Genomic DNA, 54580 nt, shown 5'->3' with positions numbered 1-54580 from the left:
CGCCGTCGTCGCACCAGCTCAGGTGTTCGCTGTACAGCGCCACCGCATGCGTATCGAGGAAGCGCCGCGTGGCGGCCAGAAAGTCCCTATCCAACGGCGCCACGCCGCCGAGCGAGAGCGAAAGCCCGTGGCAGGTGAGGGGGTGTCGCCGCGACAACGTGCGCAGTTGTTCGGCGGCGGCGCCACCTACGCCGACCCAGTTGTCGGGGGCGCATTCGAGGAAATCGAACGGTGCCGGCTCGGCGGCCAGCAGCTCGGGGATCAACGCGCGGCGCAGCCCCAGGCCCACGGCCGAAGCGGTGGGCATGCGATGTTCAGAGGCTGGCACCACACTTGCCTTCGCCGCACTTGCCTTCCATGCCCTTGTCGGCGGCGGTGCCGGCGTCTTTCGCCTCGGCCTTGTCGGCGGGCTTGGGGTCCGCTGTCGGCGTGCTGGCACCGCACTTGCCTTCCGCGTGCTGGTGGTCAGCGGTTGGCTTGTCGGTGGTCGGCGTCGGCTCGTTGGGCGGCGGGACGGTGGCTTTGCCGGTGACGGGCGGCGCGCTGGCGGCGAGAGCGTAGCCCTGCGCGAGGTCGGTCATTGCGAAGGCAGAGGCAGAGAGCAGGGCGCCGCTGGCGAGGGTGGCGCCGAGCATGGCGGCTTTGCGCTTTGAAGCGTGGCAGTTCGGCATTTGGGCATGCCCCGGGCGGATGGGTTTTGCGGAGCTTAGCGCTGATTGAGATCGTGTGAGCCGAAAAAAAGAAAAGGCCCCGCATGAAAGCAGGGCCTCTCCAGCGCACCACGAGGTGCAAGAAGCGCGAAGGATCAGTTGTTAGCCAGGATCACGCTGGTGATCAACCCGGTAGCCACCGCGATCAGCACGTACCGGTCATCCACCCGGCGCCACTCGTGCCCGCGCGGCGGGGCCTTGAGGCCGTGCTTGCGGTAGTCGGTGACGTACACGCCGCGATGGTCGTGCGGCAGGCGTTCGCCACGCGCCCAGTGGTGCGGCGGGGGCGGCGGATTGTGGCGGCCGTTGTCGTGGCGGTCGTCGCGATGGTCATCGTGGCGATCGTCATGGCGCTGGTCATGGCCATGGTCGTCATGGTGCGGCGGATCAGCGAAAGCGGCACCGGTGCCGAACAGCAGGGACAGACCGAACAGCGGAACGATGAGACGCTTCATACAGGGCTCCAGTCCGGCGGGGGGATGTGGGGTCCCGCCTTGGAGCCAACCCTATTCAGGTGAACCTGAATAGGGCATCAAGGGCGCGTGCACTTCGTGTCAGGGCGTGACAGTAGTGCTGGTGTCGTCACGCTTTTCGCGCGGCGGCAGCGGCTGCTCGCCGTGGATCAGGAACCACACGTTCTCGGCGATGTTGGTCGCGTGGTCGCCGATGCGCTCCAGGTTCTTGGCCATGAACAGCAGGTGCGTGCACGGCGTGATGTTGCGCGGGTCTTCCATCATGTACGTCAGCAACTCGCGGAAGAACGCCGTGTACTGCGCGTCCAGCCGGGCGTCGGCGTCGCGCACGCGCACCGCCGCTTCGCCATCGTTGTCGCGATAGGCGTACAGGGCATCGCGCACCTGGTCGGCGGCCAGCCGGCCGAGCGCGCGCAGGCCCACGGTCTGCGGCAGCGGCGGCACGGCGTTCAGCGCGATCGAGCGTTTCGCCACGTTCGCCGCGTAGTCGCCGATGCGCTCGATGTCGGCCGGGATGCGCAGGCCGGCGAGGATCTCGCGCAGGTCGCGCGCCATCGGGCCGCGCAGCGCCAGGCGCATCACGTCATGGCTGATCGCGTGCTCCAGCGTGTCGATCGCCTCGTCGTTGGCGATGATGCGGTGGGCGGCGTTGTCGTCGCGGCGCTCCACCACGTCCAGTGCGGCTTCCAGCTGCGCCACGGCGGTCTCGCCCATGCGCACGATCTCGGCGACCAGGCGGTGCTGCTCGTCGTCGTAGCTTTTCACGATGTGTTCGTTGGGTAGGGTGTTCATGGGTGTCTCGGGTGCAAGGGGTACGGGCGACGTGGGTGGACTGCTAGACGCTTGCTTCGGGTTTCCCAGGCTGCCGTCCCTGGCGCGGCCGGGTCGGCTCCGGATCGTCCGGCCCGGCCATCCATGGCCGGGCGTTCTGCAGGCCGCGCGGCAGTGCCGCGCGACCTGCCTCACCCAAAGCGACCGGTGATGTAGTCCTCGGTCTGCTGCTTCGAGGGCTGCTGGAAGATCGTCTCGGTGCGGTCGTGCTCGATCAGGTCGCCCAGGTACATGAAGGCGGTGTAATCGGACACGCGCGCGGCCTGCTGCATGTTGTGGGTCACGATCACGATCGTGTACTCGCGCTTGAGTTCTTCCACCAGCTGCTCGATGCGGCTGGTGGAGATCGGGTCCAGCGCCGAGGTCGGCTCGTCGAGCAGCAGCACGCTCGGGCGCAGGGCCACCGCGCGCGCGATGCACAGCCGCTGCTGCTGGCCGCCGGAGAGGCCCAGCGCGCTCTGGTTGAGCTTGTTCTTCACCTCGTCCCACAGCGCGCCCTGGCGCAGCGCCTGCTCCACGCGGTCGTTCATTTCCGACTTGGAGAGCTTCTCGTGGTGGCGGATGCCGTAGGCCACGTTCTCGAAGATCGTCATCGGGAACGGCACCGGCTTCTGGAACACCATGCCCACCTTGGAGCGCAGTCGGTTCATCGGGTACTTGGGCGAGAGGATGTTCTCCTCGTCCAGCAGCACCTCGCCCTTGGCTTCCAGCTTCGGGTACAGCGCGTAGATGCGGTTGAAGATGCGCAGCAGCGTGGACTTGCCGCAACCGGAGGGGCCGATCAGCGCGGTGACGCGCTTTTCCGGGATCTCCAGGTTGATGTTCTTCAGCGCATGGAACTTGTCGTAGTAGAAGTCCAGGTTGCGCGCGGCCAGCTTGACCGGGGCCGGCGCGAGCGCGGCCTCGCCCGAGGCCGGGACGGCGATGCGCTGCATCGGCGCGGCGTTGTTGAGGTCGTTCATGGCGGAGGTCCGGGAGAGGTCAGTCATGGGTGATCTTGTTGCGCAGGAGCAGGGCGCGCGCGCCGAGGCTGACGAGCAGCACGAAGACGGTCAGCACCAGCGCGCCGGCCCAGGCCAGCACCTGCCAGGATTCATACGGGCTGCCGGCGTACTGGTTCATCACCACCGGCACGCTGGCCATCGGGCGGAACACGTTGCTGTTCCAGTACTGGTTGCCGAACGCGGTGAACAGCAGCGGGGCGGTTTCGCCGCTGATGCGCGCCAGCGCCAGCAGGATGCCGGTGACGATGCCGGCCGAGGCGCTGCGGTACAGCACCTGGACGATCACCTTCCACTGCGGGATGCCCAGCGACAGCGCCGCTTCGCGCATCTGCGAAGGCACCAGGCGCAGCATCTCGTCGGTGGTGCGCACCACCACCGGCAGCACGATGAACGCCAGGGCCAGCGAGCCGGCGAAGGCGGAGAACTGCCCGCCGGTCTGCATCACGTACAGCGTGTAGACGAACAGGCCCAGCACGATGGACGGCGCCGAGAGCAGGATGTCGTTGACGAAGCGCACCACCGTGCCGGCCTTGCGCGCATTGCCGTATTCGGCCAGCCAGGTGCCGGCGGCCACGCCCAGCGGCGTGCCGATGGCGATGGCCAGTGCGCACATCACCGCGCTGCCGAAGAAGGCGTTGAGCAGGCCGCCCTCGGCCATCGGCGCGGGCGTCATCTTGGTGAAGAGGTCCAGGTTGACGCCGGCCAGGCCCTTGGCCGCCAGCGTCCACAGGATCCAGCCGAGGAAGAACAGGCCGAACAGCGCGGTAGCGCAGGACAGGCCCAGCGCGACGACGTTGACGACGCGGCGGCGCAGGTACAGGCGATCGGAGACGGCGGACATCAGTTGCCTTCCTTGCGCGACAGGCGCAGCAGCATGAAGCGGGCGATCGCCAGCACGATGAAGGTGACGATGAACAGGACGAAGCCGAGCAGCAGCAGCGCCGAGCGGTAGGTTTCGGTGGCCTCGCCGAAGTCGTTGGCGATCAGCGCGGCGATGGTGGTGCCCGGCTCCAGCAGCGAGGGCGACAGGCGCACCGTGTTGCCGATCACGAAGGCCACGGCCATTGTCTCGCCGAGCGCGCGGCCCAGGCCGAGGAACACGCCGCCGATCACCGCCGAGCGGGTGTAGGGCAGCACGATGTCCCAGCTCACTTCCCATTTGGTCGAACCCAGCGCGTAGGCGGATTCCTTCAGGCGGGTCGGCACGGTGAGGAAGACCTCGCGCATCACCGAGGAGATGAAGGGGATCACCATGATCGCCAGCACGAAGCCGGCGGTCAGCGTGCCGATGCCCAGCGGCGGGCCCTGGAACAGGATGCCGATGCCCGGCAGCGTGCCGAGGTGGTCGTTCATCCACGGGGTGACGTATTCGGTCATCACCGGCACCAGCACGAACAGGCCCCACATGCCGTAGATGATCGACGGGATGCCGGCCAGCAGTTCGATGGCGGTGCCGATCGGCCCGCGCAGCCAGCGCGGCGCCACTTCGGTGAGGAAGAAGGCGATGCCGAAGCTCACCGGCACCGAGATCAGCATCGCGATCAGCGCGGTGACCAGCGTGCCGTAGATCGGCGCCAGGGCGCCGAACTTGTTCTCGACCGGGTTCCAGTCGGCCGAGTAGAAGAAGCTCAGGCCCTGCTCCTGCAGGGCATGGCGGCCGCCCCACAGCATGGACAGCGCGGCGCTGGCCAGGGCGACCAGCACGAAGATGACCGTGGCGGTGAGCACCAGCCGGAAGAAGCGGTCGGCGCGCGCGTCACGCAAGTCGCGCCCGAGGGGCGCGGTCATCGCTTCAGGAATAACAGTGGCATTCATGGGTGGGGGCTCGGCGTGGGCCGGCGAAGGCGCACAGGAGGGGAAACGCGGTGGCCGGGTGCGTTCGGCCGCGGGAAGCGCGCCTGCCGGGGAGGACGGCAGGCGCGCCTGGCATTACTTGAACTCGCTGCCCCAATAGGCCTCGATCTGCTTCACCAGCTCCGGCGGCAGCGGCACGTAGTGCAGTTCGTTGGCCTGCGCCTGGCCGTTCTCGAAGGCCCACTTGAAGAACGCCAGCGTCGCCTTGCTGCGCTCGGCATCCTTGGGCTGCTTGTGCATCAGCATGAAGTTGGTGGCGGTGATCGGCCACGCCTGCTCGCCCGGCGCGTTGGTGATGACCAGGTTGAAGTCCTTGGCGTTCGCCCAGTCGGCGCTGGCGGCGGCCGCGGCGAAGGTCTCCGCGCTCGGCTGCACCCAGTTGCCGGCCGAGTTCTGCATCGACGCGTACGGCATGTTGTTCTGCAGCGCGTAGGCCAGCTCGACGTAGCCGATCGAGCCCTTGATCTGCTGCACGTAGGAGGCCACGCCCTCGTTGCCCTTGCCGCCGACGCCGCCCGGCCACTGCACGGTGGTGCCTTCGCCGACCTTGTCCTTCCAGGTCTGGCTGACCTTGGAGAGGTAGTTGGAGAAGTTGAAGGTGGTGCCCGAGCCGTCCGAACGGTGGACGATGTTGATCTTGCCCGACGGCAGCGTCACGCCCGGGTTGGCCGCGGTGATCGCCGGGTCGTTCCAGGTGGTGACCTTGCCCAGGAAGATGTCGGCCAGCAGCGGGCCGGTGAGGCGCAGCTGGCCGGCGGCGATGCCTTCCAGGTTGACCACCGGCACCACGCCGCCGATGGCGGACGGGAACTGGCCCAGGCCGGCCTGCGCCAGCTCGGCCGAATCCAGCGGCTTGTCGGAGGAGCCGAAATCGACGGTGCCGGCCTTGATCTGCGCGATGCCGCCGCCCGAACCGATGGACTGGTAGTTGACCTTGTTGCCGGTGGCGCCGTTGTAGTCGGCCGACCACTTGGAGATCAGCGGATAGATGAAGGAAGCGCCGGCGCCGGAGATTTCGGCGGTCTTGGCGTCGCCGGCGGCGGGCGCGGCAGCGGTCGGCGCGGCGTGGCCTGCATCGGCGGCGGGCTGGGATTCGTTGCCCTGCTTGCAGGCCGCCAGGCCCAGGGCGATGGAAAGGGACAGGGCGGCGAGGGCTGCCTTCTGCAGTTTCATGCGAACTCCATAGCGGGTGCCGACGGGGGCCGGCGGGTCGACGCTATGAAATGATGTTTTTGTTACAGCGGGATGACATGGGTCGGAGGCGCCTGTTCAGGGTTCATTGGTCGCCTTCCCAGGAGCGGCGCAGATCCTCGGCGGGTAGCGGGGTATCACAGGGCTGGTACTGATGAAGCCGCGGTCCAGCGTCATCGCGTAGACGACGCAATTTTGGGGGTTGCAGGCCATGAATCGCGCGCCCAGGACATCCGCGAGCAGCGGGAACGCCGTGTAGATGCGGGGCATCTCGCGCAAGACCAGCGCTGCGGTCGCGGCATCGGCCACGGGTCTCGGCAGCGGGCGGGGATCGCACGTGTAGTAGGGGCCATGTTCGGGCGCGGGCGCCTGCCGAAGCACCTCGTAGAGCAGCAGGCCGAAGAGCAGCAGCCACAACAGCCAATGGCGGGCAAGAAATCGGAAGGTGCGGACGAAACTTTTGACAAAGGTGGCCCACGGGCGGACGTGGAAAGTGCGCCGTCTAGTCGATGCCACTTATCTGCCCCGGGTCGAACAAGGCTTTGGGGCGCCTACAGTCACACATCCAGTCTTCCCTGGCGTGCCAAAGACCGGTGGACCCGAACGAACCGGGACGGGACGGTGGACCGGGGCGTGTGAGCGAGGACGAACGGCCTTTGCGGGTGGCTTTCCTGGTGACTCAGTGCGTCTCCTTGCATCTCCTTCGGCGTAGAAGGAACCGTCAAATTGCTGCTGGTACCTTGCGCAGTAGCGCGCATTGCAGATGTTGTACTTGCTCCCCGCCGTGTAATCGAGAAAGGGCACCCTCGCAATAGGCGCTCGAATCGACCGAATGAAATTCGCCGTGATCGGATCCGCGTCGGGTACACGCAGTGGACAGGCTTCGCAGTAATAGGTGCCTCGCCCGGAGGCCATGAGTGCATAGCTAAACGCCGCGCCCATCGTGCCCAGGACGAACAAGACAATCCAAATCTTCTTACGGCTCACAGCAATCACGATAGATCTCCTTTGCGATTCTGGCCGCGTCGGCCTGCTGACTCGCAGTAAGTTTCGCTGCGGATTCCTCTTCTTCCTGCAGACTGATCGCGGGATCCGCGCGGGCTGCGGCGAGCTTGTAGGCCCGCGCCATCACCGGATCCGCTGGAGCCAGGATTCCATCCGCGTAGACCTGGCCTAGGCGTTCGAGCGCATTGACGCTGCCGCTCGACGCGGCATCCTTCAGGTGCGACAGGGCCGCAGTCTTGTAGGCGATGACGCGTTCCGGCTCACGGATGATGTCCGCCAGCGAGCCCATCACCATTTCGGGTTCCATGCTGTAAAGCAGTTGCGCAAGGGGATTTCCGAAGTCGGCGGCCAGCGATAGCCAATCGCCGACGTGCGCGTAATCCTCCCGGGCCAGGCCGCTGCATTGGCGGATGTCCTGTGCTTCTTCCGCCAAGGCGGCCTCTGCGCTGCCGAGTGCTTCGGCCCTGATCAAGAGCGCATCGGCGTCGCCGCGATCCCGATGCGCGCGCATGCATCGATTGATCGCCAGATGGATGAGGAGCGCCGCATGGCTGTCTCCCTTTCGTGCTGCGGGTGTGAGGGTGTCCACCAGCTCCCTGGGCGAGGTATCCGGCATTTCCGGGTAACCATCCAGTCGATAGGCCTTGGCGCCCAAGGGGACTGCCGGTGACGTGGCTTTCGCAATGGGCGCGTGCCGAAAAGTGCTTCGTGGATCAGTCGCTGCGGCAGCCGTCGTTTCGCCCGGGGGCGCGGGATTACGCGGCGCATGCGGCTTGCCTGCTGGCCTTGCCATCCAGATGGCTACCGCACAGAGCGCGATGGCAAGCACGGGCCACGCCCTTCGAAATACGCCGCTGGCCTTGAGAATCCGCACAATCGCTCTCGCTTGTTGCATGCGAGCTGGATCGTGAGCGTTTGAACCGCGGGGACACATTGGACGAATCGAACCCAACCCCACCTTGTCAAAATCGCTGGCATAAAAAAAAGCGCGGACCTTGCGGTCCGCGCTTTTCCAGGTGGATCCGGCGGGAGAGAGTCGCCGGATCCTCCGTGCCCGGGAAGGCTTACTTCATGTTCGCGGCCCAGTAGGCCTCGATCTGCTGCACCAGCGAGTCCGGCAGCGGCACGTAGTCCAGCTGCTGGGCCTGCGGGGCGCCGTTGTGGAAGGACCACTTGAAGAAGTCCAGCGCCGCCTTCGAGGAGGCCGGCTTCTTGGCCTTCTTGTACATGATCGCCCAGGTGGTGGCGGTGATCGGCCACGCCTCGGCGCCCGGGGCGTTGGTCATGATCAGGTTGAAGTCCTTGGCCGACTTCCAGTCCGCGGTGGCGGCGGCGGCCGAGAAGGCCTTGTCGTCCGGCTGCACGAAACGGCCGGCGGCATTCTTCAGGCTGGCGTAGTTGAGCTTGTTCTGCAGCGCGTAGGCGTACTCGACGTAGCCCACGCCGCCGCGGATCTGCTTCACGTAGGCGGCCACGCCCTCGTTGCCCTTGCCGCCGATGCCGGCCGGCCACTGGACGCTGGTGCCTTCACCCACGGCCGACTTCCACTCCGGCGACACCTTGGAGAGATAGTTGGTGAAGTTGAACGAGGTGCCCGAGCTGTCCGAACGGTGCACGACGGTGATCTTGACGTCCGGCAGCGCCACGCCCGGGTTCAGGGCGGCGATCGCCGGGTCGTTCCACTTGCTGATCTTGCCCATGAAGATGCCGGCCAGCGTGGTGCCGTCCAGCTTCATCGCGCCCGGGGCCACGCCCGGCACGTTGAACACCGGCACGATGCCGCCGATCACCACCGGGAACTGGCCCAGGCCGAACTTCGCCAGTTCCGGGCCGGTCAGCGGCTTGTCGGACGCGCCGAAATCGACGGTCGCGGCCTGGATCTGCGCGATGCCGCCGCCCGAACCGATCGACTGGTAGTTGACGTGGGTGCCGCTCTTCTCGGCATAGGCCGCCGACCACTTCGACAGCACGGGGTACACGAAGCTCGAGCCCGCGCCGGTCACGTCGGTCGCATTCGCGGCAATGCTGAGCGAAGCCAGGGCCAGCGCGAGCGGCAGGCGGAACTTGGAGATGGAAGTCATGTTGAGGATTCTCGGATGGGAGACGGCGCCACACGCCGTGGCGGCGCCATTGAAAGCGCCGTTGATGGCGGTTTGGCGACGGTGGGATGACAGTTGGATGACGGCCCGGAACTGGCCCGGAGCGTGCATGCGGCGTGCACGTTCCATGCGGCTGTCGTCTCGTTGTCACATTCGAGTCGCCGGAGTGTCACAAATTTTTCGGAAATTTAACGAGGTCGGTGTTCGCCATCACTTGGCACTCACTGCGTAAACCTCAAACCACTCCGGAGAATCTCCAATGCGTTCCAGCTTGCTCGCAACGGCCATCGCCACTGGCCTCGGGCTCACCGCTCTTACTGCCGCCGGCAATGCTAATGCGGCACCTCCCGCCGTGACCGCCGAGCAGCTGGCGCAGCTGCAGGCCCAGATTGCCGCGCTGCAGGCGCAGGTGGTCGAACTGCAGGCGCAGAATGACGCGCAGTCGGAAGTGAACGTCACCCAGGCCAAGGCGATCGAATCGACCGCCGATACCCAGAAGGCCGTCGACGGCCTGAAGAAGCTGGTCAACGACACCAAGATCGGCGGCCGCATGTTCTTCGACATGACCGACGTCGACCAGACCAACAACGGCAACAAGACCGACGCGTCCGGCTACGGCGTGGACGTCAAGCGCTTCTATCTGACCGTCGACCACAAGTTCACCGACGTCTGGTCGGCGAACCTGACCACCGACTTCCAGTACCTGTCGGCCCTCTCCAACACCGAAGTGTTCGTCAAGAAGGCTTACCTGCAGGGCAAGTTCGACGACGCCTTCGTGCTGCGCATCGGTGGCGCGGACATGCCGTGGGTGCCGTTTGCCGAGAAGTACTACGGCATGCGCTACGTCGAGAACACCCTCATCGACCGCCTGTCCTACGGCACCTCGGCTGATTGGGGCCTGCACGCCGGCGGCGACCTGGCCGACGGCATGATGAACTACGCCGTGTCGGTCGTGAACGGCCGTGGCTACCGCAACCCGAGCCGCAGCGAGCGCATGGACGTGGAAGGCCGCTTCGGCTTCGCCCCGACCCAGAACACGATCATTGCCGTGGGTGGTTACTCGGGCAAGCGCGGCCAGGACACCCAGAACATCGACCCGCCGCAGACCGCCGAGCGCTTCGACGCCATGGCGGCCTACGCCAGCTCGAAGTTCCGCGTCGGTGGCGAATACTTCTCGGCCAAGAACTGGGCCGTGACCAACGTGCGTGAAGACAAGGCCGACGGTTACTCGTTCTGGGCCAGCGTCGCGCTGACCGACGGCGGCATCACCGCCTTCGGCCGCTACGACAAGGCCAAGCTGAGCAAGGACATCGATCCGAGCCTGGAAAACACCTACTACAACGTCGGCGTGGAGTTCCCGGTCATCAAGGGCTTCAAGGTCGCAGCGGTCTACAAGAACACCCACCAGGAGAACAACGCCGCGGTGGATCTGAAGACCAAGGAATTCGGTCTGTGGGGCGACGTGTCGTTCTAAGCCGGACCCGCGTTTCGGGGTGAGAACGGCGGCGGGGATTTCCCTGCCGCCGTTTTCTTTTGCGCGGGCCGGTCAGGCGGCCTGCGTCTTGTCCGGGTACCGGCACAGGTCGCGGATCACGCATTGCGGGCAATCGGGCTTGCGCGCCTTGCACACGTAGCGCCCGTGCAGGATCAACCAGTGGTGGGCATCGAGCATGAATTCCGCCGGCACCACCTTCACCAGCTTGTCTTCCACCGCGCGCACGTCCTTGCCGGGCGCCAGGCCCGTGCGGTTGGAGACGCGGAAGATGTGCGTGTCCACCGCCATCGTCGGCTCGCCGAAGGCGGTGTTGAGCACCACGTTGGCCGTCTTGCGCCCGACGCCGGGCAGCGATTCCAGCGCGGCGCGCTCGCGCGGCACTTCGCCGCCGTACTGGTCCACGAGGATGCGGCAGGCCGCGATGACGTTCTTCGCCTTCGCGTTGTACAGGCCGATGGTGGAGATGTAGCGCTTCAGGCCTTCCTCGCCCAGGTCGAGGATCGCCTGCGGCGTGTTGGCCACCGGGAACAGCCGGCGCGTGGCCTTGTTCACGCCCACGTCGGTGGCCTGCGCCGAGAGCGTCACCGCGACCAGCAGCTCGAACGGCGTGCTGTATTCCAGTTCGGTCTTCGGATGCGGGTTGAGCTCGCGCAGGCGCGAGAACAGTTCGACGACTTCGGCCTTGCTCAATGTCTTGCCACGGCGCGCGGGCTTGCTGGCGGTGGCACTCATGCGGGATCGCGTCCGGCGGCGCGGGCCTTGGCGCGCGCTAGGATCGCCGCGGCGGCGGCGGGCAGCGCGGGTGCGGCGGGGCGATCCACCACCGGCGGCGGCGCGCGGCGGGCGTCGCGTTCGGCGGCGCGCCGCGCCAGGCGCGCGGCACGCTGGCGATATCGTTCGCGCGCTTCCCATGCGGTGCGCAGGTGGTCCTGCGCGGCGAGCAGGCGCCGTGGCAGGTCGGGATGCGCCGGGTCGAGCGCGTCGTCGTCCGGCTGCGGCTGGTAGTCCATCAGGCCGAGGGCGAGCGCCTGGTCGAGGTCGTCGGCCAGCACGCAGGCGAGCAGGGCGCGCGCATCGGGTGTCACGTTGGCCATCAGCGTCCCGCGAAGTTCGGCTTGCGGCGTTCCAGGAACGCACCGGTGCCTTCGCGCATGTCCTCGCTGGCGAACATCAGGCCGAACTGCGCCGATTCGAATTCCAGCCCTTCGTCGAGCCCGCATTCGCCGCCGACGATCACCGCGTCGAGGATCGCGCGCAACGCCAGCGGCGCGCTGGCGGCCAGGCGTTCGGCCAGTTGCCGGGTGGTGGCTTCCAGTTCCGCCGCCGGCACGACGCGGTTGAGCAGGCCGAGCTGGTGCGCGCGCTGCGCGTCGATCGGCTCGCCCAGCAGGCACAGTTCAAGCGCGGCGGCGCGGCCGGTCAGGCGCAGGAGCCGCTGGGTGCCGCCGAAGCCGGGGATCAGGCCGAGGTTGATTTCCGGCTGGCCGACCTTGGCGGTATCGGCGGCGATGCGCAGGTGGCAGGCCATCGCCAGTTCCAGCCCGCCACCGAGCGCATAGCCGTTGACCATGGCGATCACCGGCTTGGGCATGCGCTCGATGCGCCGCATCAGCCGCTGCCCGACCAGGCCGAAATCGCGGCCGGCCAGCGCGGGCAGGCCGGTCATCTGCGAGATGTCCGCGCCCGCGACGAAGGCCTTCGGGCCGGCGCCGGTCAGCACCACCACGCGCACGTCGGCGGCCTGCGCGGCCTGCGCGAAGGCGGCGTCCAGGGCGAGCAGGGTGGCCTGGTCCAGCGCATTCAATTTGTCCGGGCGGTTGACGGTGATCGTGCGAATGCCCTCGGCGGTGGCGACGAGGACGCTTTCGGACATGGATGAACCTCCGGATAAGTAAAAAAATAGTGAAGGGGGAACTTCCGAAACCCTTGCCTGTCATAGCTTGCGGCGCTGGTAGCGGACCTTCGAAGCGGTCGCTATCCTAGCGCGTCACCTCAGGCGGCAGCCCCGTCCTGTGCCACCACCCTGGAGAAATTTTTCAATGAAGTTGCGTTCGATCGCGGTCGCCGTGGCGGCCCTGGCCCTGACGGGCAATGCGCTGGCCCAGGACACCTCGTCCGAGAAGGGCAAGCTGAGCTACTACTTCGGCTACGACTATGGCAACAACCTGGCCGAGCTGACCGGCCGTGGTGAGCAGCTGGACATCAACTCGGTCATCAAGGGCCTGCAGGACGCGTACGCGAAGAAGCAGCCGGCGATCACCGCCGACCAGCTGAAGCCGGCCGTCGAGGCGTTCCAGAAGCGCGAGCAGGCCCGTGCCCAGCAGGCCAAGGCCGAGTACGACAAGGCCGCCGCCGAGAACAAGACCAAGAGCGACCAGTTCCTGGCGCAGAACAAGTCCGCCGCCGGCGTGCAGGTTCTGCCGGGTGGCGTGCAGTACAAAGTGCTGGAGAAGGGCACCGGCGCCAAGCCGACCCAGGCCAGCACCGTGCAGCTGGAAGTGGCCGGTCCGTTCCCGTACGGCCAGCGTCCGGCGCAGCCGCGCCCGGCGCAGCAGATTCCGGCGATGAAGCTGAGCCAGGTCGAGATGCAGGCCATGCGCGACACGCTGCTGCAGATGCCGGCCGGCTCGAAGTGGGAAGTCACCCTGCCGCCGGAGAAGGCCTACGGCGCCGATCCGCGTACCCCGTTCCCGCCGAACGTGGCCGTGCAGTTCGAGATCAAGCTGGTGAGCGTGAAGTAAGCGCGCTTTTTGCTTGGCAAGTAGTGGGAGACGCCGGCCGAGAGGTCGGCGTCTTTTTTTGTCCGCTTGAAAAGCGTGGCCTGGTCGCGCGGCGCCTGCCCCCGGACGCCCTCGGAACATCCCGCGATCTGTGCGGCCGTCGAAAGCGACCATGGGCGCGGAAACGATTTCGCGCTACGCTCGCTGAGTGTCTGCTTCCAAGGATCGCGCGCATCATGCTGTGGCTTCCCCCTGCGTCGGCCAGTGCGCGCTCGATGCCGAGCGCCTGTGTCGCCGGTGTCGCCGCAGCCTGGATGAAATCGCGCGGTGGCCCGACATGAGCGAGGCCGAACGTCGCCACCTGATGGATGAGGTGTTGCCTACGCGCGCGCCGGCCTCGCGTTTCGACCTGCAGCTGCCCGAGCGCGACCTGCTCGTGCGCGCGCTGTATCCGCCGCAGGTCGCGCCCGCCGGGCCGGGCTGGAACCACGATGATCTCGTCGATGTGCTCGCCGGTGGCGTGTCCGCCGAAGCGGCGGTGCTCGCCGGCCTGGTGCCTCGCCACGATGGCACCCGCGTGCTGCTGACGCGGCGTAACGACACGCTGCGCCACCACGCCGGGCAGGTGAGTTTTCCCGGCGGGCGGGTCGAGCCTTCCGATGCCAGCGCCGCAGCCGCCGCGCTGCGCGAGAGCTGCGAGGAGATCGCCTTGGCGCCCGCGCAGGCCAGCGTGCTGGGTTATCTGGATCCGTTCCTCACCGTCAGCGGTTTCCGGGTCACGCCGGTGGTGGCGGTGATCGACCCGGCGTTCGTGCCGGTGCCGCAGCCCGACGAAGTGGCCGAGGTGTTCGAAGTGCCGCTGGCCTACCTGATGGACCCCGGCAACCTGCGCAGCATCGACATCGAATTTCGCGGGCGCCCGCGCCGGGTACTGGAATACGCCTGGCCCGGGCAGCGCATCTGGGGCGCCACCGCCGCCATCCTGCTCAACCTGCGTCGCCGCCTGGAGCACATCGCATGACCGATTGGCAGACCCTCGTCGACCCCGCCACGCTGGCCACCGCGCTCGGCCATGCCGACCTGCGCATCGTCGACGCGCGCTTCGCGCCGGCCACGGTGGACGACCCGGATTTCGGGCGTCGCGCGCATGCCGAATCGCACCTGCCCGGCGCGGTGTATGCCGATCTCAATCGCGAACTGTCCGATCTCTCGCGTCCGGGCCTGGGCCGCCATCCGCTGCCGCAGGTCGCCGATTTCACCGCCGCGCTCGGCCGCTGGGGCATCACCCCGCAGAGCCAGGTGGTGGTGTACGACGCCGCCGACGGCAGCATGGCCGCCGCGCGGTTGTGGTGGCTGCTGCGCCTGCTGGGCCATCGGCGGGTGGCGGTGCTGGATGGCGGGCTGGCCGCGTGGCGGGCCGCCGGGCTGGCCGAAAGCACGCAGGCGTCGGCCTATCCGCATGCGCCGGCGTACCCGGGGACGTTCGACATGACCCAGGTGGCCGATGCCGAAGAGGTCGGCCGTCGCACCGGTGAAGCGCCCGGCTGGCTGATCGACGTGCGTTCGCCGGAACGTTTCGCCGGCCAGGCCGAACCGATCGACCCGGTGGCCGGCCACGTGCCCGGCGCGATCAACCGGCCGTTGCCGCTGAGCCTGTCGGGCGGCCGGTTCCTGCCCCCCGCGCAGCTGCACGCCGACCTGCTGCCGCGCCTGGGCGGCCATGCGCCGGCCGAGATCGTGCTGATGTGCGGCTCCGGGGTGACCGCCTGCCACACGCTGCTGGCGATGGAAGCAGCCGGCCTGCACGGCGCCCGCGTCTACGCCGGGTCATGGAGTGGCTGGATCAGTGACCCTTCACGCCCGATCGCGACCGGGGACGTCCCGTCTGCGGCACAATAGGGACAGGCAACCGCGGCCGGCATGGGCCGGCGCGGATCTCGGGGGCGGTGCGATGCGTTGGCGGGCGTGGGCCGTGTGCGGCCTGGCGATGGTGATGGCAGCCTGTTCCGATGGCGCGGGGACCGCGACGTCGGCGTCCGCGCTGCTGGGTGCCCGCGACGCCGATGGCTACAGCGCGCAGATCGAGAAATGGCGCAAGGCACGACTGGATGCCCTGCGCGCGCCGGATGGCTGGCTGAGCTACACCGGCTCCGGTCGCCTGCGTCCCGGCAGCTACCGTGTCGGCACCGCCGCCGACAACGACATCGGCCTGTCCTCCGGTCCGCCGCGGCTGGGCCTGCTCACCGTGGAAGAAGGGCGTATCCGTTTCGAGGCCGCGCGTGGCGTGGACGTGCGCCTGCGCGGGCAGCCGGTCGCGCAGGTGCAGCTGGTGCCCGAGGAGGCCGGCCGCAAGGCCGATCGCCTGGATGTCGGCGGCAGCCAGTTCTACGTCGTGCGGACGGGCCCGGTGTACGGCTGGCGTTTTCGCGATCCCGACGCGCCGATGCGGCACAAACTCTCCGAAATCGAACACTTCCCGGTGGATCCGCGCTGGCGGGTACAGGCGCGCTGGATACCGTATGCCAAGCCAAAGCCGATCACTCTGCTGACGTCCATCGGTACGCCGCTGGCGGCGTGGATTCCCGGCGAAGCGGTGTTCGAGCGCGACGGCCACCAGTACCGGCTGCATCCGGTGACGCAGCCCAACGACACCAAGCTGTTCTTCATCTTCTCCGACCGCACCAGCGGCAAGGAGACGTATGGCGGGGCGCGCTACCTGTTCGTCGAGCCGCCCGCCGATGGCACGCTGGTGCTGGACTTCAACCGCGCCGAGAACCCGCCGTGCGCGCTGACGCCCCACCTGGTGTGCCCGATCGCACCGCCGGCCAATCGCCTCGACCTGGCGGTCAACGCCGGCGAGAAGACCTATATCGCCAACTGAGCGCGGCGGGTCAGCCGCCTGCGCCGTCGAACACCGACTGGATGCGCGGCCACGGGAAACGCGGGCCGGGGTCGAGCTTGCGCCGCACCTGCACGGCCGGGTCGTCGGTGGCGGCCTCCAGGGTGGTATCCAGCGCCTCGTGACCGGCGATCGCGTTGATCGAAGGCACCTCCGCGCGCAGCCAGCGCAGCAGGTCTTCCAGCGCCCGCAGCTGCGCTTCCGGATAGTCCTCGTCCATGGCCTGGTGGCGCGAGTCCAGCCAGTGCGGATAGCGCCCGCGGTTGACCAGTTCGATCCCCAGCGAATGCGCGTTCTGCCCGCGCACGTGGTGGGCGACGCGATCCAGTGCCACGTACTGCGCTACGTGGCCGTCGCGGTCGATGTAGAAGTGGCCGCTGTTGCCGGTGCCGTTCTCGTACAGGGCGCGCTCGCCGTATTCGCGCGCCATCGCCAGGTCCGGCAGCTCGGTGCAGTGGATCACCACCAGCGTGATGTCACCCGGCTTGCGCAGCGCCAGCTGGGCTTCGTAAGGCAGGGGCGCGGAGTGGATCCAGGGCGGTGTCGGCATGCGCGGATGCTAGCATTCACGCCATGCCCCTGAATCCCGAAAGCCCGCTCGCCAAGCTGATGGCGAACCTGCCGCAACGCGGCCGCGTCGACTGGATCGGCCTGCGTCCTTCGCGCGCGCTGCCGATGCAGGTGGTCGATGAAGCCGAAGCGTCCACCGGCGGTGGCCTGGCCGGCGACCGCTACGCCGGCGGCAGCGGCAAGCGCGGCATCACCCTGATCCAGGCCGAACACCTGCCGGCGATCGCCGCGCTGTCCGGCCACGATGCCGTCGCCCCCGCCACGCTGCGGCGCAACCTGGTGGTCTCCGGCATTCCGCTGATCGCGCTGAAGGGCCGGCGCTTCCGCATCGGCGAAGTGGAGCTGGAAGGCACCGAGCCGTGCGATCCGTGCTCGCGCATGGAGGACGCGCTCGGCGCGGGCGGCTACAACGCCATGCGCGGCCATGGCGGCCTGTGCGCGCGCATCGTGCGCGGCGGCGTCGTGCATGTCGGTGACGAGGTGCAGGCGCTGTGAGCCGCGGTCACTGCATTCTGTCGCACGGTTTCGAAAGCGGCCCGGACGCCACCAAGGTCACCGCGCTGGCCGAAGTCGCCGAACGCCTGGGCTGGACCCACGAGCGCCCGGACTACACCGACCTGGACGCACGCCGCGAGGTCAGCGTCGTCGGCGACGTCGAGGCCCGCTGGCAACGCCTGCTCGACCGCGCGCGCCTCGCCGCCGCGAAGGGGCCGGTGGTGCTGGGCGGTTCCAGCCTCGGCGCCTACATCTCCGCGCAGGTTTCGCTGCAGGTGCCCACCGCCGCCCTGTTCCTGATGGTGCCGCCCACGCGCATGGGACCGCTGCCGGCGCTCGACGCCGCCGACGTGCCGATCTCCGTGGTGCATGCCTGGCACGACGAACTGATCCCGGCCGGCGAAATCATCGCCTGGGCCCAGCAACGCTCGGCGCGGCTGCTGCTGGTGAACGACGAACACCGGCTGGCCGCCCACGTGGAAGCTTCCGCGCAGGCGTTCGAAAGCCTGCTGCGCGGGCTGTGAGCATGGAAGGCATCGTGTATCGCCCGGCCGCGCCGGCCGACTTCGAGGCGATCGAGGTACTGACCCTGGTCGCCTACTTCGACCAGCCCGACAGCCGCCACGACGAGCATGCCGCCATCGATGCACTGCGCCGCGACAGCGCGCTGTCCGCCTCGTGGGTGGCCGAGCACGAGGGGTACATCGTCGGCCACCTGGCCGCCTCGCCGGTGCAGCTCTCCGATGGCGGGCGAGGGTGGCATGCCCTTGGCCCGATGGCGGTGGGCCCCGGACACCGCGGGCAGGGCATCGGCGGCACCCTGCTGCGGCAGGTGCTGGCGCAGCTGGAAGGCACCGGCGCGGCCGGCTGCCTGGTGGTGGCCGCGCCGCGCGCGCTCTTCCAGGCCGCCGGCTTCGCGCCGGAGCCGGGCCTCACCCTCGACGGCGCCCCGCTGCTGGCCCGCACCTTCGGCGACCGCCTGCCGCCGCTGGCCGAGGTTTCGCTGCATCCGGCGCTCGCGGGCGGCTGAAGGCCGGCGCCCGCCGCACTGGCATTGCCGGCCGCGATGGCCGAACATGCGCCCCTCCGCGCGGCCCGGCCTGCCTGCCGCCGCTCCCTTCACGGCCCGCCGGCTACAACGGCCGGGCCCATCGATCCGCTGACCACGTGAAATTCTTCGCTTCCTGCGCCAAGGGCCTGGAGTACCTGCTGGCCGACGAACTGTCGGCGTTCGGGGCTGCCAAGGCGACCGCCACCATTGCCGGCGTCAATGCCGAGGGCAGCCTCGCCGACGCCCAGCGCGCCGTGCTGTGGTCACGCCTCGCCAGCCGCGTGCTGTGGCCGCTGGCCGAGTTCGACTGCCCTGACGAGGAGGCGCTGTACAACGGCGTGGCCGCCATCGACTGGCCCGAGCATCTTTCCCCGGGCCACACCGTGGCGGTGGACGCGCATGTCTCCGGCACCGCCATCACCCATGCGCGCTACGCCGCGCAGCGGGTCAAGGATGCGGTGGTGGACAGCATGCGCCAGCACGGGCTGGAGCGTCCCTCGGTGGACGTCGAACAGCCGGACCTGCGCTTGAACCTGTCCCTGCGCAAGGGTCGCGCCGTGCTGTCGGTGGACCTGGGCGGCGGCGCGCTGCACCGGCGCGGCTGGCGCCAGGCGCAGAACGAAGCGCCGTTGAAGGAGAACCTCGCCGCCGCCGTGCTGATGCGCGGCGGCTGGCCCAAGGCGTACCACGCCGGCGGCGGCCTGCTCGACCCGATGTGCGGCAGCGGCACGCTGCTGATCGAAGGCGCGCTGATGGCCGCCGACGTGGCGCCCGGCCTGCAGCGCCACATGGATCGCGTGCCGAGCCGCTGGCGCGGCTTCGACCGCGGCGCCTGGGAAGTGCTGGTCAACGAGGCCCGCGGCCGCGAGCGCATCGGCCGGGCCGGCCTGCGCCCGGCTTTCCATGGCAGCGACCTGGATCCGCGCGCGATTGCCAATGCCCGCGAGAATGCCGAAGTGGCCGGCGTCGCCGCCGCGCTGCAACTGCGCGTGCTGGATGTGGGCGCGCTCGCCTCGCCACCCGAAACCTCCGGCCTGGCCGTGTGCAACCCGCCTTACGACGAACGCCTTGCCGCCGACGCCGCGCTGTACCGGCAGCTGGGCAACGCGCTGCGTCGCGCGGTACCGAACTGGAAGGCCAGCCTGCTGTGCGGCGACGCGGAGCTGGCCATGGCCACCGGCCTGCGCGCGGCCAAGCGCTACCAGCTGTTCAACGGCGCGATCGAATGCGCGCTGATCGTCTGCGATCCGATCGCACCGCCGCAGCGCGAGGTGCCGGATGAGCCGCGCGCGCTCAGCGAAGGCGCGCAGATGGTGGCCAACCGCTTGCGCAAGAACCTGCAGAAGCTGAAGAAGTGGCGTGCGCGCGAGGGCGTTGAATGCTTCCGCGCCTACGATGCCGACCTGCCGGAGTACGCCGCGGCGATCGACGTCTACCAGGAAGCCGATGGTGCCCGTCGTACCTTCCTGCATGTGCAGGAATACGCCGCGCCGGCGACGATCCCGGAAGCCGACGTGCGCCGTCGCCGCAACGAGTTGCTCGCGGCCGCGCGCGAGGTCTTCCAGGTGCCGGCGGAGCAGTTGGCGCTGAAGTCGCGCGAGCGCGGCAAGGGCGGCAGCAAGTACGGCCGTTTCGAGCAGCGTGGCGAGTTCGTCCATGTGCGCGAGCATGGCGCGCTGCTGCAGGTGAATCTGTTCGACTATCTCGACACCGGCCTGTTCCTCGACCACCGCCCGCTGCGCGGGCAGATGGCGGCGCAGTCGCGCGGGCGGCGCTTCCTCAACCTGTTCTGCTACACCGGCGTGGCCAGCGTGGAAGCGGCCGTGGCCGGCGCGAGCGCGACGACCAGCGTGGATCTTTCCGGCACCTACCTGGAATGGTGCGCGCGCAACCTGGCGCTCAACGGCCATGCCGGCGCGCGCCACCAGCTGGTGCAGGCCGATGCATTGGCCTGGCTGGAAGCCGAGCGCGCGCAGTACGACGTGATCTTCTGCGACCCGCCGACGTTCTCCAACTCCGCGCGCGCGGAGGATTTCGACGTGCAGCGCGAGCACGTGCGCCTGCTGCGCGCGGCGATGGCGCGGCTGGCGATGGGCGGCGTGCTGTACTTCTCCAACAACTTCCGGCGGTTCAAGCTGGAGGAAAATGCGATCGCGGAGTTCGCGCGCTGCGAGGAGATCAGCGCGAAGACCATCGATCCGGATTTCGAGCGGAACGGGCGGATCCACCGGGCTTGGCGGTTGACGCATCCGTGAGGCCTTCCCCGTAACGGCCGACGAACGCGACGGCGGGGCAAGGCTCCCTGCCTAGATCATCATCTCGACCGTGCGTGTTGCCGTCGGCTCCGGAAGCTGGCCTTCGCGCCAGAAGCGTTCCAGCGGCGCGCGCACCACGTCCAGCGATGTCGAAGCAGCTCCGCGGGGTCCGAAGCGAGCCAGGTTGTTGGCTTGCAGCTTCAGCATGTGGACGTCCTGGTCATTGACCCGCTTGAGGAACGGCCACGCGAACAACCGCACGGCCCATGCCGGCGCCCAGCGGCCCTCCACGTGCAGGGCGACGAATACCTGCGTGGAGGTGGCATCGCGTGGCGTGAAATGGAGGTCGATCAGGATGCGGCTGCCGTTGGCGTAGCCGTACTCGAGCTGCGCGCTGCCAGGCGCGGCGAAGCGTGCGCGCTCGCGCACGCGGCGGCTCTCGAACAGGCGGTACAGCAGGCCGCTCTGTGCCGGAAGCCCTTCGTAGTCGACGGTGAAGCCTTCGTCCGTTCCCTGGAAGCTTGCGCGCGCCCGGACCCGTCCAGCGTCGCGCCGGACCAGCCCGGCATGGACGAAGTGCGTATGCATGGGGTCGAGGAAATTCTCCATGGCATCGATGACGTGCGCATGCCACACCGTTTGCCACTGGAAGCGACGCGTGGTGGCTTCCAGGCCGCGCACCAGTTCGGAAGGCGCCTCCAGCCCCTCCGCGGAGGGGCGCAGCCACAGGAAGCCATCGCGCTCCTGCACCGGGAATGCACGCACGCGAACCTCCGGCAGCGTCGCGCCCGGGGGCAGGCCAGGTACATGTTCCAGGCGGCCATCAGGGCCGAAGGCCCAGCCGTGGTAAGGACACGCCAGCCGTCCTTCCGTGCTGCAGCCCGCCGACAGTGGTGCATGCCGATGCGGGCAGCGATCCTCCAAGGCCATCCAGCGATCCGGACCCAGTCGTGCCAGCGCGATATGGGTATCGAGCACGGTGAGCGCGACGGGCTGGGCGTTGACGCACGAAGCCTGCGCCACTGCATACCAGTGGGTGTACAGCGAAGGATGCCAGGTGGTCATAGCTGGAAGTGATTCAACAGGGGGGCGCCGAGGCGGCGGGTGAGCAGCGAGAGTGCCGCCACCGCGGCGCGCGTGCGCCTGGGCAGGTGGCGGGTATAAACCGCGCTGTATTCAATCGCCGGCCGGCCGCCACGCAAACGCTTGAAGCCGGCGGCGCCCGCGCTGAAGTTCAAGCGCCAACCCTGCTGGAGGCTGCGGCGATACGCGCTTGCAGTCGCCAGCCGGTACAGGCCGTGGGCGCGGGGTTGCGCGGTGTCGTAGCCGACGATTGGCGACGTCGCCACGCAGCCCTGTCTAAACAATCCGACCACCGTCTGCAACACGCCATCGTCGGCGCGAAATCCGTGGAATTCCAGCAGGTCCGCGCGATGCCACCGCGCGAGGAAGTCCGCGCCATACATGGGGTTGAAGCGCGAGTACTTCGCGGTATAGAGCAGTGCGTACAGCTCGGCGATGCGCGCGTAATCCGCCTCGGTGATGCCGGTATCGTCGCAGTACGCCAGTGGCGTGCGCGCAAGCAGGCCGAGGTCTCGCTTGAGGTCCGCATGTCGCCGTGTACCTTGGGCCAGATCGTCGTAAAGCCATACCTGCCGGCTGACGACCAACTGGCAGCCGGCCCGCTGCAGGGCGTGTAGCCAGTCCGTGTTGTCCTGTGCGTTGAGAGAGCGAAACCACACCGCATGGCGCGGCCAACGCTGCACGGCTTCGTGGATGATCGCCGATATGTCGATGCCGGCCACGGAGGGATACAGGTTCGTGGAGAGCAGCCAGTTGTTCACCGTGACGGCCTGGTCCAGGCGCGTCGCCTCGCACAACAGTCCGCCCAGGGGGGAGAGGCTGGCGGCGAGGGGCGAGAGCGCACGGGGCAGGTAACGCGCGGCTTCTTCCGCTGCGCAGTCGGCATAGGTGCTGCGGGGGGAACATACCCATGCATCGCCAGCGTGGCTGTCGTGCACGGTCACGGGCAACGGGCCGGCGGTCGTCTCGATCCGCTCCACGCGGGCGTGGAGGTTGGGAATCAACGAGGAAACGGGTCGCCGTTCGTGGATCGCCTGGAAGGCGCGGGCTTGCGCTGCGAATCGGTCGTGGTCGCTCACCGCACTTGCTCCAGTGGCTCGCCATCCCATTCAATGTCGTGCGTGGAGGCTTGGCGCAGGCTGCAGCGATCGCGCACGGCCAGGCCGGCATAGGCCGCCAGATCGGCGAGCGCTCCCAACGCCGGAGCGCGGTCACCCGGAGCAGTGATGACGTCCGTGGCACGCTGCCAGTCAGCACGCCACTGCGCGATTGCCCCATGGCGTCGCGCATGGAGCAAGCCGGGGCCCAGCATCACGGGCGCGATCATGCGTGGGGTTGTGGCGGGCATCTGGCGCGCGACCGTTTCGCCCAGCAACGCGTCCGGCAGCGCCGCCTCGCGCGAGAAAAGGTGCAGGCCACTGGTCGCGCGCGGATTGCACTCCAGCGCCCGCGCCACGCCATCACGGCCGACGATCCAGTCGAGCGAGAGCTGCCCTGTGTAGCCGATGCCGCGGACCAGCGATGCCACCGCCTCCTGCATGCCGGCAGGAAACGCCACCGGCTCGAAGTAGTAGCTGGCGCTGCGCCCGAGCCGGTAGCGGGGGCGGTACGCCGCATGCGCGAGCACCTGCCCGCGGTGGGCGATCGCATACGAGCACAGTTCATCGCCGCGTTGCAGGGACTGCACGACCCAGTGACCCAACGCCCGCAGCGGCGCCGCGTTCGCCGGAATGCCGTCCGGAAACAGCCGGACATGCACGCCGAAACGGGAGAATTCCGGCTTGAGCACTACCGCGGCTCCGCCTGCCCATTCGCGCGCCGCATCGAGGCTGCCCACGCGGGCGCTTTCCGGCACCGGCATGCCGTGCTCGCGCGCCAGCGCCAGGAAGGCCCATTTGCTGTGCAGCGCGGAAAGAAGATCGAAGTAGTCCACCGCCACCCGCAATTCACGGGGAAGCGCAGGGCGGTGACGTGACAGGTGGAGTGCCTCCTCGCAGGTAGGCAGCAGCAGGTCGATGCGTTGCGAGCGGACGATGCGCGCGAGGTCATCCACGAATTGGCGCGGCGCCCAGCGCGGTGGCGCAATGGAATGACCCGCATGGACCGAAGACGACCAGGTGGAGAGCCGGCAAGGCACGCTGTCTGCGACATGTACCTGCCAACCTTGGGCGTGGAAGCGCCGCGCGTGGTCCAACGCCACTGGCGCGCGGCCCCCCAGGATCAGCACCCGTCTCACGGCGCCGCCTCGCGTTGCGGACGCCATTCGTGGCAATGCGACGGGACGAGCCGCAGGGCAGGCCACGCATGGTGCAGGGCATGAAGCCGCGCCAGCGTGTCGCGCCAGGCGGCCGTGTCACCCAGCCAACCCGTGACGACGGCAGGCGGCGGGACGTTGTCGCGGATGGCCTGGCTTGACCAGCTCGCATCGGCGACCAGGAACACCGGGCCACCGGCCGCCTCGAACAGCGCGCCGTAGTGGCCGGCCGCATGCCCAGGCAGTGGAACGAGCAACAGGCTGCCATCACCAAACAGATCGAAGCTTCGACCGAAGCCCTGGAGCGGGGCAGGGGGGCTCCCCGCCGGCAGGTCTTCGAACCATTGCAACGAGCGAGGGGCGACGCCCGCCACCAGGCCAGGCAGCAGGCCGAGCCGCAACGCGTCCAGGCGTGGCCGCGCATGCAGGTCATCCCAGGCCTCGCGTGCGCAGGCGATGCGCGCGTGGGGGAAGTCGGCCAGGCCGCCGATATGGTCGCCATGCAGGTGCGAGACCACGACCCAGGCGATGTCGCGAGGGCCAATGCCGTCGCGTGCGAGCTGGGCGACCAGGGATTCGCCTTCCTGGAGGTGGACCGGGGTCACCATCCGGTACAGGCGTTCCGGGAAAGCCCGCGTGGCGCGCAGGAAATGCGCGGAGTAGCCGGTATCAAAGAGGATCCAGCCATGGCGCGGATGCCGCAGCAGCGATACCAGCGCGGGGAACGTGCAAGTACGCAGTGAACCCCCGCGCCGCGTGGCCAGCTCGGGGTGGCGGCAATGGCCGGCTTCGTAAAGGCGCCAATCAAGCAAGGTCATGGGTACGCCACCATCGTGCATAACGCTCCAGCCCTGCACGCAGGTCGCCTTGGGGCTGGTAGTGCAGTTCGCGGCGCGCGCGGCCGATGTCCAGCGTCTGCGAGTAGCCGATCACGCCCAGTCCATAGCGGCTCAGGCGAGGCTCCGGGCAACCGGGGGTGAGCCGTGCGCGCCATTCGGCCAAACCGGCCAGCGCCAGCATCGGCGCACGAGGCAGCGGGACCAGGCGGACATCCCTCTCCAGTGCCTGGAACAGCATCTCCAGCAGATCACGCACGCGGACGGGCGCGCCATCGCTGACGTTGTAGGCCCGGCCGTCGCCGGGGACGTCGGCATCGATGCACTGCGCGATGAGCCCGACCAGATTGTCGATATGGGTCACGTCGATGAGTGCACGCCCCTGGTTCACCAGCGGAAACCACCCGCGCGAGGCGACCGCCAACAGGCGCGGCAGGATCGCGCGGTCGCCCTCGCCATAGACCGCGCGAGGCCGCAGCACCAACGCAGGCAAACCGTTGGCGGCGGCTTCGCGCACGCGCTCCTCCGACAGCCACTTGCTCTGCGCGTAGGCGGTGATCCATCGATGCGGTGGCGAGAATGTCTCGCCCAGGTCGAGCTGGTCGCGGAAACGGAAGTAGATGCTGGGCGAGCCGAGGTGGATGAAGCGGCGCAGCCCACCGGCGCGCGCAATCGCCAGCAGGCGGGTGGTCGCCTCGACGTTGGCACGATGGAAATCTTCCGGGCGTCCCCATGGGGCGGACAGCGCGGCGCAATGCACTACCACGTCGCGATCGACAAGCAACGCACGCAGGTCGTCGTGCGCCAGATCGGCGACTTGCGTGTCCATGGCGTTGCCCAGGGCTTGCAACCGCCCGGCATCGCGCCCGGTCGCGCGCACGTCATGTCCCTCGGCGGCAAGGCGTCGCGCCACATGCGCACCGACGAACCCGGAAGCCCCGGTCACCAGGATGCGCGCCATCAGTAACGCAGCACCGCGCCGGCAAATGACAGCCCCGCGCCGGAGCCCACCATCGCGAACAGGTCGCCGCGGCGAAGCCTGCCTGTCTCGATGGCGTGATGCAGCGCGAGGGGAATCGAGGCGGCCATCTGGTTGCCGTTGGTCTCCAGGATGCGTACCAGCGTGCCTGATGGCAGGCGCAATGCGCGCTGGAGGTGGTCGAGCGCCTTGACGCTGGCCTGGTGCGGGATCATGCAGGCGAGGTCGCCGACACTGACGCCGGCGCGCTGGAACAGCCCTCGCATGAAGCCCGGCAGCTTTTGTGCGGCCAGCCGATAGGTGGCCCGGCCGGACATCTCGAAGCGGCTGGCAGCCAGGAAGGCGGCAGGGTCATCGGCCACGCGCAGTCGTGTTCCGCCCGCCCGCACCCGGCAGAACTCGGCGCCCTCGCTGAAGGTCTCCATGTGGGTAGCCAGAAGGGCCGAGTCGTCGCCGGGTGCGGCGGCTTCGAGTACTACGGCCGCGCCGCCGTCGCCGAACAGTGCGGCGGTGTCCTCGTCGGAACCGTCCAGCCCGGCCGAGGCGATTTCGCCCGCGACCAGCAGCACGCGGCGATAGCGGCCCGCCGCCATGGCGGCAGCGACCAGATCCAGCGCGACCAGGAAGCCCAGGCAGGTCGCGTTGACGTCGAACGCGGGGATGCCACTGCCGGCCAGGCCGAGTTCGCGGTGCACGAGCACGGCGGTACAAGGGATGGCCTGTTCCATGACGCCGGCTACGCTGACCACGGCATCGAGCTCGTCCGCCGCCACGCCGGCCCGGGCCAGCGCATCGCGCGCGGCCGCCGCGGCCATGCGTGAGGCGGTCTCGTCGGGGCCGGCGAAGCAGCGGTGGTCGATGCCTACGTGCCGGCGCGTCCAGCCTTCGGGTTTACCCCAGCGCTGGTCGAACTGCGTCGATTCGATGCGCCGCGAGGGACGGTACTCACCGGTGCCGAGAATGCGCAACGGGAGGGGAACGGAACGGGTTGCCGATTGCATGTTTCGCCGGGTCCTGTGGCGGGGTGGCTGTGAGCCTGCGCAGCGTCGTCGCGCAGGACAAGCCTTCGCTGCGCGGACCGCAGCCGGCGTTCGATACGGTATCAAATGGTGATACCGTTCGGGCCTCCCGACACCCATGGGTTGCCATGTCCGGCTCCAAGCTGATCCTCGGTGCGATCCGTGAACAGCTTCGGCTGCAGGGCGTCACCTACCGCGACCTGGCGATGGCCCTGGGGGTAAGTGAGCCGACCGTCAAACGCGACTTGAGCCGGGGCAACTTCTCCCTGGACCGCCTGGATCGGATCTGCGAGGTGCTGGGCATCGGCCTGGACGACCTGGTGCGTGGCGAGCAGGGGAGCGGCCTGCTGAAGGAGCTCGACGACCGCCAGGAAGCCGAGCTCATCGCCGATACGCCCCTGCTGCTGGTGACCTACCTGGTGCTCAACGATTGGAAGTTCGACGAGATCCTCGCGGCGTTCCGGTTCGACGAGAACGCGCTGGTCTCGCTGCTCCTGCGGCTCGATGCCATGAAACTGATCGATTACCGCCCGCCGGATCGTATGCGAAAGCTCACCGCGCGCAATTTTTCATGGCGCAAGGACGGCCCGGTGCACCGCTACTTCATCTCGCGCATCCTGCCTGAATTCTTCGCCGCGCCCTTCGACCGCCCCGTGGATGGCTTCCACTTCATGGCCGGCATGCTCTCCCACGGTTCCATGCGCTACATGGCGGGCGAGCTGCAGCGGTTGGCCCGCGAGTTCGACGTCCTGGCGCGCAAGGACGCCACCTTGCCGCTGGACGCGCGCGATGGCTGCAGCGCGGTCATGGCAATCCGCCATTGGGAATATTCGGAGTTCACCCGGATCCGCCGCTAGGCGGCAGGCAACCCCACCGACAACGCATGCAGCAGCAACCCGATCAACCCGCCCACCAGCGTGCCGTTGAAACGGATGTACTGCAGGTCGCGGCCCACGCTCAGCTCCAGCTGGTCCACCAGGTGGCGTTCGTCCCAGCCCTTCATCGTCGAGGCGATGTGCTCGGTGACCGAGCTGCGCAGGCGGGTGGTCAGGCGCTCGGCCGCGTCGAGCATGTGCGTGTTGAGCGCCTCGCGCAGCGCCGGGTCGCGCGCCAAGGCCTGCGCCAAGCCCTGCAGCGACTGCTCCAGGTGACGCGCGATGCCCGAATCCGCGCGCTCCAGGTCCTGCCGCAGCGCGGCGTGGATGCGCGCCCATAGCCCCTGGATGTAGTCCTGCAGGGCAGGGTGGTCGATGGCCTGCTGCTTGAGCTCCTCCACTCGCGCAGCGAGTTGCGGGTCTTCGCGCAGCCGCACCACGTAGGCCTGCAGCCAGCGCTCGTAATCCTGGCGCAGCGGGTGTTGCGGCGTGGTCAGCACTTCCTGCAGCTCTTCCAGCGCGGCGCGGGCCAGGCGCTCGGCGAGACTGTCGCCGATCTCCTCCACCGGCTTCACCCAGTCCACCGTGTCCATCAGCTTGGGCCACTCGCGCCGCGCATAGCGCACGATCAACTGCGACACGCGCGCCTTCACCGCCTCGTTGTCCAGCCAACGGCCCAGCCGCTGCAGCGCTTCGTCGAGCAGCTGCTGGTGGCGGCCGTCGGCGGTGAGCAGGCCGAGCACGTCGCCGGCCGTGGCCGCCGCGTTCCACTGCCGCAGGCGTTCGACCACGAAGCGCTGGATCGCGCGCCGCACCGCCTGCTCGTCGAGCAGGTCCAGCGCCTGCAGCAGCCAGCCACGCCCCATGTCGGCCAGCATGCGCGCCTGCGTCGGTTGCGCCAGCCACTGCGCCAGGCGCGTGGCCGGGTCGAATGTGCGCATTTTCTCCAACAGCGCGTCAGGCGCGAGGAAGTGGTCGCGCACGAACACCGCCAGGCCATCGGCGAGGCGGTCCTTGCCGCGCGGCAGGATGGCGGTGTGCGGGATCGGCAGGCCCAGCGGCCGGCGAAACAACGCCACCACCGCGAACCAGTCCGCCAGCGCGCCGACCGTGGCTGCCTCGCAGAAGGCCGCCACCCACGCCCAGGCGCCGTGCTGGCCCATCAGGTGGCTGAGCACGAAGCCGGCCAGCATCAGCAATAGCAGGCCGGTGGCGAGGGCACGCATGCGCCGCAGTTCGGCGCGGCGCGGGTCGGAGGCGTTCAGGGCACTCGTCGTCATGCCGCGCAGTGTACGCAGGCGGCGATGATGCGTTCGTGCAGCGCGGTCATTCCACTTTCCGGATCGTCTCGCCCAGCACGTTGACGATGCGCTCGATCTGCGCCGGTTCGATGATCAGTGGGGGCGAAAGCGCGATGGTGTCGCCGGTGACGCGCACCAGCAGGTCGCCTTCATGGAAGGCGCGCTCGAACACCTCGTAACCGCGCGCACCCGGCGCGCCTTCGCGTGGCGCCAGTTCGATGGCGCCAATCAACCCGAAGTTGCGCAGGTCGATCACGTTCGGCGCCCCCTTCAGCGACTGGATCGCCCGCTCCCAATGGCCGGCCAGTTCGATGGCACGCTCGAACAGCTGCTCTTCGGCATAGGTATCCAGCGTCGCCAGTGCCGCCGCGCAGGCCAGCGGATGGCCGGAGTACGTATACCCGTGGAAAAACTCGATGGCACCCGGTGGCCCGTGCATGAACGTCTCGTGCACCGCATCGGCGACGAACACCGCGCCCATCGGCACGCTGCCGTTGGTGAGGCCCTTGGCGGTGGTCATCAGGTCTGGCGTGACGCCGAAGCGCTGCGCGGCAAACGCCTTGCCGACGCGGCCGAAGCCGGTGATCACCTCGTCGAACACCAGCAGGATGCCGTGGCGGTCGCAGATCTCGCGCAGCCGCTGCAAATAACCTTCCGGCGGCAGCACCACGCCGGCCGAGCCACTGATCGGTTCGACGAACACCGCCGCGATGGTCGAGGCATCGTGCAGCGCGATCAGCCGCTCCAGGTCCTCTGCCAGCTCCACGCCGTGCTTCGGCAGGCCGGGCGTGAACGCGTTGCGCTGCAGGTCCAGCGTGTGGCGCAGGTGGTCCACGCCGGCCAGCAGCGGCCCGAACCACTTGCGGTTGTTCGGCAGCCCGCCGATCGACATGCCACCGAAGCCCACGCCGTGGTACGCCTTCTCGCGCCCGATGAACTTGGTGCGCTGCCCTTCGCCGCGTGCGCGGTGGTAGGCCAGGGCAATCTTCATTGCGCTGTCCACCGCCTCCGAGCCGGAGTTGGTGAAGAACACGTGCTGCAGCCCGGGCGGGGCAATCTCCGCCAGCCGCTCGGCGAGCACGAACGGCAGCGGCGAGCCCATCTGGAAGGTGGGCGCGAAATCCAGGGTGGCCGCCTGCTGCTGGATCGCCCCGACGATGCGTTCGCGCGCGTGCCCCGCGTTGCAGCACCACAGGCCCGCGGCGCCATCGAGGATCTGCCGCCCCTCCACGTCGCGGTAGTACATGCCCTGCGCCGAAGCCAGCAGGCGCGGGCGCGCCTTGAACTGGCGGTTGGCGGTGAACGGCATCCAGAACGCCTCCATCGAGGCCGGCGCCTGCAGCGACTGGCGGGCGTACTCGCCCTCGGCGCGATGCGTGGAATCACTGCCCATGACGTGCTCCCGGTAAGCCGGCCGGGCCGGCGGGTCGTTGAAAAAACTTTACACCAGCCCGGGCCCGGACGGCGGGTTGCGCGGCCCGGGGCGTCGGTGTGTAAAGTATCCGCAACACGACAGGCCCGGGATCGACCCACAAGGCAATGGATATCGGAGCACGCCTGCAACTGGTGCGCACCGGGCGCGGCCTGAGCCAGCGTGAGCTGGCCAAGCGCGTCGGGGTCACCAACAGCACGATCTCGCTGATCGAGCAGAACAAGGTCAGCCCCTCGGTGGCCTCGCTGAAGAAGGTGCTCGACGGCATCCCGATCTCGCTGGCGGACTTCTTCACCCACGACCTGGAGATCGCCGCCGATACCCCGTTCTACGCCGCGGGCGAACAGCCCGACGTGGGCAACGACGGCATCCATTACTACCTCGTCGGCCAGCGCCGCCCGCAGCGGCGCATGTGCATCCTGCGCGAAGTGATGCCGCCCGGCAGCGACACCGGCGAGAGCATGCTCAACCACGAAGGCGAGGAGGGCGGCGTCATCGTCGCCGGCACCGTGGAAGTCACCGTGGGCCACCAGGTGCGCGTGCTGCGCGCGGGCGAGGCCTACTATTTCGAAAGCCGCGTGCCGCATCGCTTCCGCAATATCGGCGAGGACGAGGCGGTGATCGTCAGCGCCAATACCCCGGCCACGTTCTGAACCCCGACCCGGAGACACGCCATGCGCACGCCCAAGACCCGAGAAGACTGGCAGGCCCTGGCCGACACGCTGCGCCCGGAAACGCGCGCCTTCATTGACGGGCGCTACGTGGACGCGGCCAGCGGCGCGACCTTCGAATGCCGCAGCCCGATCGATGGCCGCGTGCTCGGCCAGGTGGCCGAGGGCGGGGAAGAGGACATCAATCGCGCGGTCGCCGCCGCGCGCCGCAGCTTCGAGGCGGGTGCGTGGTCGCGCGCCACGCCAGTGCATCGCAAGCGCACGCTGCAGAAGTTCGCCCAATTGGTGGAAGCGCATGCGGACGAGCTGGCGCTGCTGGAATCGCTGGACATGGGCAAGCCGGTGCGCGATGCGCGCAGCGTGGATATCGCCGCCAGCGTGCGCTGCTTGAACTGGACGGCCGAGGCGATCGACAAGGTGTATGGCGAAGTCGCGCCCACCGGGATCGACGAACTCGGGCTGATCACCCGCGAACCGCTCGGCGTGGTGGGCGCCATCGTGCCGTGGAATTTCCCGCTGCTGATGGCCAGCTGGAAGATCGCCCCGGCGCTGGCCGCGGGCAATTCGGTGGTGCTGAAGCCTTCGGAGAAGTCCCCGCTGAGCGCGATCCGCGTCGCCGCGCTGGCCGCCGAGGCGGGTATTCCGGATGGCGTGTTCAACGTGGTGCCGGGCTTCGGCAAGGGCGCGGGCGAGCCGCTGGCGCTGCACATGGACGTGGACGGGCTGGTGTTCACCGGTTCCACCGCCGTGGGCCGGCGCCTGCTGCAGTGCGCCGGGCTGTCGAATATGAAACGCGCCTACATGGAATGCGGCGGCAAGAGCCCGAACCTGGTGTTCGCCGATGCGCCGGACCTGGACCGCGCCGCCGAAGCCGCCGCCAGCGCGATCTTCTACAACCAGGGCGAGGTGTGCACGGCCGCTTCGCGGCTGCTGGTGGAGCGGTCGATCAAGGACGAGTTCGTCGCCCGCGTGGTGGCCGCCGGCCGGCGCATGCAGCCGCGTCATCCGTTCGACCCGGACGCGGCCATGGGTGCGCTGGTGGATGAGACCCAGACCGGCCGCGTGCTCGACTACATCGCCAAGGGCAGCGCGGAAGGCGCGCGCCTGTTGCTCGGCGGGCAGCGCGCCGAGGTGGTGGAAGGTGGCAGCTACGTCGAGCCGACCGTGTTCGATGAAGTGGACCCGGCCCACGCCATCGCCCGCGAGGAAATCTTCGGGCCGGTGCTGGCGGTGATGGCCTTCGAAGACGAGGCGCAGGCGCTGCGCATCGCCAACGACAGCGAGTACGGCCTGGCCGCCGGCGTGTGGACGCGCGACATCTCGCGCGCCCATCGCGTGGCCCGCGCGCTGCGCGCAGGCAGCGTCTGGGTGAACTACTGGGACGGCGGCGACATGACCGCGCCGTTCGGGGGTTACAAGCAGTCCGGCAATGGCCGCGACAAATCACTGCACGCTTTCGACAAGTACACCGAGATGAAAGCCACCTGGATCAACCTGGCCTGAGCCGCCGGCGATGGTTGCGAAAGCAACCGTAGCGGGCAGGGTGGTCCCCTATCTGACAGAATCCGGCGATCGTTCCGTATCGAATCATCCATGAGCGTTGCTGCCGTTTCCGCCCCGCCCGCCAATTCCACGCGGCGGGTACTGCTGGCCAGCCTGGTCGGCACCACGATCGAGTTCTTCGATTTCTACATCTACGCCACCGCCGCGGTGTTGGTGTTCCCGACCTTGTTCTTCCCGGCCGGCGATGCCAGTGCCGCGCGGCTGCAATCGCTGGCGACCTTCGCCGTGGCCTTCATCGCGCGCCCGGTGGGCTCGGCGGTGTTCGGCCACTTCGGCGACCGCATCGGCCGCAAGGCCACGCTGGTGGCCGCGCTGCTGACGATGGGCATTTCCACGGTGACCATCGGCCTGCTGCCGGGCTATGCGCAGATCGGCGTATGGGCGCCCGCGTTGCTGGCGCTGTGCCGCTTCGGCCAGGGCTTGGGCCTGGGCGGGGAATGGGGTGGGGCGGTGCTGCTGGCGACGGAGAACGCGCCGCCGGGCAAGCGCGCCTGGTACGGCATGTTCCCGCAGTTCGGCGCGCCGCTGGGTTTCCTGCTCTCCACCTCGACCTTCCTGCTGCTGGGCGGCGTGCTCAGCGATGCGCAGTTCATCGCCTGGGGCTGGCGCATTCCTTTCATTGCCAGCGCATTGCTCGTGCTGGTCGGCCTGTGGGTGCGGCTGAGCATCACCGAGACGCCGGATTTCCAGCGCGCCATCGACCGCGCCGAGCGCGTGCGCCTGCCGCTGCGCACGGTGTTCTCGCGGCACGCCGCCGAAGTGGTCCTGGGCACGCTGGCGACGTTTGCCACCTTCGCGCTGTTCTACCTGATGACGGTGTGGGCGCTGGGCCACGGCACGGCGAAGCTGGGGTATCCGAAGGAAGAATTCCTGCTGCTGCAGATGGCCGGCATCGTGTTCTTCGCGCTGGGCATCCCGGTGTCGGCACGCTGGGGAGATCGCGGCGGCACCGCGCCGGCGATGATTATCGCGAGTGCCTGCATCATCGCCTTCGGGCTGTGCTTCGCGCCGCTGTTCGTGGCGGGCGACGCGTTGCGCGTCCTCGTGTTCCTGGCGGTGGGGTTCTTCTTCATGGGCCTGACCTACGGGCCGTGCGGGACGCTGCTGTCCCAGCTGTACCCGGTGCAGGTGCGGTATACGGGGGCATCGCTGTCGTTCAACCTGGCCGGGATCCTGGGGGCGGCGCCGGCGCCTTATATTGCGACTACGCTGGCGGAGCGGTATGGGTTGGCGGCGGTGGGGGCTTATTTGGCGGTGGCGGCTGCGATCAGTCTGGGCGCGTTGGTGGTTTCGCGGAGGTATTTGAGCGCGGGTGGGAAGGCTTAGCCCTGCATCGGCGTTGCGAGATCGGTGGTTGGCCAAGCCGTAGGCATATCGTTTTGCATTGGAAAAGTCGCGCAATCCGGAGCATGGGAACCCGGCGAATACAAGGTGGATTGCCTATGGATATATACGTGTCCCGTGGAAGTGTAGCGGCAGGCGATGACGTCAATGCTCCAAATTCGGAGTTGCTGTCCGTTCCGGATGGGGCCGATTTGCGGGAGATTGTTCGAAGCATTGCCCGGTCCGGTTACTTGCCGAAGATCGCGGGTGGCCAAGCAGCTTGGTCCGTCATGTCCAGTGTGCCCGTGGCCATTGTTGCTCAGCAGTGGGCGGAGCCCAGAATGCTCGGCCGTTCGAGCTTCGATGGGCTTGACCACAAAGGAGATTTGCTTCGCCTCCACTTCAACTACCACGCTCAGATTGATCCGGAGATCGTCTGCAAGATCTTGTGGGGATTTCGGGCAAGCGCAACCGAATAGCTCATTCAAGTTGAAGCCGCGTCGCGGTTCGGATCAGCTAGCGCTTTGGGCCGCATGAAAAAGGTCGTCGCAATCTCAAGCCTGATCCTGACAGCCGCAATCTTGGTCTTGGTCTTGGCTTGCTCGATCCAGGCCAGTCGCCGCAACGAGCAATTGGCAGCGATTGAAGTTGGCGACCCTGCGGTATCGGTCATAGATCGGCTTGGGCAGCCACGTGTTCGCGAGCGCGCAGGGGAGCCTTACCTGCTTTACGCTACAGATGGGTGCGTTACGCCCTGCGTTACCCGCCTATGGTGGGAGTTTCCGCTGTTCCCCGGTGTTGAGGCTTGGTTGGTGGGGCTAGACGAATCTGATCGTGTCATAAGCACCACGCATTGGGTTTCGCCATAGTGCGGGCCTGACGGCTTACAGGGCAGGCGTTTTGCGACATCCTCCGCGCGGATAGCCAAGTTGTTGGGCATTCTCTGTCCCATAAGACGGGGTCGCATCGAGGGATGCCACTTTAGGTGCAGGTCGGGTGATGATCGATACCGTGGGCTGGGAAATGATGATGGGGAGCGGAAGCATCGCGATGCATGAAGGCAGGTTTGCGGGTCTGGACGTGGCCTGGATGGCGGTCGATGCTTCCGGGCAGCTGGCTGTTTTCACCACGGGAGGCGAGGGGCCGCTTCCAGCTACTGCATTCGCGTCCGTCGATTTGGTGGGGCCGGCTATCGAGTCCCTGCCAGAATCATGTGGATACCACCTCGTGGCGGATGTTTCGCGTCCAGACGATTTTGTCGCTTTCGCGAAGCGCGGATTCTTCGCCTATGACTGGCCAGATGTGCATCGATCCGCATTTGGTGCGTTGAGGTGCTACGAGTTGCAAGCCCGACCGTTGCGTCCAGCGACGCTTATGGATCTTCCCGCTGAGATGCGGCTGGCCGCCGCCGCTACCGAATTGTCAGGCGTCATGTTTGGCGATGCTTTGATAAAAGGCGACGCAGTGATTGGTTAAGGCATGGCCAAAGCGTCGCGGAGACACTTCTCTGGTCGGTGCCGGAGCTAGTGACAGGATGCTGGGCAAACGATAATGTTCGATCTCGACCTGAGGCGGACATCGTTTGCAATGTGGTCCTGCGGAAAAGAAGCGACGCTGTTGCGCACCCTGAAGAAGCTCGCTTTTTACAACGACAAGGGCATCGCCTATGCGCGTCATACGCCAGTCCAAGTCGAGGCCGAACGGACCATCCGGTTGACTCGGATAAAGGAGCCTGTTGCCGAGATCGGGGCCGATGAGCTTCCGGCCACCTTTCTCCGAGCTGTTGCGTCAGGCGACGTAGCTCGCGATTTCACGGGTAAGTATATCGACCTCATTGCGGCGCATCTTGACGGACGAGATGCACGCTAATAGACGCATTCATGGCTCTGCTAGGCGTCCGATTCTGGCCGAAATCGGACGCTCTTTTGGCTCATAGGTGGATCGCATGCCAAGCCCTCAATACCTGATTGCTCATGCCTGCTTCCGTTGCCGCAAGAGCTTCAAGGTTGCACCGCGTTCGGATTTCTCTGCCACATGTCCGAACTGCGGCGAGCAACTTCGCTCAATGGGTCGATCATTCAAGGCCCCACCCGCCAAGGACATCGAGCAGTGGGCGAAAGTCGAAGCCCTGTTCGACGCGGGCTTCCGCTTCGATAGCTATCGCAGCGCTGATGGCCCGCCGCTGCCGAGTCGGTTGTCCGAGGTGGAAGATTTCATTCGCGACAATCCATCGCATCCGTTGCGCGTCGCGCCGCCGGCGCGCTAGCCAACGCCCGCTTTTGGCTGACTCCGGTCTTCGCTGCATTTGACCGGTTGGCTTGTAGAGCCACCTGTCGATTATTGACGGCTATCTTCGTCGTCCAGGTATCCCAACTTCAGGATCACCCATGAAATACCTAGGCCTCGCCTACTTCACCCCCGAAAAGATGGCCGCCATGACCCCGGAAGAGGTCAAGGCCCTCGTCAGCCAATGCCCCGCGCTGGACGAAAAGATGCGCGCGACGGGTAGCGTGGTGGTGTCCGCATCGCTTGGCGACCTCGACGGCTGGCGCACGCTGCTGCCCCGAGATGGCAAGACGCAGGTCGTCGACGGCCCCTACACGGAGTCCAAAGAGCTCATCGGCGGCCTTTTCATTATCGAGGCCGAGAGTCGCGAGGAAGCGCTGCGAGTCGCCTCCCTGCATCCGGCCGCGACGCTGGGCGAGGAGAGCGGCTGGGCCGTCGAGCTCATCCCCATAGACTTCTACTTGAGCGGAGTAGGCAAGGAGTGCCAGTCATGACCTCCGCCCTGGGCGAGATCCTCATGTGGTCTTCCTGGCTCTATGCCATGGTCGCGGTGTTTGCCGCCAGGCGGGCCTACCGGATGGCCGAGAAGCAGAATCCGGACTACTTCTCGTCAGGGGGCACCCCACGTAACGATCCGCTCAATCTTTACGAATCCCGCACGACAGTCAGCCTGATCTGGGATAAATCGCTTCAGGCCAAGGGCTTCGATGCCGAGGTCGTCAAGCGGTTTGGCACTGTGCGGGTCATGTATAGAACCATGCCTATTGCACTAATTTTGTTCTTCCTTGGAATCATCCTTCGATGATCCCGGAGCGCGGTGTTCGCCTAGTGATTCAGTTCACCCAAACAACCGCCGCAACGTCCGCGTCAACCACCGTCCTTCCTCATGCTCCCGCGTGAACCGGTTGAGATGCCGCTTCACTGTCTCGGCATAGGCCTGGTCGTCCCCGCGGATATGGTTGAACAACCACCGCGCCAGCATCGCGCGCAGCTCGTCGGCGATATCCTCGCCGGCGGCGAACCGTAGCCGATACTCCATCACCCGCTTGCCGAATACCTCGTGCACGCGCTTGTGCGCCGCGCAGAACGGGTAGCCCGCTTCCTCCATCAACTCCTCCTCGAAGGCGAAGTGCGAGAGCGTGTAGTCCACCAGTTCGTCGATCACCTCGGCCACCGCCATCGGCTCCAGGCTGTGCCGCGCCACGTGCAGGTGGTTGATCATCTCCACGATGCGCTGGTGCTGGTGATCGATCACCTCGATGCCGGAGTTGAGTTCTTCCTGCCAGGTCAGCAGCGCCATCGTCCTTCCCCTTCTTCTGTGAGCGGGGTCAGCATGGCGGTGCGACGAAAGCGTGGCCTTGATCCGGATCAAGGCGTCCCTGCGCGCGCGGGCGCAGGGCGGGCGGCGGTGATTACGCGGCGGCGGCGCCCGACGGCATCGCGTAGCTCAGGCGGTTGCGGCCGGCGGCCTTGGCCAGGTAGAGGTGCTTGTCCGCCTCGCCCAGCAGGTGGTGCAGGGATTCGTCATGGCGACGGGCGGTGCAGAAGCCGATGCTGGCGGTCATGCGCAGCTCCTGCCCGCCGACCGGCACGCGCAGCGCTTCGATGCGCTGGCGCAAGTCCTCGAAATATTCCACCGCGCCGGCCGGGTCCAGGCCCGGCACCAGCAGGCAGAATTCCTCGCCGCCGAAGCGCGCGGCCAGGTCCTGCGGCCGCGCGTGCGCGCCCACGGCATTGGCCACGGCGCGCAGCGCATCGTCGCCGGCCTCGTGGCCCCAGGTGTCGTTGATGTGCTTGAAGTGGTCGATGTCCAGCATCGCCGCGGTCACGCTCTGGCGCTCGGCCAGCAGGCGCGGCAGCGTACGCTGGCTCTGTTCCAGGAAGTGGCGGCGGTTCGGCAGGCCGGTGAGGTAGTCGCGCGTGGCCAGGTCCTGCAGCGTGCCGATCAGTTCGAGCTGGTCGATGTTCTGCGAAACGCGGCAGAAGAATTCCTCGCGCGAGAACGGCTTGCGCAGGAAGTCGTTGGCGCCGTTCTTCAGGAAGCGCGGAATCAGCGAGGCGTCGGTGTTGCCGGAGATGCCGATCACCGCCACCTTGTCGCGGCTGCGCAGCCCGCGCAGGCGGCGGGTGAACTCCACGCCCTCCATGCCGGGCATCTCCTGGTCCACGATGGCCAGGCGGATGCTCGGGTCCTGCTCGATCGCCTGCAGGCCGGCGGCGCCGTCGGCCGCGGCGACCACGCGGTAGCCGTACATCTGCAGCAGGCTGGCGGCATAGGTGCGCGCGGAGAGCGAATCGTCCACTACCAGCGCCGAGATGCGGCGGTTGCGCTCCAGGCGCTGCACCAGCCAGGCCAGGTAATCGATGCTGCCCGGCGCGTTCTTCACCACGTAGTCGATGATCTGCTGCTGCAGCACGCGGCGGCGCAGGTCCTCGTCGTAGACGCCGCTCACCACCACGGTGGGCAGGTTGCGGGAAGTGAAGAACTCCACCACCTGGTCGCGGTCGCCATCGACCAGCACCAGGCCGGTCAGCGCCAGGAACCAGCCCTGCTCCTCGTCCAGCACGCGCGCCGCCTCGGCCAGGGTGGAGACCACCGTGACCGGCAGCTCCACGCGCTGCTCGATGGCCTCGCGCAGCAGCGTGGTGAAGGTGCGCGAGTTTTCCACCAGCAGGATCCGCTGGGGGAGGGAACTACCGTCGTCGTAGGGGCGGACGTTGGCGGTGGCAGACATGGATCCGGGAGGCGCACGGAGGGAGTCGCCAGAGGTAGCGGCGGGTACCGGAAAAACTTGAGCCACTTCACGAAATCGATCCTGCCGGGGGCCGCGCGGGCGGTAGATACGTCGCATGGCCGGGCGTACGGGGCCCGTGGTGTCGTGGGCCCCCGCGCCGCTGGCGTACCCGTTTCGACCCTGGAGTTCCGCATGACCCCCATCCGTTCCACCGCGCGCCGCCTGCTGGCGCCGGGCCTGCTGGCCCTGTCCGTGGCCGGCCTCGCCGCTACCCTGGCGTCCAGCCCGCGTGCCCCCGTTCCCGAAGACCGCCGCCGCGCCACGCCCGCCGTGCTGCCGGACCCGGCCTGGCGCCGGCGCCAGGGCGCCGTCCGGCCCGTGCTGAGCCCCGCGCAGCGCCAGGCCCAGCGGGAGCGCCAGGAAGTGCGCGCCCATGCCGAGCGCATGTGGAGCGCGATCGAGCTGTTCGATACCGGCAGGGCGCTGCCCTCCGACAAGCTCTGTTTCGAGGACGACGGCAGCGTCTCGCGCACGGACTACACCTTCATCGCCAACATCGGCGCCTACGTGTGGAGCGTGCTGGGCGCGCGCGATTTGGGGTTGATCAGCGAGGCTGCGGCGCGGCAGAAGCTGCTGCCGCTGCTCGATGCCATCGCCACCCTGCAGGACCAGGCCGCGGCCGCCGGCGCGCCGGGCGGCATGCTGGCCTGGGCGGCCAAGGTGGACGGCCCGCGCATCGACGGGGGCACCATCTCCTCCGTGGACAACGCCTGGCTGGCCGCCGGCCTGGCACTGATCGCCGAATCCACGCCGGCCCTGAAGCCGCGCGCCGAGGCGCTGCTGGCGAAGATGAATTTCGCCACGCTGCTCAATGCGGACAAGGGCCAGTTCTACAACAACTACGACCTGGACGATCGCGCCTTCTCCAACGGCACCTACGACCTGCTGACCGAGGCGCGCTTCATCTCCTACCTCGCCATCGGCGAAGGGCACGTGCCGGCCTCGCAGTATTTCCGCGTCGAGCGCTGGCCGTGGTGGCGCGGGCAGGACAACGCCGCGCAGTTCCGCACCTACGAGGGCGTGCGCGTCTACGAGCACACCGTCACCTACGGCAACTACCGGGTGATGCCGACCTGGGGCGGCAGCATGTTCGAAAGCTTCCTGCCGGCGATCCTGATCCCGGAGACCCAATGGGCACCGGAGGCCTGGGGCCGCTCGCACCCGCAGATGGCCGCAGCCCAGGTGCGCTATGGCCTGGACAACTACGGCTACTGGGGCTTCTCGCCCGCGATGATTCCGGCCACGCGCGGCTACACCGAGTACGGCGCGCCGCCGTTGGGCATCGGGGGCTATTCGGCGCTGGGCGAGAACGAAGCCGCGCGCGGCGGCGCGGTGGTGACGCCGCACGCGGTCTTCCTGCCGATCGAACTGCAGCCCACCGCCGCGCTGGCGAACCTGCGCAAGCTGCGCGCGAATTTCCCGAAGCTCCACGACGACCGGTACGGTTTCCGCGACAGCGTGGACGTCGGCACCGGCGCGGTGAGCCAGTGCATGTTGCTGCTCGACCAGGCCATGGCGTTCGGCGCGATGACCAACTACCTCACCGATGGCGGCCTGCGGCGTTATCTCGGCGGGCGCTACGCCGCGCGGCTGCGCCCGGCGATGTCGCAGGAAGTGTTCTGGTATCCGCAATAACGGTGCAGGAGGCCGCCGTCACCGCGGCGGCCTCACCACAGCGCATCACGCAGCCGGTACCAGCTCATCGCCGCCACCAGCATCGGCGTGCGCAGCATCCGCCCGCCGGGGAACGGCCGGTGCTGGATCCGCGCGAACGCATCCAGCCGGTGCGATTGCCCGCTGATCGCCTCGGCGATCAGCTGCCCGGCCAGGCCGCTCGCCGCCACGCCATGCCCGGAGAAGCCCTGCGCGTAATACACGTTGTCATCCAGCCGGCCCCAGTCCGGCGCGCGGTTGCGGGTGATGTCCACGTACCCGCCCCACAGGTAATCGAAGCCGACGCCACGCAGCTGCGGGAACACCCGCTCCATGCGCCGCTGCATCAGCCCGCGCAGGCCCGGCGGCGGCAGCGAGGAATAGCTCGCGCGTCCGCCGAACAGCAGGCGGTGGTCGTGGCTGAGGCGGAAATAGTCCAGCGCCCAGTTCGCATCGGAGACGGCCATGCCGTTGCCGATCAGCGTTTGCGCAAGTTCGGCGCCGAGCACCGGCGTGGCGCCGATGTAGGTGCCCACCGGCATGATCCGCGCTTCCAGCGCCGGCGCCACGCCATGCAGCCACGCATTGCCGGCCACCACCACGAAGTCGGCATGCACTTCGCCTTGCGGCGCATGCAGCACGGGCCGGGCGCCCTTCACCAGCCGCCGCACCGGCGAGTATTCGTGGATCACCACGCCGGCGGCCATGGCCGCCTCGGCCAGGCCCAGCGCATAGGCGAGGGGATGCAGGTGGCCGCTGGCGGCGTCGTACACGGCGCCGAGGTACAGGTCGCTGCCGAGGTGCGCGCGCAGCTGCTCGCGGCTCCACCATTGCAGCGGGTAGTCGTAGCGCTGCGCCATCTCGACGATGTCCGTGCGCAGCGCACGCGCCTGGCGGGCTTTCAGCGGGACATGCGCGTAGCCGTCGCGCCAGTGGCAATCGATGCGATGGCGCTCGATGCGCGCGCGCAGTTGGGCCATGCCTTCGCGTGAGAGGTCGAACAGCACGCGTGCTTCGGCCTCGCCCAGCAGCCCTTCCAGCGTGGACTGCTCGCAGCCATAGCCAACGATCGCCTGCCCCCCATTGCGCCCGGAGGCGCCCCAGCCGACACGCTCGGCCTCCAGCACGATCACCCGATGCCCGGCCTCGGCCAGCGCCAGCGCGGCGGTGAGCCCGGTGTAGCCAGCGCCGAGCACCGCCACGTCGCACTGCTGCACGCCGCGCAACGTCGGCTGCGCGGGCAGGGGCGTCGCGCTGGCGGCATACCAGCTGGGGGGATAGCCGCGGGCGCCGTCGGGGGCCATCACACGGTCCGCAGGTACCAGGCGTAGTCCAGGTCGGGGACCTGGGTGTGGAAGTCGAGCATCTCGCGGCGCTTCTGCTGGCCGTAGATGTGGCGGAAGCGCTCGCCAAAGTGGCGGGCGATGAAGTCGTCCTGCAGGAACGCCTCTATGGCGCCGCGCCACGAGGGGGTGGCCGCTTCGATCTGGGCGTAAGCGTTGCCGGTGGTGGCCGGGCCCGGCGCCTGTTGCGCGAGCAGGCCGTCCAGAAGGCCGGCCAGTACCGCGGCGGTGACCAGGTACGGGTTGGCATCCGCGCCGGCGATGCGGTGTTCGATGCGCGTATTGCGCGCGTCGCTGTGCGGGATGCGCAGCGCCACCGTGCGGTTGTTGAAGCCCCAGCTGTCGTTGAGCGGCACGAAGGCATTGGGCACGAAGCGGCGGTAGCTGTTGGCGTGCGGGGCGAACAGCAGCAGCGAGGAGGCCGCGGCTTGCTGCAGGCCGGCCACCCCATGCAGCAGCGCGTCGGCGGGGGCCTCGGGCGTGCCGTCGAACAGGTTGCGGCCCTGCGCATCGAGCACGCTCACATGCAGGTGCAAGCCGCTGCCGGCCTGTTCGGCGAACGGCTTGGCCATGAAGCTGGCGAGCTTGCCCTGCTGCTGGGCGATGGCCTTGATGGTGCGCTTGAGCAGGATCGCGTCGTCGCAGGCCGCCATCGCGTCGGCGCGATGCAGCAGGTTGATCTCGAACTGGCCCGGCGCGTATTCGGCCACGGCGGTGTCGGCGGGAATGCCCTGCGCGCGACACGCGGCGGCCACGGCATCGATGAATTCGCGGTGCTCGTCCAGCTCCTGCAGGTAGTAGACCTGCGTGCTGTCGCTGCGCAGGCCGCTGTGCGGGTCGCGCGGGGTTTGCGGGCGACCGCGCGCATCGGGCGCGGCGTCGAACAGGTAGAACTCCAGCTCCACCGCCACCACCGGCGTCCAGCCGCGCGCGGTGAAGCCCTTCAGCACGCGGTCGAGCACCGCGCGCGGAGCCACCTCGAACACGCCGCCGGCGCCATCCTCCATCGACAGCAGCAGCTGCGCGCTGGGCCGCGTCGCCCACGGCACCGGTCGCAGCGAACCGGGCACGGGCCGGCAGATGCGGTCCTCGTCGCCGATGTCGTAGCCCAGGCCGGTTTCCTCCACCGTGTTGCCGGTGATGTCGGTGGCGATCAGCGACATCGGCAGGCACACGCCGTTGAGGTAGACCTTCTCCAGCGCCTCGCGGGTGATGCGCTTGCCGCGCAGCAGGCCGTTGGTGTCGCACAGCAGCAGGTCGACCTGCTCGCAGCCGTCGATCAGGGCGAGCGCGCGGGCATCCTGGGCGGGCAACGGCGAAGCGGGATCGTCGGCCATGGGCGGTGCCATCGGGGGTCGGGTCGAGCTTAGCAGAGGGGAACGGGCGTCAAGAATACTCAACGCATGGCGGCACGCCAGGCGGGCAGGGGGCCGGTTTGCGGGGCGGCCGCGCGCGGCGGGCCTGCGCGTTGTTGTAAAAATAAAACGCCCGGGGTAAGTTGCCGGCAAGCCAGAACGAGCAACTCGCATGGCCCTCCCTCCGCTGGTCGGCCTGCCTTCCGACCGCAAGATCATCGGCCCGCATCCCTTCCTTGCCGTCGGCGAGAAGTACGTGCGCGCCGTGGTCGAAGGGGCGGACGCGACCCCCGTCCTGCTGCCTTCCCTGCAACCGGCGGTGCCGGCCGAAGGCTGGCTGGACCGCCTCGACGGCCTGCTGCTCACCGGCGCGGTCAGCAATATCGAACCCCATCATTACGCCGGCGGCCCGAGCTGGGAAGGCAACCCGCACGACCCGGCGCGCGACGCCAACACCCTGCCGCTGATTCCCGCCGCGCTCGCGCGTGGCGTGCCGGTGCTGGCGATCTGCCGCGGGTTGCAGGAGGTCAACGTCGCCCTCGGCGGCAGCCTGCATGCCAAGGTGCACGAGGTGGCCGGCCTGGCCGACCACCGCGAGGACGTCGAAGCCGCGCTGGAAGTGCAGTACGGCCCGGCGCACGCGCTGCAACTGGCGGCCGGTGGCTGGCTGGCGGGCATCGCCGGCGGTGAATCGGTGCGCGTGAATTCGCTGCACGGGCAGGGTATCGAACGGCTGGCCGAAGGCATGATCGTCGAAGCCGTTTCGCCCGATGGCCTGATCGAAGCCTTCCGCGGCCCCGGCCCGGGCTTCCTGCTCGCCGTGCAATGGCACCCGGAATGGCGGGTGCGCGACAACCCCTTCTATCTCGGCATCTTCCGTGCCTTCGGCGACGCCTGTCGCCGCTACGCCACCCAACGGTCCCTCTCCCCGCCATGACCACCGTCCGCTCCCGCTCGCGCAAGAACGTTCCCGAACAGGCCGAAAGCTCGCTGCGGCGCTGGCTCAAGGAGCGCCACATCACCGAGGTCGAATGCCTGGTGCCGGACATCACCGGCAATGCGCGCGGCAAGATCATTCCGGCCGACAAGTTTTCGCACGATTACGGCACGCGCCTGCCCGAAGGCATCTTCGCCACCACCGTCACCGGCGACTACCCCGACGACTATTACGAGCTGACCTCGCCTTCGGATTCGGACATGCAGCTGCGCCCGGACCCGGACACCGTGCGCATGGTGCCGTGGGCGGCCGACCCGACCGCGCAGGTCATCCACGATTGCTATACCCGCGACGGCCAGCCGCACGAGCTGGCTCCGCGCAACGTGCTGCGCCGCGTGCTCGCCGGCTACGCGGAAGCCGGCTTGCAGCCGGTGGTCGCGCCGGAGCTGGAATTCTTCCTGGTGCAGAAGAACACCGACCCGGATTTCCCGTTGCTGCCGCCGGCCGGCCGTTCGGGACGCGCGGAAACCGCGCGGCAGTCGTACTCCATCGACGCGGTCAACGAGTTCGACCCCATCCTCGACCTGATGTACGACTACTGCGATGCGATGGAGCTGGACGTGGATACGCTGATCCACGAATCCGGCGCCGCGCAGCTGGAGGTCAACTTCACCCATGCCGACGCGCTCTCGCGCGCCGACCAGGTGTTCCTGTTCAAGCGCACCATGCGCGAGGCGGCGATGCGCCACGGCGTCTACGCCACCTTCCTGGCCAAGCCGATGGAGACCGAGCCGGGCAGTGCGATGCACATCCACCAGAGCCTGCTCGATGCCAAGGGCCGCAATGTCTTCAGCGGCAAGCTGCACGACGGCCTGAGCCAGACCTTCCTGCATTACCTCGGTGGCCTGCAGAAATACGTGCCGATGGCGATGGCGTTCTTCGCGCCGAACGTGAATTCCTACCGGCGCCTGGTGTTCGGCGAGGTCTCGCCGAGCAACGTGCTGTGGGGCTTCGACAATCGCACCTGCGGGCTGCGCGTGCCGATCGACACGCCGGAGAACATGCGCGTGGAGAGCCGCTTCGCCGGTTCCGACGCCAACCCGTACCTGGCCATGGCCGCCACGCTGGCCTGCGGGCTGCTGGGCATCCGCGAGAAGCTCGAACCCACGCCGGCCTTCGTCGGCAGCGGCAAGGAAGAAGGCTACGACCTGCCGCGCTCGCTCGGCGAGGCGCTGGACGACCTGGAAGGCTGCGAACCACTGCAGGCCATGCTCGGCCCGCGTTTCGTGCGCGCCTACATCTCGGTCAAGCGCAAGGAATACGAGACGTTCTTCCGCGTCATCAGTTCGTGGGAGCGCGAGTTCCTGCTGTTGAACGTCTGACGCCTGCCGCCCGGGACCCCGCCATGGACCACAAGACCCTCGAACACCTGCAGCACCTGGACGCGGCGCACCACCTGCACCCGTTCAACGACAATGCCGCGCTCGCCGCCAAGGGCACGCGCATCCTCACCCGCGGCGAGGGCTGTTACGTGTGGGATGCCGAAGGCCACAAGCTGCTGGATGCCTTCGCCGGGCTGTGGTGCGTGAACATCGGCTACGGCCGCGCCGAACTGGGCGATGCGGCGGCCACGCAGATGCGCACGCTGGCGTACTACAACAGCTTCTTCCAGTGCACGACCGAGCCGACGATCCGCCTGGCCGCGGAGATCGCCGAACTCACGCCGGGCGATCTCAACCATGCCTTCTTCACCAATTCCGGCTCGGAAGCCAACGACACCATCCTGCGCCTGGTGCGCCACTTCTGGGCGGTGCAGGACCAGCCGCGGAAGAACATCTTCATCGGCCGCCATGACGGCTACCACGGCACCACCATGGCCGGGGCCAGCCTCGGCGGCATGAAGGGCATGCACAAGCAGGGCGGCCTGCCGATTCCCGACATCCACCACATCGACCCGCCGTATCCGTTCGGCGATGCCGGTGACATGGACCCGGAGGAATACGGCCTGCTGGCCGCGCGGCGGCTGGAGGACAAGATCCTCGAACTGGGCCCGGAGCGCGTGGCCGCGTTCATCGGCGAGCCGATCATGGGCGCCATCGGCGTGTACATCCCGCCGCGCAGCTACTGGCCGGAGATCGAGCGTATCTGCCGCAAGTACGACGTGCTGCTGGTGGCCGACGAAGTGATCTGCGGCTTCGGCCGCACCGGCGAGTGGTTCGGCTCGCAGTATTTCGGTTTCCAGCCCGACGTGATGACCATCGCCAAGGGCATCACCTCCGGTTACATCCCGCTGGGCGCGGCGATCTTCAACGACCGCGTCGCCGGCGTGCTGGCCGCGCAGGGCGGGGAGCTGGCGCATGGCTGCACCTATTCGGGGCACCCGGTGTGCGCGGCGGTGGCGCTGGAGAACCTGCGCATCCTGCGCGACGAGCGCGTGGTCGAGCACGCCCGCGTGGATATCGCCCCCTACCTGGCCACGCGCTGGGCCGAGCTGGGCGAACACCGGCTGGTCGGCGAGGCGCGCATCGCCGGGCTGATGGGGGCGCTGGAGCTGGTGCCGGACAAGCGCCGCCGCGGCGAGTATTTCCCCGGTCGCGGCAAGGTCGGCGCGCTGTGCCGCGACATCGCGCTGCGCCACGGGTTGATCCTGCGCGCCACCTACGACGCCATGCTGCTCTCGCCGCCGCTGGTCATCACCCGGCTGCAGGTGGACGAACTGTTCGACAAGGCCTGGAAGGCGCTGGACGAGTGCGCGCAGGCGCTGGGCAAATAGGCCGGCGCTGGGTACGCTGGGCGGGTTCGCCCTGACGTCCCCCACCGCCATCCTCCCGTGGCTCCCTGGAGACCTTCGATGAAGCTGCGCATCCTCACCCTGACCCTTGCTTCCACCCTGCTGGCCGCCTGTGGCGGCAAGGGTGAACAGAGCGCCGACGCGGCCAAGACCGGCGATGCCGGCGCGGCGAAGGAGAAGGTGCTCAACGTCTACAACTACTCGGACTACATCGCCGAGGACACCATCCCGAACTTCGAGAAGGCCAGCGGCATCAAGGTCGTCTACGACACCTTCGACAGCGACGAGATGGTGGAGACCAAGTTGCTGGCCGGCAGCAGCGGCTACGACCTCGTGGTGCCGACGCTGAACTTCTTCGGCCGGCAGATCCAGGCCGGCGTGTTCCTGCCGCTGGACAAGAGCAAGATCCCGAACCTGGCCAACCTGGACCCGGAGGTGATGAAGCGCATCGCCCAGCAGGATCCGGACAACAAGTACGGCGTGCCGTACATGATCGGCACCACCGGCATCGGCTACAACGTGGACAAGGTGAAGGCCGCCTTCGGCAGCACCGACATCGCCAACAGCTGGGACCTGGTGTTCAAGCCGGAGAACCTCGCCAAGCTCAAGGACTGCGGCGTCACCATCCTCGATACGCCGTCGGACCTGATCCCGATCGCGCTGAACTACCTCAAGCTTGATCCGCACAGCCAGGATCCGGCGCAGATCCAGCAGGCCGCCGATCTCATCAAGAAGATCCGCCCTTACGTGCAGAACTTCCACTCCAGCCAGTACGTGACCTCGCTGGCCAACGGCAGCACCTGCCTGGCGGTGGGCTGGTCGGGCGACATCATCCAGGCCCGCGACCGCGCCGAGGAAGCCAAGAACGGCGTGAACATCGCCTATTCGATCCCGAAGGAAGGCGCGCCGCAGTGGTTCGACATGCTGGCCATTCCGAAGGATGCGCCGCACCCGGAGAACGCGTACGCGTTCATCAACTACCTGCTGCAGCCGGAAGTGGCGGCGGCCAACACCAACTTCATCCACTACGCCAACCCGGTGCCGAAGGCGACGCCGCTGGTGTCGGAGGACATCCGCAACGACCCGACCATCTACCCGCCGGCCGACGTGGCGGCGAAGATGTTCACCTATTCGATCAACCCGCCGGAAGTGGACAAGCTGTACACGCGGCTGTGGACGGAGATCAAGACCGGCCGCTAAGCGCGCAATGCAGGCATCGCGGCCGTCGGGAGGCGGTCGCGGCCGATGAAGCAATTCTCCGACGCGCCGGCAGAGCGCGCGGACGTCGATAGGGGAGGGCAACACCGGGTGCCGCCTGTGCAGCGCCCGTCACCGCCGCCCGAAGGGCGGCCTCGGAGGCCACGATGAAGCACGCGAGTGGATGGATGCTGGCGTTTGCGGTGGTGGTAATGGGGGTGGGCGGCTGCGGCCGCGACGGCGACAACCGGGGCGGCCACGACGGCAGCGGCAAGCCGGCGGCGGCCGAGGCGAAGGAACTCAACGTCTACAACTGGTCGGACTACATCGCCGCCGGCACCGTGCCCGGTTTCGAGCAGGCGACCGGGGTCAAGGTTGTCTACGACGTGTTCGACAGCAACGAACTGCTGGAGGCCAAGCTGCTGGCCGGTGGCAGTGGCTACGACGTGGTGGTGCCGTCGCTGAGTTTCCTCGGGCGGCAGATCCAGGCGGGCGTGTTCCAGCCGCTGGATAAGTCGAAGATCCCCAACCTCGCCAATCTCGACCCGGCGATGATGGCGCGCATCGCCCAGCAGGATCCGGGGAACAAGTACGCCGTGCCGTATCTGTGGGGCACCACCGGCATCGGCTACAACATCGACAAGATCAAGGCGGCGTTCGGCACCGAGGACGTGGTCAACAGCTGGGACCTGGTGTTCAAGCCGGAGAACCTGGCCAAGCTCAAGGACTGCGGCGTCACGATCCTCGATACGCCTTCGGAGATCATCCCGACGGTGCTGCACTACCTGGGCGAAGACCCGAACAGCACCGACCCGGCGGTGATCCTGCGTGCGGTGAAGGTGCTGCGCGGCATCCGCCCGTACATCCGCAACTTCCACTCCTCGCAGTACATCGATGGCCTGGCCAAGGGCAACGTCTGCCTGGCGGTGGGCTGGTCGGGCGACGTGCTGCAGGCGCGCGACCGCGCGGATGAAGCCGACAACGGCGTACACATCGCCTATTCGATTCCGAAGGAGGGCGCGCTGCAGTTCTTCGACATGCTGGCCATTCCCAAGGACGCCGTGCATCCGGACAACGCCCACGCCTTCATCAACTACCTGTTGCGCCCCGAAGTGGCGGCGGCGAACACCAACTTCGTCAGCTATCCCAACCCGGTGACGACGGCCACGCCGCTGATCGACGCGGCCATTCGCGACAACAAGACGATCTACCCGCCGCCGGAAGTGCAGGCCAGGCTGTTCGGCCTGAAGATCATGCCGCCGGAAGTGGATCGCCTGTACACGCGGCTCTGGACGGAGCTGAAGACGGGCCAATGACGCGCCGAACCGCGCCGGTGTTCGGCGCGGTTCGCCTGCCCGTGACCCCGCCCGCGGCATCTGCGATCATGCCGCCGGGCGCGGGCGCGAGGGAGAGCGTGGCCAGCGCAATGTTGTTCCACTGCAGAGGGATCCGATGGCACCGATCGACGCCAAGCCCGAGCGAGCTCCCGTTCCGCCCCAGGGCGACGAGGGTTATCTCTCCATCCAGGACGTGCGCAAGGAGTTCGACGGCTTCGTCGCCGTCGACGACGTCAACCTGCAGATCCGCAAGGGCGAGATTTTCGCGCTGCTCGGCGGCTCGGGCAGCGGCAAGTCCACGCTGCTGCGCTGCCTGGCCGGTTTCGAGAAGCCCACCAAGGGCCGCATCGTTCTGGACGGGCAGGTGATGAACGAGCTGCCGCCCTACGAGCGGCCGATCAACATGATGTTCCAGTCCTACGCGCTGTTCCCGCACATGACGGTGGAGCAGAACATCGCCTTCGGCCTGAAGCAGGACGGTCTTTCGCGCGATGCGGTGCGCAAGCGCGTGGGCGAGATGCTGGAACTGGTGCAGCTGGGCAAGCTCGGCAAGCGCAAGCCGCACCAGCTGTCCGGCGGCCAGCAGCAGCGCGTGGCGCTGGCGCGTTCGCTGGCCAAGGGGCCCAAGCTGCTCCTGCTCGACGAACCGATGGGCGCGCTGGACAAGAAGCTGCGCTCGCGCATGCAGCTGGAACTGGTCAACATCATCGAGACCTCCGGCGTCACCTGCGTGATGGTGACCCACGACCAGGAAGAGGCCATGACCATAGCCACCCGCATCGCGCTGATGGACCAGGGCTGGATCCAGCAGGTCGGCAAGCCGGACGACATCTACGAACAGCCCGCCAATCGCTTCGCCGCCGAGTTCATCGGCTCGGTGAACCTGATCGACGGCGTCATCGACGAGGACCTGCCCGAGTACGTGACCTTGAAGACCGAGGTACTGCCCGTGCCGATCTACATCGGCCATGGCATCACCGGCTTCGAGGGCCAGCAGGTGTCCTTCGCGGTGCGCCCGGAGAAGCTGCTCATCGGCAAGGAAGAGCCGGCGCACCCGTACAACAAGGCGCGCGGCACCATCGAGGACATCGCCTATTTCGGCAGCCACTCGGTGTACCACGTGCGCCTGCCCAGCGGTTTCAAGCTCATGGCCAACTTCACCAACCAGCAGCGCTGGGCCAGCGAAGGCATGACCTGGGGCGACGAGGTGTGGGTGGGGTGGGGCGAGAACGACGGCGTGGTGCTCACCTCATGAACCTGGCCCCGCTCAAGCGCTGGCTGCCGGGCGCGCGCTGGGGCGTGATCGCGCCGCCGTACCTGTGGCTGATCGTGTTCTTCGCGATCCCGTTCCTGATCGTGCTGAAGATCTCCTTCTCGCGGCTGGCCATCGCCATGCCGCCGTACACGCCGATCCTGGAGTACGTGGACAACGCGTTCCACCTCAAGCTCAACCTCGGCAACTACCTCAACCTGCTGACCGACAGCCAGTACATCGCCGCCTACCTGAGTTCGATCAAGATCGCGGCGATCTCCACCGTGCTGGCGCTGCTGGTCGGCTACCCGATGGCGTACGTGATCGCGCGCATGTCGCCGGCCGCGCGCAACGTGGCGATGATGCTGGTGGTGCTGCCTTCGTGGACCTCGTTCCTGATCCGCGTGTACGCGTGGATCGGCATCCTCGACAGCAACGGCCTGCTCAACCGCGCGCTCATGGGCATCGGGCTCATCGACGAGCCGCTGCGCATCCTCTATACCCCGCTGGCGGCCTATATCGGCATCGTCTACTGCTACCTGCCGTTCATGGTGCTGCCGCTGTATGCCACGCTGGTGAAGCTCGACCGGCGCCTGCTCGAAGCCGCCTACGACCTGGGCGCGCGCCCGTGGAAGGCCTTCCTCACCATCACCTTGCCGATGTCGCGCAGCGGCATCATCGCCGGGTGCATGCTGGTGATGATCCCGGCGGTGGGCGAGTTCGTGATTCCGGAGATGCTCGGCGGCCCGGACACGCTGATGATCGGCCGGGTGCTGTGGGGCGAGTTCTTCAACAACCGCGACTGGCCGGCGGCTTCCGCCGTGGCGATCGTGATGCTGCTCCTGCTGCTGGTGCCGATCCTGATCTTCAACCGCTACCAGCAGCGCGACCTCGAAGGGAGGTTGTCATGATCGGCGATCGCGGCGGCAAGGTGATGGGCTGGTCGGTGCTGGTGTTCGGCTTCGCCTTCCTCTACCTGCCGATCCTGCTGCTGGTCGTCTATTCGTTCAATTCCTCGCGGCTGGCCACGGTCTGGGCGGGCTTCTCGACCAAGTGGTACGGCGAACTGCTGCGCGACCGGCAGATGCTGGATGCGGCGTGGATCAGCCTGCGCGTGGCGTTCTGGACGGCGACCGCCTCGATGGTGATCGGCACGATGGCCGCGCTGGTGATGACGCGCATGCGGCGCTTCCCCGGCAAGACGCTGTTCGGCGCGTTGATCACCGCGCCGCTGGTGATGCCGGAGGTGATCATCGGTTTGTCGATCCTGCTGATGCTGGTGTCGATGGGCGGCATCCTGGGCATCGCGCCGAAGGGCGTGATGGCGATCTGGGTGGCGCATGTCACCTTCACCATCTCGTTCGTGACGGTGGTGGTGTCCTCGCGGCTGCAGGAACTGGACCGCTCGCTGGAAGAGGCGGCGATGGACCTGGGCGCGAACCGGCTGAAGGTGTTCTTCCTGATCACGCTGCCGATCATCGCCCCGGCGCTGGTCTCGGGCTGGCTGCTGGCGTTCACGCTGTCGCTGGACGACGTGGTGATCGCCAGCTTCGTGGCCGGGCCGAGTTCGACTACGTTGCCGATGAAGGTGTTCTCCTCGGTGCGCCTGGGCATCAGCCCGAAGATCAACGCGCTGGCGACGATCATGGTCCTGGCGGTATCGCTGGCGGCGGTGGTGGGCTGGTGGCTCATGGCACGTAGCGAGAAGCGCCGGCAGCGGGACATGCAGCTGGCGCTTCAGGACAACAGCTGAGGCCGTTAGTGCAAGAGGCACGGGGCGGGTGCCAGCGCGGCGCATCGTCGCACCGCCCCGCGCCGCAGCGTTCCACCCCTGCAATGCTCCCCTGACATCGCCACTACCCGTCGCGGACTACCATGGCGGCCTGAATTCCGTGGAGCCTTCCGATGTCCAGCTACGAGACGATCAACCCCCACACCGGCCAGTCCGAACACACGGTGCAGCTGATGGACGCCGCGGCGATCGAGCAGCGCCTGGCGGCGGCTTCCAAGGCATTTCCCACCTGGGCGGCGCGTCCGCTCGACGAGCGCGCTGCGCTGCTGCGCAAGGCGGGCGAAGCCTTGACGCGTCGCCGCGAGGACATCCAGCGCGTGATGACCGCCGAAATGGGCAAGCTGCGCGTGGAGGCATTGGCGGAAATCGACAAGTGCGCGCAGGCCTGCGCGTACTACGCCGACCATGCCGCCGAATACCTGCAGCCGAAGGAGATCCGTACCGAGGCGCAGCGCAGCTACGTGCGCTATGAGCCCATCGGCTGCGTGTTCGCGGTGATGCCGTGGAATTTCCCGATCTGGCAGGTGTTCCGCTTCCTCGCCCCGGGTTTGATGGCTGGCAACGTGGCGTTGCTCAAGCATGCGAGCAACGTGCCGCGTTGCGCGGATGCGATCAAATCGGTGCTGGACGAGGCGGGCTTCCCGGCGGGCGTGTTCGACGTGCTGCATATCGACAACGACCAGGCCGCCGAGGTGTTGCGCGATCCGCGCGTGGTGGCGGTGACGTTGACCGGCAGCGAGCGGGCGGGGCGGTCGATTGCCGGCAATGCGGGCGAGCAGCTGAAGAAGAGCGTGATGGAGCTGGGCGGCAGCGATGCGTTCGTGGTGCTGGATGATGCGGACCTGGACAAGACGGTGGCGGCGGCGGTGAAGTCGCGCTTCGACAACGCGGGGCAGACGTGCATCGCGGCGAAGCGTTTCATCGTGGTGGCGCCGATTGCCGATGCGTTCGTGGAGAAGTTCGTGGCGGCGGCCGGCAAGCGGGTAGCGGGCGATCCGCAGCGCGAGGACGTGACGCTGGCGCCGATGGCGCGGGCGGACCTGCGCGACGAGCTGCACAAGCAGGTGAAGGCGAGCGTGGGGAAGGGCGCGAAGGTGCTGCTGGGTGGCGAGCCGGTGGCGGGGACGAATGCGGCGTATCCGGCGACGATCCTTGATGCGGTGGGGCCGGGGATGCCGGCCTACGACGAGGAGTTGTTCGGGCCGGTGGCGGCGATCCTGCGGGTGTCCGACGAGGCCGAGGCGGTACGGGTGGCGAACGACACGACGTACGGGCTCGGTGGCAGCGTATGGACCGGCGATGCGGCGCGCGGCGAGCGGGTGGCGCAGCAGCTGGAATGCGGGGCGGCTTTCGTCAACGCGATCGTGAAGAGTGATGTGCGGCTGCCGTTCGGCGGGACCAAGCGGTCAGGGTTTGGGCGGGAGTTGGCTGAGCACGGGATTCATGAGTTCACCAACGTCAAGACGGTTTATGTGGCGTAAGAGGGTGGGGGTTTTTTTGTGGGGCGGCCGTTGGCCGCCCTTTTTGTTTGGGCTGCTGTGGTGTTTGTTGGGTGTGTTGGCCTTCGATGTGGGTCGGCTCGCGTTGATCTTGCACGGCCTGCGGGGGCGGGGCCCTTTCGGGACACGCCGTGAACCCATCCATGGGGGGTCGTCGGCGCCATCCATGGCGCCCACGGTCCCGGAAAGGCCCCGCCCCCCCCACCCCCCAGTCCACCGCGGCCGGACTGGACATCCAAGGCACAACCGAAAGCCGTACAACCGGCCACGCTGTGTGCGCGGCTGACAGAACGTGCCTCGGTCGGCGGGGCCGGCCGCGGGGGTTTGTTGGGGTGTGTGTCGTTGAGTTGAGTTT

General features: G+C 67.9%; 57 protein-coding genes (1 of these 57 cut by a window edge). 29 read left to right on the top strand and 28 right to left on the bottom strand.

Features of this window, described 5'->3' with window-relative positions:
• The 11 genes from ARC20_RS06215 to pstS (ARC20_RS06165) all read right to left on the bottom strand — a co-directional run.
• A protein-coding gene (locus ARC20_RS06215; RefSeq protein ID WP_057645896.1) for an HvfB family MNIO-type RiPP peptide maturase crosses the window boundary here: on the bottom strand, window positions 1-307 show its 5' portion. It extends 530 nt beyond the left edge of the window; the window shows 307 of its 837 coding nt (coding positions 1-307); its start codon is at window positions 305-307; the stop codon falls past the left edge of the window.
• Between the two features lie 7 nt (window positions 308-314).
• Complete coding sequence (locus ARC20_RS06210) at window positions 315-635, bottom strand: hypothetical protein (RefSeq protein WP_057645895.1); 321 nt, start codon at window positions 633-635, stop codon at window positions 315-317.
• 170 nt (window positions 636-805) lie between these two features.
• A complete protein-coding gene (locus ARC20_RS06205; protein WP_057645893.1) occupies window positions 806-1165 on the bottom strand; it encodes an RcnB family protein in 360 nt (119 codons plus the stop codon).
• 99 nt (window positions 1166-1264) lie between these two features.
• Window positions 1265-1975: a phosphate signaling complex protein PhoU gene (gene phoU, locus ARC20_RS06200; protein ID WP_057645891.1), complete on the bottom strand. Its 711-nt coding sequence runs from the start codon at window positions 1973-1975 to the stop codon at window positions 1265-1267.
• A gap of 170 nt (window positions 1976-2145) precedes the next feature.
• Window positions 2146-2976 carry a phosphate ABC transporter ATP-binding protein PstB gene (pstB, locus tag ARC20_RS06195; protein ID WP_057645888.1) on the bottom strand — a complete coding sequence of 277 codons (831 nt, stop codon included), beginning with the start codon at window positions 2974-2976 and terminating at the stop codon, window positions 2146-2148.
• A gap of 19 nt (window positions 2977-2995) precedes the next feature.
• The gene (gene pstA / locus ARC20_RS06190) at window positions 2996-3859 is read right to left on the bottom strand and encodes a phosphate ABC transporter permease PstA (RefSeq protein WP_057645886.1); all 864 of its coding nucleotides are present in this window, start codon (window positions 3857-3859) and stop codon (window positions 2996-2998) included.
• Window positions 3859-4833 carry a phosphate ABC transporter permease subunit PstC gene (gene pstC, locus ARC20_RS06185; RefSeq protein ID WP_057645885.1) on the bottom strand — a complete coding sequence of 325 codons (975 nt, stop codon included), beginning with the start codon at window positions 4831-4833 and terminating at the stop codon, window positions 3859-3861. Before pstC ends, pstA begins: the two co-directional genes overlap by 1 nt.
• A 114-nt stretch (window positions 4834-4947) precedes the next feature.
• A complete protein-coding gene (gene pstS, locus ARC20_RS06180; protein WP_057645883.1) occupies window positions 4948-6045 on the bottom strand; it encodes a phosphate ABC transporter substrate-binding protein PstS in 1098 nt (365 codons plus the stop codon).
• A gap of 96 nt (window positions 6046-6141) precedes the next feature.
• On the bottom strand, window positions 6142-6480 hold the full coding sequence (locus ARC20_RS06175) for a hypothetical protein (protein ID WP_057645881.1): 339 nt from the start codon (window positions 6478-6480) through the stop codon (window positions 6142-6144).
• A gap of 559 nt (window positions 6481-7039) precedes the next feature.
• Window positions 7040-7723, bottom strand: a complete 684-nt coding sequence (locus ARC20_RS06170; RefSeq protein ID WP_146165872.1) for an SEL1-like repeat protein — start codon at window positions 7721-7723, stop codon at window positions 7040-7042.
• 409 nt (window positions 7724-8132) lie between these two features.
• On the bottom strand, window positions 8133-9149 hold the full coding sequence (pstS, locus tag ARC20_RS06165; RefSeq protein WP_057645878.1) for a phosphate ABC transporter substrate-binding protein PstS: 1017 nt from the start codon (window positions 9147-9149) through the stop codon (window positions 8133-8135).
• Between the two features lie 277 nt (window positions 9150-9426).
• Here pstS (ARC20_RS06165) and ARC20_RS06160 point away from each other — a divergent pair, with 277 nt between their 5' ends.
• Window positions 9427-10641, top strand: coding sequence for a porin (locus ARC20_RS06160; RefSeq protein ID WP_057645877.1), 1215 nt, complete (start codon window positions 9427-9429; stop codon window positions 10639-10641).
• Between the two features lie 72 nt (window positions 10642-10713).
• On the opposite strand, the gene nth is transcribed toward ARC20_RS06160, so the two are convergent.
• The 3 genes from nth to ARC20_RS06145 are packed head-to-tail and all read right to left on the bottom strand — an operon-like array spanning window position 10714 to window position 12535.
• Entirely contained in the window at window positions 10714-11394 is a 681-nt protein-coding gene (nth, locus tag ARC20_RS06155; protein ID WP_057645875.1) for an endonuclease III, read from the bottom strand.
• Window positions 11391-11756: a hypothetical protein gene (locus ARC20_RS06150; RefSeq protein ID WP_057645873.1), complete on the bottom strand. Its 366-nt coding sequence runs from the start codon at window positions 11754-11756 to the stop codon at window positions 11391-11393. Before ARC20_RS06150 ends, nth begins: the two co-directional genes overlap by 4 nt.
• On the bottom strand, window positions 11756-12535 hold the full coding sequence (locus ARC20_RS06145) for an enoyl-CoA hydratase/isomerase family protein (RefSeq protein WP_057645872.1): 780 nt from the start codon (window positions 12533-12535) through the stop codon (window positions 11756-11758). The genes ARC20_RS06150 and ARC20_RS06145 overlap by 1 nt, the downstream gene beginning before the upstream one ends.
• A gap of 166 nt (window positions 12536-12701) precedes the next feature.
• Between ARC20_RS06145 and ARC20_RS06140 the strand changes: the two genes are divergently transcribed.
• The 4 genes from ARC20_RS06140 to ARC20_RS06125 all read left to right on the top strand — a co-directional run bounded on the left by ARC20_RS06140 (window position 12702) and on the right by ARC20_RS06125 (window position 16263).
• On the top strand, window positions 12702-13403 hold the full coding sequence (locus ARC20_RS06140; protein WP_057645870.1) for an FKBP-type peptidyl-prolyl cis-trans isomerase N-terminal domain-containing protein: 702 nt from the start codon (window positions 12702-12704) through the stop codon (window positions 13401-13403).
• Window positions 13404-13590: 187 nt separating this feature from the next.
• Complete coding sequence (locus ARC20_RS06135; protein WP_057645867.1) at window positions 13591-14403, top strand: CoA pyrophosphatase; 813 nt, start codon at window positions 13591-13593, stop codon at window positions 14401-14403.
• The gene (locus ARC20_RS06130; protein ID WP_057645865.1) at window positions 14400-15281 is read left to right on the top strand and encodes a sulfurtransferase; all 882 of its coding nucleotides are present in this window, start codon (window positions 14400-14402) and stop codon (window positions 15279-15281) included. The genes ARC20_RS06135 and ARC20_RS06130 overlap by 4 nt, the downstream gene beginning before the upstream one ends.
• 52 nt (window positions 15282-15333) lie before the next feature.
• Entirely contained in the window at window positions 15334-16263 is a 930-nt protein-coding gene (locus tag ARC20_RS06125) for a DUF1684 domain-containing protein (RefSeq protein ID WP_057645863.1), read from the top strand.
• A 10-nt stretch (window positions 16264-16273) separates the two neighbouring features.
• Here ARC20_RS06125 and ARC20_RS06120 read toward each other — a convergent pair whose 3' ends face one another.
• A complete protein-coding gene (locus tag ARC20_RS06120) occupies window positions 16274-16831 on the bottom strand; it encodes an N-acetylmuramoyl-L-alanine amidase (RefSeq protein WP_057645861.1) in 558 nt (185 codons plus the stop codon).
• A gap of 23 nt (window positions 16832-16854) precedes the next feature.
• On the opposite strand from ARC20_RS06120, the gene ARC20_RS06115 reads away from it, so the two are divergent.
• The 4 genes from ARC20_RS06115 to rlmKL all read left to right on the top strand — a co-directional run bounded on the left by ARC20_RS06115 (window position 16855) and on the right by rlmKL (window position 20652).
• On the top strand, window positions 16855-17346 hold the full coding sequence (locus ARC20_RS06115) for an MOSC domain-containing protein (RefSeq protein ID WP_057645859.1): 492 nt from the start codon (window positions 16855-16857) through the stop codon (window positions 17344-17346).
• Window positions 17343-17870 (top strand): alpha/beta hydrolase, encoded by a 528-nt coding sequence (locus tag ARC20_RS06110; protein ID WP_057645857.1) that lies wholly within the window; start codon window positions 17343-17345, stop codon window positions 17868-17870. Before ARC20_RS06115 ends, ARC20_RS06110 begins: the two co-directional genes overlap by 4 nt.
• 2 nt (window positions 17871-17872) lie before the next feature.
• Window positions 17873-18376 (top strand): GNAT family N-acetyltransferase, encoded by a 504-nt coding sequence (locus ARC20_RS06105; RefSeq protein WP_057645855.1) that lies wholly within the window; start codon window positions 17873-17875, stop codon window positions 18374-18376.
• Window positions 18377-18513: 137 nt separating this feature from the next.
• A complete protein-coding gene (rlmKL, locus tag ARC20_RS06100; RefSeq protein WP_057645854.1) occupies window positions 18514-20652 on the top strand; it encodes a bifunctional 23S rRNA (guanine(2069)-N(7))-methyltransferase RlmK/23S rRNA (guanine(2445)-N(2))-methyltransferase RlmL in 2139 nt (712 codons plus the stop codon).
• Between the two features lie 51 nt (window positions 20653-20703).
• Here rlmKL and ARC20_RS06095 read toward each other — a convergent pair whose 3' ends face one another.
• From ARC20_RS06095 to ARC20_RS06070, 6 genes are all read right to left on the bottom strand, one after another.
• Window positions 20704-21717: an aromatic ring-hydroxylating oxygenase subunit alpha gene (locus tag ARC20_RS06095; RefSeq protein WP_081418057.1), complete on the bottom strand. Its 1014-nt coding sequence runs from the start codon at window positions 21715-21717 to the stop codon at window positions 20704-20706.
• A complete protein-coding gene (locus ARC20_RS06090) occupies window positions 21714-22814 on the bottom strand; it encodes a hypothetical protein (protein WP_237642516.1) in 1101 nt (366 codons plus the stop codon). The genes ARC20_RS06095 and ARC20_RS06090 overlap by 4 nt, the downstream gene beginning before the upstream one ends.
• On the bottom strand, window positions 22811-23788 hold the full coding sequence (locus ARC20_RS06085) for an ATP-grasp domain-containing protein (RefSeq protein ID WP_237642515.1): 978 nt from the start codon (window positions 23786-23788) through the stop codon (window positions 22811-22813). Before ARC20_RS06085 ends, ARC20_RS06090 begins: the two co-directional genes overlap by 4 nt.
• Window positions 23789-23967: 179 nt before the next feature.
• Entirely contained in the window at window positions 23968-24828 is an 861-nt protein-coding gene (locus ARC20_RS06080) for an MBL fold metallo-hydrolase (protein WP_237642514.1), read from the bottom strand.
• The gene (locus ARC20_RS06075; RefSeq protein WP_057645847.1) at window positions 24794-25786 is read right to left on the bottom strand and encodes an NAD-dependent epimerase/dehydratase family protein; all 993 of its coding nucleotides are present in this window, start codon (window positions 25784-25786) and stop codon (window positions 24794-24796) included. The genes ARC20_RS06080 and ARC20_RS06075 overlap by 35 nt, the downstream gene beginning before the upstream one ends.
• Window positions 25786-26805, bottom strand: coding sequence for a 3-oxoacyl-[acyl-carrier-protein] synthase III C-terminal domain-containing protein (locus ARC20_RS06070; protein ID WP_057645845.1), 1020 nt, complete (start codon window positions 26803-26805; stop codon window positions 25786-25788). Before ARC20_RS06070 ends, ARC20_RS06075 begins: the two co-directional genes overlap by 1 nt.
• Window positions 26806-26834: 29 nt before the next feature.
• Between ARC20_RS06070 and ARC20_RS06065 the strand changes: the two genes are divergently transcribed.
• On the top strand, window positions 26835-27680 hold the full coding sequence (locus tag ARC20_RS06065; protein ID WP_237642513.1) for a helix-turn-helix domain-containing protein: 846 nt from the start codon (window positions 26835-26837) through the stop codon (window positions 27678-27680).
• Here ARC20_RS06065 and ARC20_RS06060 read toward each other — a convergent pair.
• Complete coding sequence (locus tag ARC20_RS06060) at window positions 27677-28978, bottom strand: DUF445 domain-containing protein (protein WP_057645841.1); 1302 nt, start codon at window positions 28976-28978, stop codon at window positions 27677-27679. The two genes, ARC20_RS06065 and ARC20_RS06060, sit on opposite strands and share 4 nt — an antisense overlap.
• 46 nt (window positions 28979-29024) lie before the next feature.
• On the bottom strand, window positions 29025-30392 hold the full coding sequence (gene aptA / locus ARC20_RS06055; RefSeq protein ID WP_057645839.1) for an omega-aminotransferase AptA: 1368 nt from the start codon (window positions 30390-30392) through the stop codon (window positions 29025-29027).
• A gap of 146 nt (window positions 30393-30538) precedes the next feature.
• Between aptA and ARC20_RS06050 the strand changes: the two genes are divergently transcribed.
• The 4 genes from ARC20_RS06050 to ARC20_RS18215 all read left to right on the top strand — a co-directional run bounded on the left by ARC20_RS06050 (window position 30539) and on the right by ARC20_RS18215 (window position 34467).
• Window positions 30539-31084, top strand: coding sequence for a cupin domain-containing protein (locus ARC20_RS06050; protein ID WP_057645836.1), 546 nt, complete (start codon window positions 30539-30541; stop codon window positions 31082-31084).
• A gap of 21 nt (window positions 31085-31105) precedes the next feature.
• A complete protein-coding gene (locus ARC20_RS06045) occupies window positions 31106-32605 on the top strand; it encodes an aldehyde dehydrogenase (protein ID WP_057645833.1) in 1500 nt (499 codons plus the stop codon).
• 90 nt (window positions 32606-32695) lie between these two features.
• Window positions 32696-33991: an MFS transporter gene (locus ARC20_RS06040; RefSeq protein WP_057645830.1), complete on the top strand. Its 1296-nt coding sequence runs from the start codon at window positions 32696-32698 to the stop codon at window positions 33989-33991.
• Between the two features lie 116 nt (window positions 33992-34107).
• Window positions 34108-34467 (top strand): hypothetical protein, encoded by a 360-nt coding sequence (locus ARC20_RS18215; protein ID WP_152983949.1) that lies wholly within the window; start codon window positions 34108-34110, stop codon window positions 34465-34467.
• 5 nt (window positions 34468-34472) lie between these two features.
• Here the strand turns inward: ARC20_RS18215 and ARC20_RS18210 are convergent, their stop codons facing one another.
• On the bottom strand, window positions 34473-34661 hold the full coding sequence (locus ARC20_RS18210) for a hypothetical protein (RefSeq protein ID WP_146165871.1): 189 nt from the start codon (window positions 34659-34661) through the stop codon (window positions 34473-34475).
• Between the two features lie 326 nt (window positions 34662-34987).
• On the opposite strand from ARC20_RS18210, the gene ARC20_RS06030 reads away from it, so the two are divergent.
• From ARC20_RS06030 to ARC20_RS06010, 5 genes are all read left to right on the top strand, one after another.
• On the top strand, window positions 34988-35464 hold the full coding sequence (locus ARC20_RS06030) for a hypothetical protein (RefSeq protein ID WP_057645825.1): 477 nt from the start codon (window positions 34988-34990) through the stop codon (window positions 35462-35464).
• Between the two features lie 75 nt (window positions 35465-35539).
• Window positions 35540-35857 (top strand): hypothetical protein, encoded by a 318-nt coding sequence (locus ARC20_RS06025; RefSeq protein WP_057645822.1) that lies wholly within the window; start codon window positions 35540-35542, stop codon window positions 35855-35857.
• Between the two features lie 76 nt (window positions 35858-35933).
• Window positions 35934-36254: a hypothetical protein gene (locus ARC20_RS18205; RefSeq protein ID WP_146165870.1), complete on the top strand. Its 321-nt coding sequence runs from the start codon at window positions 35934-35936 to the stop codon at window positions 36252-36254.
• A 121-nt stretch (window positions 36255-36375) separates the two neighbouring features.
• A complete protein-coding gene (locus tag ARC20_RS06015; RefSeq protein WP_057645818.1) occupies window positions 36376-36768 on the top strand; it encodes a YciI family protein in 393 nt (130 codons plus the stop codon).
• Window positions 36765-37079 carry a hypothetical protein gene (locus tag ARC20_RS06010; protein WP_057645816.1) on the top strand — a complete coding sequence of 105 codons (315 nt, stop codon included), beginning with the start codon at window positions 36765-36767 and terminating at the stop codon, window positions 37077-37079. The genes ARC20_RS06015 and ARC20_RS06010 overlap by 4 nt, the downstream gene beginning before the upstream one ends.
• Before the next feature lie 33 nt (window positions 37080-37112).
• Here ARC20_RS06010 and ARC20_RS06005 read toward each other — a convergent pair whose 3' ends face one another.
• Together ARC20_RS06005 and ARC20_RS06000 are read right to left on the bottom strand one after the other, a co-directional pair.
• A complete protein-coding gene (locus ARC20_RS06005; RefSeq protein WP_057645815.1) occupies window positions 37113-37574 on the bottom strand; it encodes a bacteriohemerythrin in 462 nt (153 codons plus the stop codon).
• A 112-nt stretch (window positions 37575-37686) separates the two neighbouring features.
• Window positions 37687-39009, bottom strand: a complete 1323-nt coding sequence (locus ARC20_RS06000) for a diguanylate cyclase (protein WP_057645813.1) — start codon at window positions 39007-39009, stop codon at window positions 37687-37689.
• 192 nt (window positions 39010-39201) lie between these two features.
• Here ARC20_RS06000 and ARC20_RS05995 point away from each other — a divergent pair, with 192 nt between their 5' ends.
• Window positions 39202-40704, top strand: a complete 1503-nt coding sequence (locus ARC20_RS05995; protein ID WP_057645811.1) for a glucoamylase family protein — start codon at window positions 39202-39204, stop codon at window positions 40702-40704.
• Window positions 40705-40736: 32 nt separating this feature from the next.
• Here ARC20_RS05995 and ARC20_RS05990 read toward each other — a convergent pair whose 3' ends face one another.
• Window positions 40737-42026 (bottom strand): NAD(P)/FAD-dependent oxidoreductase, encoded by a 1290-nt coding sequence (locus tag ARC20_RS05990; RefSeq protein ID WP_057645810.1) that lies wholly within the window; start codon window positions 42024-42026, stop codon window positions 40737-40739.
• A complete protein-coding gene (locus tag ARC20_RS05985) occupies window positions 42026-43402 on the bottom strand; it encodes a glutamine synthetase family protein (protein ID WP_057645808.1) in 1377 nt (458 codons plus the stop codon). Before ARC20_RS05985 ends, ARC20_RS05990 begins: the two co-directional genes overlap by 1 nt.
• A gap of 190 nt (window positions 43403-43592) precedes the next feature.
• Here ARC20_RS05985 and ARC20_RS05980 point away from each other — a divergent pair, with 190 nt between their 5' ends.
• The 9 genes from ARC20_RS05980 to ARC20_RS05940 all read left to right on the top strand — a co-directional run bounded on the left by ARC20_RS05980 (window position 43593) and on the right by ARC20_RS05940 (window position 54207).
• Window positions 43593-44357 (top strand): gamma-glutamyl-gamma-aminobutyrate hydrolase family protein, encoded by a 765-nt coding sequence (locus ARC20_RS05980; protein ID WP_057645806.1) that lies wholly within the window; start codon window positions 43593-43595, stop codon window positions 44355-44357.
• Entirely contained in the window at window positions 44354-45739 is a 1386-nt protein-coding gene (locus ARC20_RS05975; protein WP_057645804.1) for a glutamine synthetase family protein, read from the top strand. The genes ARC20_RS05980 and ARC20_RS05975 overlap by 4 nt, the downstream gene beginning before the upstream one ends.
• Before the next feature lie 23 nt (window positions 45740-45762).
• Window positions 45763-47130, top strand: a complete 1368-nt coding sequence (locus ARC20_RS05970) for an aspartate aminotransferase family protein (RefSeq protein ID WP_057645802.1) — start codon at window positions 45763-45765, stop codon at window positions 47128-47130.
• A gap of 78 nt (window positions 47131-47208) precedes the next feature.
• Window positions 47209-48348 (top strand): polyamine ABC transporter substrate-binding protein, encoded by a 1140-nt coding sequence (locus ARC20_RS05965; RefSeq protein ID WP_057645800.1) that lies wholly within the window; start codon window positions 47209-47211, stop codon window positions 48346-48348.
• A 164-nt stretch (window positions 48349-48512) separates the two neighbouring features.
• Window positions 48513-49661, top strand: coding sequence for an extracellular solute-binding protein (locus ARC20_RS05960; protein ID WP_081418056.1), 1149 nt, complete (start codon window positions 48513-48515; stop codon window positions 49659-49661).
• 136 nt (window positions 49662-49797) lie between these two features.
• Window positions 49798-50937: an ABC transporter ATP-binding protein gene (locus tag ARC20_RS05955; RefSeq protein WP_057645798.1), complete on the top strand. Its 1140-nt coding sequence runs from the start codon at window positions 49798-49800 to the stop codon at window positions 50935-50937.
• Window positions 50934-51845: an ABC transporter permease subunit gene (locus ARC20_RS05950; RefSeq protein ID WP_057645796.1), complete on the top strand. Its 912-nt coding sequence runs from the start codon at window positions 50934-50936 to the stop codon at window positions 51843-51845. Before ARC20_RS05955 ends, ARC20_RS05950 begins: the two co-directional genes overlap by 4 nt.
• Window positions 51842-52687: an ABC transporter permease subunit gene (locus ARC20_RS05945; protein WP_057645794.1), complete on the top strand. Its 846-nt coding sequence runs from the start codon at window positions 51842-51844 to the stop codon at window positions 52685-52687. The genes ARC20_RS05950 and ARC20_RS05945 overlap by 4 nt, the downstream gene beginning before the upstream one ends.
• Before the next feature lie 152 nt (window positions 52688-52839).
• Window positions 52840-54207: an NAD-dependent succinate-semialdehyde dehydrogenase gene (locus tag ARC20_RS05940; RefSeq protein ID WP_057645793.1), complete on the top strand. Its 1368-nt coding sequence runs from the start codon at window positions 52840-52842 to the stop codon at window positions 54205-54207.
• The last annotated feature ends 373 nt before the right edge of the window (window positions 54208-54580 follow it).

This window comes from Stenotrophomonas panacihumi, from assembly GCF_001431645.1.
Classification (GTDB): Bacteria; Pseudomonadota; Gammaproteobacteria; order Xanthomonadales; family Xanthomonadaceae; genus Stenotrophomonas_A; species Stenotrophomonas_A panacihumi.
This window is presented reverse-complemented; position numbering and strand designations above follow the sequence as displayed.

What these genes read in the sequence shown, in the direction of transcription:
- ARC20_RS05940 (WP_057645793.1), top strand. Translation starts at nt 52,840, where the DNA reads ATGTCCAGCTACGAGACGATCAACCCCCACACCGGCCAGTCCGAACAC.
- phoU (WP_057645891.1), bottom strand. Translation starts at nt 1,975, where the DNA reads ATGAACACCCTACCCAACGAACACATCGTGAAAAGCTACGACGACGAG.
- ARC20_RS05990 (WP_057645810.1), bottom strand. Translation starts at nt 42,026, where the DNA reads ATGGCCCCCGACGGCGCCCGCGGCTATCCCCCCAGCTGGTATGCCGCC.
- ARC20_RS05975 (WP_057645804.1), top strand. Translation starts at nt 44,354, where the DNA reads ATGACCACCGTCCGCTCCCGCTCGCGCAAGAACGTTCCCGAACAGGCC.
- ARC20_RS06010 (WP_057645816.1), top strand. Translation starts at nt 36,765, where the DNA reads ATGACCTCCGCCCTGGGCGAGATCCTCATGTGGTCTTCCTGGCTCTAT.
- ARC20_RS06130 (WP_057645865.1), top strand. Translation starts at nt 14,400, where the DNA reads ATGACCGATTGGCAGACCCTCGTCGACCCCGCCACGCTGGCCACCGCG.
- ARC20_RS18205 (WP_146165870.1), top strand. Translation starts at nt 35,934, where the DNA reads ATGCCAAGCCCTCAATACCTGATTGCTCATGCCTGCTTCCGTTGCCGC.
- ARC20_RS06075 (WP_057645847.1), bottom strand. Translation starts at nt 25,786, where the DNA reads ATGGCGCGCATCCTGGTGACCGGGGCTTCCGGGTTCGTCGGTGCGCAT.
- ARC20_RS06025 (WP_057645822.1), top strand. Translation starts at nt 35,540, where the DNA reads ATGTTCGATCTCGACCTGAGGCGGACATCGTTTGCAATGTGGTCCTGC.
- pstS (WP_057645883.1), bottom strand. Translation starts at nt 6,045, where the DNA reads ATGAAACTGCAGAAGGCAGCCCTCGCCGCCCTGTCCCTTTCCATCGCC.
- nth (WP_057645875.1), bottom strand. Translation starts at nt 11,394, where the DNA reads ATGAGTGCCACCGCCAGCAAGCCCGCGCGCCGTGGCAAGACATTGAGC.
- ARC20_RS06030 (WP_057645825.1), top strand. Translation starts at nt 34,988, where the DNA reads ATGATCGATACCGTGGGCTGGGAAATGATGATGGGGAGCGGAAGCATC.
- ARC20_RS05985 (WP_057645808.1), bottom strand. Translation starts at nt 43,402, where the DNA reads ATGGCCGACGATCCCGCTTCGCCGTTGCCCGCCCAGGATGCCCGCGCG.
- ARC20_RS06125 (WP_057645863.1), top strand. Translation starts at nt 15,334, where the DNA reads ATGCGTTGGCGGGCGTGGGCCGTGTGCGGCCTGGCGATGGTGATGGCA.
- ARC20_RS05960 (WP_081418056.1), top strand. Translation starts at nt 48,513, where the DNA reads ATGAAGCACGCGAGTGGATGGATGCTGGCGTTTGCGGTGGTGGTAATG.
- ARC20_RS05965 (WP_057645800.1), top strand. Translation starts at nt 47,209, where the DNA reads ATGAAGCTGCGCATCCTCACCCTGACCCTTGCTTCCACCCTGCTGGCC.
- ARC20_RS06160 (WP_057645877.1), top strand. Translation starts at nt 9,427, where the DNA reads ATGCGTTCCAGCTTGCTCGCAACGGCCATCGCCACTGGCCTCGGGCTC.
- pstC (WP_057645885.1), bottom strand. Translation starts at nt 4,833, where the DNA reads ATGAATGCCACTGTTATTCCTGAAGCGATGACCGCGCCCCTCGGGCGC.
- ARC20_RS06080 (WP_237642514.1), bottom strand. Translation starts at nt 24,828, where the DNA reads ATGCACGATGGTGGCGTACCCATGACCTTGCTTGATTGGCGCCTTTAC.
- ARC20_RS06145 (WP_057645872.1), bottom strand. Translation starts at nt 12,535, where the DNA reads ATGTCCGAAAGCGTCCTCGTCGCCACCGCCGAGGGCATTCGCACGATC.
- ARC20_RS18210 (WP_146165871.1), bottom strand. Translation starts at nt 34,661, where the DNA reads ATGACCGATACCGCAGGGTCGCCAACTTCAATCGCTGCCAATTGCTCG.
- ARC20_RS06040 (WP_057645830.1), top strand. Translation starts at nt 32,696, where the DNA reads ATGAGCGTTGCTGCCGTTTCCGCCCCGCCCGCCAATTCCACGCGGCGG.
- ARC20_RS05945 (WP_057645794.1), top strand. Translation starts at nt 51,842, where the DNA reads ATGATCGGCGATCGCGGCGGCAAGGTGATGGGCTGGTCGGTGCTGGTG.
- ARC20_RS06060 (WP_057645841.1), bottom strand. Translation starts at nt 28,978, where the DNA reads ATGACGACGAGTGCCCTGAACGCCTCCGACCCGCGCCGCGCCGAACTG.
- ARC20_RS06015 (WP_057645818.1), top strand. Translation starts at nt 36,376, where the DNA reads ATGAAATACCTAGGCCTCGCCTACTTCACCCCCGAAAAGATGGCCGCC.
- ARC20_RS18215 (WP_152983949.1), top strand. Translation starts at nt 34,108, where the DNA reads ATGGATATATACGTGTCCCGTGGAAGTGTAGCGGCAGGCGATGACGTC.
- ARC20_RS06210 (WP_057645895.1), bottom strand. Translation starts at nt 635, where the DNA reads ATGCTCGGCGCCACCCTCGCCAGCGGCGCCCTGCTCTCTGCCTCTGCC.
- ARC20_RS05950 (WP_057645796.1), top strand. Translation starts at nt 50,934, where the DNA reads ATGAACCTGGCCCCGCTCAAGCGCTGGCTGCCGGGCGCGCGCTGGGGC.
- pstS (WP_057645878.1), bottom strand. Translation starts at nt 9,149, where the DNA reads ATGACTTCCATCTCCAAGTTCCGCCTGCCGCTCGCGCTGGCCCTGGCT.
- ARC20_RS06070 (WP_057645845.1), bottom strand. Translation starts at nt 26,805, where the DNA reads ATGCAATCGGCAACCCGTTCCGTTCCCCTCCCGTTGCGCATTCTCGGC.
- ARC20_RS06095 (WP_081418057.1), bottom strand. Translation starts at nt 21,717, where the DNA reads ATGACCACCTGGCATCCTTCGCTGTACACCCACTGGTATGCAGTGGCG.
- aptA (WP_057645839.1), bottom strand. Translation starts at nt 30,392, where the DNA reads ATGGGCAGTGATTCCACGCATCGCGCCGAGGGCGAGTACGCCCGCCAG.
- ARC20_RS06150 (WP_057645873.1), bottom strand. Translation starts at nt 11,756, where the DNA reads ATGGCCAACGTGACACCCGATGCGCGCGCCCTGCTCGCCTGCGTGCTG.
- ARC20_RS06120 (WP_057645861.1), bottom strand. Translation starts at nt 16,831, where the DNA reads ATGCCGACACCGCCCTGGATCCACTCCGCGCCCCTGCCTTACGAAGCC.
- ARC20_RS06005 (WP_057645815.1), bottom strand. Translation starts at nt 37,574, where the DNA reads ATGGCGCTGCTGACCTGGCAGGAAGAACTCAACTCCGGCATCGAGGTG.
- pstB (WP_057645888.1), bottom strand. Translation starts at nt 2,976, where the DNA reads ATGAACGACCTCAACAACGCCGCGCCGATGCAGCGCATCGCCGTCCCG.
- ARC20_RS06045 (WP_057645833.1), top strand. Translation starts at nt 31,106, where the DNA reads ATGCGCACGCCCAAGACCCGAGAAGACTGGCAGGCCCTGGCCGACACG.
- ARC20_RS06205 (WP_057645893.1), bottom strand. Translation starts at nt 1,165, where the DNA reads ATGAAGCGTCTCATCGTTCCGCTGTTCGGTCTGTCCCTGCTGTTCGGC.
- ARC20_RS05995 (WP_057645811.1), top strand. Translation starts at nt 39,202, where the DNA reads ATGACCCCCATCCGTTCCACCGCGCGCCGCCTGCTGGCGCCGGGCCTG.
- ARC20_RS05955 (WP_057645798.1), top strand. Translation starts at nt 49,798, where the DNA reads ATGGCACCGATCGACGCCAAGCCCGAGCGAGCTCCCGTTCCGCCCCAG.
- ARC20_RS06105 (WP_057645855.1), top strand. Translation starts at nt 17,873, where the DNA reads ATGGAAGGCATCGTGTATCGCCCGGCCGCGCCGGCCGACTTCGAGGCG.
- ARC20_RS06000 (WP_057645813.1), bottom strand. Translation starts at nt 39,009, where the DNA reads ATGTCTGCCACCGCCAACGTCCGCCCCTACGACGACGGTAGTTCCCTC.
- ARC20_RS06140 (WP_057645870.1), top strand. Translation starts at nt 12,702, where the DNA reads ATGAAGTTGCGTTCGATCGCGGTCGCCGTGGCGGCCCTGGCCCTGACG.
- pstA (WP_057645886.1), bottom strand. Translation starts at nt 3,859, where the DNA reads ATGTCCGCCGTCTCCGATCGCCTGTACCTGCGCCGCCGCGTCGTCAAC.
- ARC20_RS06050 (WP_057645836.1), top strand. Translation starts at nt 30,539, where the DNA reads ATGGATATCGGAGCACGCCTGCAACTGGTGCGCACCGGGCGCGGCCTG.
- ARC20_RS05970 (WP_057645802.1), top strand. Translation starts at nt 45,763, where the DNA reads ATGGACCACAAGACCCTCGAACACCTGCAGCACCTGGACGCGGCGCAC.
- ARC20_RS05980 (WP_057645806.1), top strand. Translation starts at nt 43,593, where the DNA reads ATGGCCCTCCCTCCGCTGGTCGGCCTGCCTTCCGACCGCAAGATCATC.
- ARC20_RS06115 (WP_057645859.1), top strand. Translation starts at nt 16,855, where the DNA reads ATGCCCCTGAATCCCGAAAGCCCGCTCGCCAAGCTGATGGCGAACCTG.